Here is a 57,671-nt window from a genome sequence, read left to right as displayed (position 1 = left end):
GAGCTCAATTTGACCATGCTACGGGTAATTTCTTAATCATCCAAAATGATCAGTTAATTTCTGTCGATCGTGAATTTAATACCTTAAATATCATTTCCGAGTCAGGAGATGATTCACTGTCATTTGGGAAAAGACCACAAATTTCTATTGATATCAGTTCAGGTGATATCTATGTACAAAATTATTTTCCTAGCTATTTAATAAAAGTAGATCCCATCACCGGTGAGCGTGAAAAAATATCCTCTTTTAATTATGAAGACGGAAGTTCAGTAGGCTATTTCAATCAGGGGTTTGAAATTGTCGACGGGCGTTTTTTTGTTGTAAGTGAGGATGGATTACTGGAGTTAAATCCTGTCACCTGGCAGGCAACCGAATTATCAGGAACGAGTGTAGGCTTGGGCGAATCTCTACAAAGCTTGACCGGTTTAACTATCAATTTGGAAGCTAATTTAGCTTATTCCACCGATTTGCACGGTAAAGTACTTGAGATCAACCTAGTTAGTGGTAATCGAAACTTATTATCATCAGTACTCGATACAGGTAGTGACAACTTAGATTTTGACTACGGGAGAAACGGAATCATTGACACAGGAAAATCAATCTTAGTTAACTCGTGCTCAACAGGACATTCCTTTTTGGTTAGCAAGGAAGATGGAAGTCGAATATTAGTATCAAAAAAAATAAGAGGAGAAGGTCCTCTACTCTCGACTAACTCTGACTTGGTGTATGACGAGTACAATGAAAGACTTCTTCTGCTTAATGACAATTATGCAGAATCTCGCTACTCTAATTTTGAATATAAAAAAATTGACCAAATAATTTCGGTAGATCCACAGAGTGGTGATAGGCAGATTATATCTGGCCCGCATAAAGGAGATGGGTTGATAGAGGGATACTTCCACGATTTGGCAGTCGATAAACGGAACGGAGATATCTATGTAATAGAGCCATATTCCCAAAGTATAGTTAAAGTAGACCCTATAACCGGAAATAGATCGATCATTTCTGGGGGGATATCGGCTCCGGTGATGCATTTAATGGTGTTAGTGGTATAGCTATAGATACCGCTCGAGATAGAATACTGGCTATTTCTGCTGACGCACTGATTTCTATAGACTTACAGTCTGGCGATCGAACTGAAATCAATTCTTTCCCAGATATGGGTTTCTGGTATCCAAATCATATATCAATAAATGCAGAATCCACAGCGATATACATTTCAGATGTTTATGGAAGCGTTGTCGAGTTTAATCTGGAAAATGAGACATCGAAAATTATATCGAGTGATCAAATTGGTACTGGAGAAAGTATTCACGAATTAAGCTATATAGCATATAGCAGTGAAGATGATCTAATATTTGTAGAAGATTACAATCACACAGAAAGTGATGATGAACCAATTAACATGGAACTTTTGGCTATAGATAGAGAAACCGGAAATAGAACCCTGCTTTTAAGTGCCATACAACAAGAGTGGGAGGATATGCTGCTTACTCCAGCAGTAGATCAAGCTAAAAATGTTCTGTATATCTCTATGCCAAATCGAGGCGTTGCTGTTTTTGATGTTGAAACAAAACAGTATCTAATGGTGTCACAATAATTTATTTAGCAGGTATAAGCTATATGAGCTAATACCTGCATATAAAGGACGATAAATATAATAACTGTCTCACTTGATAGTTAAGTTCACATATAAAATAGAAAGCTATATAGAGTACCTTGTTGCTACACTAACTAATGAAACTTTATGGATTCATATTAAAGATGTTTTCAACGATGAAGCACTTGGCATTTGGCGTATTGATTTTCACTTTTGTTGTTTTATATGCTCTTTCTAAAAATACACATGCTGAGGGTAGCCCCCCTACTTTGGGCGCTAACTTGAAGCAAACAGAACGCATTTTTTTGCATGGAAACATTGTGTCATCGACAGCTATAAATCCAGGTAATATTGTGCCAGAGCATCTAACGGATTTTGGATTTTTTCATTCCGGTTGGACAATAGATGAAATTGCTCAAGTTGCGTCATTCACCACTTTTGTAGACGTATATTACTATGACATAGATATAATGAAAGAAGCCAGAAGTCATGGATTAAAGCTTTGGATACAACTAGCACCTATATTTTTTGATGGTTATCCTACCTATAGGAAAAGAGAGGATTATCTTGAACGCTGGGAAAGAGCAAAGAGGCAGTTAGAGCCATTTAGCGATATTATAATGGCCTTTGACCCGCTAGATGAACCATTTTATCGCTCAAAATTAAGTAATATAACGCTTAAGCTCTATCTTGAAGAGATCGCTCAACTAGTTAAAGATAGTTTTCCAAAAGCAAAAAGAGCAATTACATTTATGAATGAAACGGTCAGAAGATCACGTTTTGAGGAAATGGTACCAAAAAAATATAATCTATTTGCTGTCAATTATTACGTAGGAGTAAGTTTTCAAAATAAGATAGTCGAAAAACTAATGACAAGAACATCACATTTAGATGCAAATTATTATCTTATCCCGAGAGCTTTTAAAACATCGAATAGAGCCTTCGGTAGCATTACAGAGCCACAATTAATTAGCCAGGCTAGGCAAGCTTATGACTTTGCGATAGGAAACCCCAAGGTAATTGCCATATACCCTTTTGTTTGGGAGAGTATGTTTGGCGATGGTGAAGAGTACTACCTTGGGGTTGATAACCTAAATCGAATACAAGAAGAATACCGAAAAATAGGTAATGCGATATCAAGCTCTAGATGAACTATTTTCTATTTCCCATTATATATGTGCTATGTATAGCCCTGTCATCACCGAGCACCTGAAGTGCAAATAATTTCTCTTCGAGGGTTATAGCCGACTTCATTCTAAATTTCATTAAATCGGTAGATTTTAAATCAATTACGATAAAATCAGCTTCCTTACCCTTCTCAAAACTCCCGACTTTGTCATCAATATCTAATGCCTTGGCAGATCCCAACGTAGCAAGGTAAAATGCTTTTAATGGAGAGAGGGTTTTCACTCCGGTGTTATTGCCGATGGATTTTTGTAGCTGAATTATCTTATAGGCCTCATCCATAGTCTCTAACATCGAGAAACTGGTGCCGGCTCCTACATCGGTTCCCAGGCCCACACTAACATTGATTTCTTCAGCTCTATTAAGCGGAAATAATCCGCTCCCTAGAAACAGATTAGATGTTGGGCAAAAAGCTATAGCGCTACCTACTGAAGCCATACTTTCCATCTCTTGGTCATCCAGATAAATACCATGAGCAAACACTGAGTGGTCCCGATTTAATCCATATATGTTATAAACATCAAGATAACTGTTTGCTTCTGGGAACAATGATTTTACCCAATTAATTTCATCCTTATTTTCGGAAACATGGGTATGCATATACACATCGGGATATTCATCTAGTAACTTAGCTGCCTGCTTAAGCTGTTCAGGAGTACTTGTCGGGGCAAATCTTGGAGTAATGGCATAGCTCAATCGATCCTTATTATGCCAACGTTCGATTAGCTTCTTGCTATCGGAATAGGCACTTTCGGGCGTATCTTGCAGGTATTCAGGAGCATTGCGATCCATCAGTACCTTGCCTGCAATTAGTCGCATGTTCTCCCGTTGAGCAACTTCAAAGAGAGCATCTACAGACTCTGGGTGAACGGTACCAAATACAAGTGCTGATGTTGTGCCATTCTTTAGCAACTGACTAATAAAGAACTCTGCAACTTCCTTCGCGTGTTCTTTGTCGGAAAATTTACTTTCAGTTGGAAAGGTGTATTCTTTAAGCCACTCTAATAATTGCTCGCCATGAGCCGCAATCATTCCCGTCTGTGGATAGTGAATATGAGAATCGATAAAGCCGGGAAGTATTAACTTGCCGCGATAATCTACAATCTCTGCGCCTCTTTGTTTTTTCGAAATTTCTTCTTCAGAAATTATCTCGGCAATTATTCCATCTTTGACAATTAATCCACCATTTTCAATATATTCATAAGCTTTACTAGTCTTCGCCGGGTCGGCAGTAAAATGAAGTATGTCACCTTGATATATAGTTGTCTCTGCATAAACAAAGTTGCTAGAGGCTGAGAGTAATAGAAATAATTTAGCTATATTGGACTTTATACTGCTGCTTAGGGATAAAGTTTCGACCACCAGTTCACTCCGTTAAAACAATAAGCAAACCTATATATTTAGCACTTGAAAGATAATGTGACAAATTTATTTCGGTTGTCTCTATAGGAGCTGGAATACAAAATAACAAATTAAATTATATATTGAGTAATAACCTACTTAAAAATACAGAAATTTGATTTGTATATTTTGTATTTGGAAAAAACTTAATCAATTCCATCTAAACTTGTACTTAAATCTAGATTGAAGGCTATCAATCCATGTTTAAACATCCAGATCACGTAACAGTAGTTGTTACGAAATTAGAGGAAAGTGTCAGTTTTTTTGAATTGCTGGGTTTTGAGCTTCTACTCAAAAATTTTCTAACTGGAGAAAAAGCGTCGCAGTATCTTCAGGTCGATAACGTAGAAGCAGATCATTTTACGATGGTACTAAAGCAGTCATCTCCGAAGTTCGAGATACAGCTACTTCACTACCGAAATCCAGTGGTTAAAACTAATCCATCACTAATTGACTTGGCAAGGCCCGGTTATAACCATCTGTGTTTGAAGGTAGATAATTTGAATGAGGCTTTAGAGTATTTATCGAAGCAAGGAATTAGCACAAGAAGTGGAATATTGGAATATCAAGATAAAAAATTAGCTTTTCTCTTGGGTCCAGAGAATATAACTGTTGAATTAGCCGAGTGAATTGTCCAAGCAAATAGATTGTACTTCTACTTAACAACTTGACATGTAAATCTCTCGAAGAAATGATACTTGCCTAGCTAAAATTTATGTCTCCATATAAATTCGGGATATTGACATGGAAAATGAAATCATCTTCTATACGAACCCTCAGTCGAGAGGCTGTATTGTTCGATGGATGTTAGAGGAGATAGCGGTACCCTATCAAACCAAAGTACTTGAATATGGCGAAGACATGAAATCGCCAGAGTATCTTTCTGTGAATCCCATGGGGAAAGTTCCAACACTAGTGCATGACAACAAAATAATAACTGAAGCAGCAGCAATATGTGTCTACTTGGCAGATGTGTTTTCTGATTCAGGTTTGTCTCCGATAAATAACGAAGAGCGTGCCAATTATTACCGGTGGATGTTTTATTCGGCTGGACCTCTGGAGTCTGCCATTGTGAATAAATATATCTTTGATGAAGATATGGCTAAAGATAAACAGCAAATGTTGGGTTACGGTAATTACAAACTTGCACTAGATACACTATCTAGTGCAATTAAATCAAACCCGTATATTATTGGAAAACGTTTTACAGCAGCAGATGTATATATTGGTGCACAGCTGGGATGGGGGTTACAGTTTGGAACTATAGATAAACGTGAAGAGTATCAGGAGTATGTAACTCGTTTATCTCACCGTAAAGCATTTCAGCGTGCTCATGAACTTGATGTAGCTTTGGGAAAAGACATGAATATAAGTCCCGCTTAAATTTAAATATATTTTTTTTGAACTAAAAGGTCAGAAATTATACTTCTGACCTTTCTAATTTATCCCAAATACTAGTTTTCAACTAAAAATTCCGCTTTTTATTTGCCGAACAGCTCTGTTGAATCGAAAACGATCATTTCTGTCTATAGAAGTATTTTCATCCATCATATGCTCATAATCACTTTCAACTACTTTGAGATAATCTAGTGCTTCATCTTTATCCCCTTTCATTGCAATAAGATATGAGCGAGACAAACACATTCTCAATTTATGAGCATCTGTTAGATGTTCTTTAGGATGATTATCGTGGAGTTTCAAGCATTCCTCTAGGCTAGCCTCGGTGAATGGGTCGTATTCAGCTACTTCCTTAGGAATTGGTTTTTTACACTTATAGATTGAACTTGAAAATACTTGCCCATACCAGTCGAAATAATCTTCAAGATATCCCATGGTTACTTTAATCCATGGCAAACGGTCAAAGAAAAAATCCTGATTAATGAAAAATGATTCTCCCTCAATAAGCTTTGGCATAAACTCTGCTGAAACATGTTTATTTAGGTCCTGAGTTTTACATACGTCAATAAAACAAATTTCAATTGGATTATCAGGCCAGGAAAACTCATTAAAATCACCGATATTTAGTTCTATCAATGACTGAAATGGAGAAATGCTATTTTCTAGAATAGGAACAAAAGATTCTCCAAATTTATAGGTTAGTGAATCACATTCCCAAACACGATCCGAACCATTTGCAGGTTTAGGTAGAAAACCCAATTCATAACTACTAATAGGTTTACTATCCAATATATTTGAATTTCTGTTGTTTGAAAAATCTGAGTTACTCATCAACCCATGTGCGAGAGAAACCACAGATGCTCCCATAAAGCTTCCGGCATCAACAATATACCCTTTTTGTTGGAAGTTTTTTGACGCCAATGAATAGAGTAATTTGCGTTCGGCAATCGAAACCATTCCTGGTGTCTCAAATACGCTCTGTGGAACTTCAGTTTTAGAAAATGAAATTTCTGGGTGTACATAACAACCCCTTGCAATTTCCGCATCATCAATTTCGTACATTATTTTGCTCCGGAAAAAAATTGATTACTTAGCGTAAGCTACACAAAAAACAACATTTGTCTTCATTTCATCCAGTGTAATATCAGGAATTTCTTCTCTTACCCTGGTCTCTATTTCCGGAGTTAAACGCTCTAAAACATTACTATGGGAAGGCTGTAGTTCCCAGGTTTCGATATTAAAATACTTACGTGTTAATGCGCGTAATTCATCGATTCGAATGCGATTTAGATGTGTGTGTAAATAGTGGTCATGTGGCAAATGGCGAACAATATTAATATGGTTCCAATCACAAAACTTAAGATGATCTGGATTCCCTTCATCCAAAACTGATGGATTATGAGGAGGCATATGGTGCCCACTCCAGCCATAAAAGTTGTGATGCAGAAATATAATTTTTCCTCCTTTGGTTAACAACCCCGCAATATCCTCGAATACACCCTCAATTTCCAATAGGTGCTCAGTGACATTGTGTAGGCAAACCGTATCAAAGGTCTTTATGCCGACGAGATCGCGGGTAGAGCACTGGCGTAGATCAATATCCGGGATTAAATCCATGATGTCCTGGCCGGACATTGGAGCGTTAACCCACTTTCTTATCCTTTTATTGCGAACCCTCCTGGAGTCTAAAGACATTGCTGGGTCTACACCGGTATAACTGTTTGCTCCAGCACAGAGGTAGCCCATGGCATAGCCGCCAAAACCACAACCGACATCTAAAACATTGCACCCTTGTACATATTTATGTAATTTTCTTGGCCATGAGCAGTAGCCGAGTTCAACGGCACTAGTGATGAGATCCGAATCAAAATTCTTCAGTGCATGGCGTATATTAGTGCAGTTGTGGAAAAATGCGATTTTAGCTTGCAATTCATGATTATCCCAATCTTCTAAAGGTTCTATTTTCTTTAGTTGTTTTGCTGCCTTTGAGCGGGAAAGTTTTGAAAATGCAGGGTGAGAACGGGAAGTGTCTAAAATTTCAATCGCTTCCCTGGCGTTATTTTCGATTCGTATCAGTTTGACTTGGTCAAAGACTTTCAGAGCTCGTTTATGTTCTGGATTGCACTTGATTGCTATTTTTATATCTTTTTCAGCTTGATCTATGTCTCCTTTAGCTATATTTAGCATAGCGGAGATTATTCTCATGCCTACATGGTGTGGATGTCTTGAGATGAAGGTCAGCGCATACTTATCACAATTTAGAATCGACCCATTTTTTGATTCGGCATAGCACAGGAAATAAGTAGCCGGATGAAAAGGGTTGAGATCGGCAATTGGACGCAATAACTCTCTCGCCAGGTCTATTTCTCCAGCTAATGCAGCTTGCTTCCCTTGTTCAAAGTTATCCAGCTGATTGATTTCTAAAGTAGACATTTAATTTTCCAAGTAATGGTAACCAGGTTTTTTGGCGTGGATATTGACTTGCATGCTGCAAATAGGTGCAGTTGCGCTCGATTTAAATCAAATATAATAAGATTGCTTATTATTGAGTACATGCTCGCAGCTAGCACTGATTTTCTTAAGCTATGAAAATATTCATAAATGTGAAAGTTGGAGCTGTCAAATAATAAATTTATTTTCTCTGAGAAAACTATTCAAGGTGCAATCTATAAAAGTTGGCGCGGATGCTAACTCGTATAATCGGTAAAGCTGGAAAGCCTGTGTTATAAATTGGATTTTGTAAGATTCACGTTATCCAATTAAGCAGCAGACGATAACACCTCAATCCTGAATAAATTGATCTGCCAACGGCCTGGTTGGCAAAACTTGTGGAGGTGGCTTTTTGAAACTGATAATAGTCGGTGGCGATGGCTTTTGTGGATGGCCAACCTCATTACATCTGAGTAATTTAGGTCATGAAGTTATTATTATTGACAATTTTTCTAGAAGAAAAATTGATAGTGAGCTCAATGTAGAATCATTAACACCGATTCGAGAACTGAAAGAGCGTATTGATACCTGGTTTGAATTAACGGGAAAGGTTATTCGCTTTGTGGAGTTGGATGTTTCCCAGAAATTTAACGATCTTGTAAATCTCTTAGAGGAGGAAAAGCCAGATAGTATAGTTCATTTTGGTGAGCAGCGCGCTGCGCCCTATTCGATGAAAAGCAGCTCTACTAAAAATTATACGATCGCTAATAATATTTGTGGTACTCATAATATTCTCAATGCGATTGTAGAGACGCAGCTTGATATTCACTTGGTTCACCTCGGTACAATGGGAGTGTATGGTTACGGCCATGAGGAGCCCATACCAATACCTGAAGGTTACTTGGATGTAAAAATAGAGACAGTTGATAATCGTCAAATTTCAGACTCTATCGTTTATCCGCCTAATCCCGGCTCCATTTACCATATGACCAAGACGATGGATTCGCAGATGTTTCAGTATTATGCGAAAAATGACAGGCTTCGTATTACTGACCTTCACCAGGGGATTGTTTGGGGAACGCAGACTGAACTCTCTAGTTTGGATGAGCGTCTGATAAATCGTTTTGATTATGACGGGGACTACGGCACAGTCCTAAATAGATTTCTAATGCAAGCGACTGTCGGTTTCCCACTGACTGTTCATGGCACAGGTGGTCAAACTCGCGCATTTATCCATATCTCTGATACTTGCAAATGTATTGAGCAGGCACTTTTACATCCACCGGAGCTCGGTGAACGGCCACTGATTCTCAATCAGATGGCGGAAACGCAAACACTTTCCGATCTTGCACAATTAGTTCAATCACTGACAGACTGTGAAATAAGTTATCTGCCAAACCCTAGGAAGGAGGCAGAGAGAAATGATCTCAATGTAAAAAATGATTTACTTCGTTCATTTGGATGGCAGCCGATTCTTATTAAAGATAGCCTTCTGCAAGAAATTACAGATATAACAATGCAATATCAAGATCGGGCTGATCATACAAAAATACCTTGCGTTTCTTATTGGACAAAAGGTAATAAACTTGCCGATATTTCCTATCGGGAAAAAACTAGTGAAGTTACTGAAACCATTTCCTAGTGGGTAGCTTTAGCTATGTCTACGCGAATCCTTATTACTGGTGGATGTGGATTTATAGGTTCAAATTTAGTCAAATATCTCAGTACTTTGAGTTTATATGACGAAATTTTAGTTTTAGATAATGAGGTCACTGGCACTACCGCAGCATTAGCCGGAATACCTCACCAATTTATTAGAGGAGATGTTAGAAATCAACGGGACGTAGATGAAGCTGTAAAGCAAGCTGATGCTATTATACATTTAGCTGCAGATACACGTGTTATTAATTCAATAAATAACCCTGTCTATAATTTTGAAGTAAATGTACAGGGGACTGTCAATCTTCTGGAAGCAATGCGAAGGTATGAGGTTAGACATCTCATTAATGCTTCTACAGGTGGGGCGATCATTGGAGAAGCTGATCCACCAGTACACGAATTAATGCCAGTGAATCCCGCATCGGCTTATGGTGCGTCTAAGGCTGCAGCAGAGGCCTACTGTTCTGCATATTCTCAAAGTTATGGATTATCAATAACTTCTTTACGATTCTCTAATGTTTATGGTCCGCTTTCCTTTCACAAAGGAAGTGTGATAGCAGCCTTTATTAAAAATATTCTGAAAGGACAGGTCTGTGATGTCTACGGAGATGGCTATCAGACTAGAGACTTTATTTTTGTAGGCGATCTCTGCCAGGGAATAATTAGGGCTCTGGAAAAGAGAGAAAATGGGGTATTTCAGCTGGGTAGCGGCCAGCCGACGTCAATTAACGAAGTAATTAGTTTACTAAGGGATGTCTCGGGCTGCCATGAAGATCTTGAAATAGCTAACCACCCTTTCAGGGCAGGTGAAGTGCGCCATAACTATACGGATATTACTAAAGCAAAACAGTACTTGGACTTTAGGCCGGAGGTATCATTAAGAGACGGTATTCAAATTACATGGGATTACTTTGTCAATAAGGAGGATGTTCTGAAGCCTAGCCTCTCGCAGAGGGCCCTACAGAATGCAGATTGACAAATTTTCAGTAGAATCATTCCCTGATTTAAATACTTATGCAGGTTTTGAGTCGGACCAGAAGCTCAGAGTTTGTATAGCCACAGAAGAAATCCTAGGTCCGGTGAGAAATGGAGGGATTGCTTCAACCTACTATCACCTAGCGAAAGGACTGGCAGCACATGGGCACGAAGTACATGTGCTCTACTTAAAAGGTGAAACAGTTGAGAATGAAACACCTGAGTATTGGGTTGAGGAATATTCCAATTTTGGTGTTTCACTGCACTACTTGGTGCACACGGATGAAACAATAATCGGCCCCTCACAGAGTTGGCAGCGACGATATAGTGCGGCATACCGCTGGTTAATTGAACAGAGACGTTTTGATGTTATCCACACTTCCGAATGGCGAGGTGGATTAATTTATGCGTTAATGGTTAAGAAGTTGGGTTTGGCGTTTAAAGATACTTTATTTATTGTAAAGACATCGTCCCCGCACCTCTGGAATCGTCATTATCAAATGCAGCCATTGGTAAAAAGGGAGCTGTTACCAGCGAGTTTTGCCGAGCAGAAATGTGTTGAATTTGCGGATATGGTAATTGGTGGTAGCGCACACCTACTTTGCTTTATGCGCTATGTCGGCTATAAGCTGCCAACATCAACTTATGTTCAGCCAAATATTCTCGATTTTTCTGAAGTTCCCGTTGATGATAAACGCATTAATCGACAGCCTGGTGATGTAGTTCGCACTAACGAATTGACCTTCTTTGGTCGTTTGGAAATGCGGAAAGGATTGGAGCTCTTTTGTACCGCTCTGGATTTACTTGAGCGGACGGGGAATTGTCCTACCAGAGTTAATTTCCTAGGTAAATATGGTGAAGCCTTACCTAATCAAAACAATGAGAAGGTTGCGGACTATATTGAGCGAAAAGCATCTACTTGGAGTTTTGAAGTCAATTGCATCACAGATTATAACCAGCCGGAAGCTCTCTCTTTTTTATGTTCCAGGGATATGATAGCGGTAATGCCCTCCCTGATTGAAAACTCCACCATGGCAGTATATGAAACACTAGAGAATAATATTCCTTTTATTGCAACGCGAGTAGGGGGAACTCCAGAACTTATCGCAAAAGAAGACCATGAAAGTTGTCTTATCGCACCCTACGCATTTGAGCTTGCGAAAAGGCTAGAAGAGGTACTGAAGAATGGGCATAGGATTGCGCATTCCAGTTTTGATAACAATTATAACCTTCAAGTTTGGTATGGTTTTCATGCCTACTTAGCAGATCTTTTTAAGCAGTATAGTGGTGCTGAAGCGATCACCAAGATTACAGGCTTGCCCACCTTAACAGCTTCTAATGAGATGGAGCTACCGACCCTAGAAGTGGTTGTTCTATTGCGGGATACTGAGAGTGTTATGGAGTTTTCTGAGGCACTTTTAGTTGATAGACCCGACTCCATCAAGTTTTTATTAATTGATCCCTATCTTGAAAATATTGCTGAGAGAGCTTCTAACTTTCTATTGGAAGCCGGTCTCAATTGTAGTTTGGTGGATTTCATTGGATTTCCAGCAGGGATTGCACTGGCAAAAAGTCTTTCTGAAAGTACTCTAGATGCTTGCATTCTCTGTGATGGTACATCCTCTCGGTTAGGTGGAAAATTTTGTGGTGAGTTACGCAAAACTCTTCAAATAAATCATGAATTCATAATCACTAGCTTTTTATCTCTACCTGAAAACAAGGTGGTAATGCCGATAGGTGTAGATATCGTGTCTGAGATCAGCTTTGGAAATGCTATAGGCACAAATATTATTTGTATTCCAAAACTGGTATCAAGCAAGGTGGGGTCAATACTCCCTTATGATATTCGCTACGGTTTGGTACAAGAATATATTTTAAGGGCGAACAAAGAATTTGGGTTTGAATTGATGGTTATTCCTGAGTGCCATCTTCGGAGCGATTACTATTTAGAAGAACTGGAAGAATCTCGAAATAACGCTAACTCAGTCTATCTTCGCTCAATGTCGTTGATTGAAAATGATAATATTGCCTATCGTAAACTAGCCCTTCTTCCTTCAGCTCAGCCTATTGGAGCTAAATTAAGACCAGCACTTTATCGGGATAAGAATCGTTTGGATGAGGAACCCGTGTGGCTTTTACATGCCGACCGGCCTCGTAAAATGAAAAACCGTAATCCGAGGGTGGTTGTAGGTTTGGACGAGAGAAATTCCCATTTGCTCTGTGTAGCCAAAGGTCCGGGAAATAGGCAATTAATCGTTAATGGCGAGCCCCAGTCAATTTCTTTGGAGCTACAAGATAATGAACTTACTTTACATAGATTCCCAATTCCAGATAAATGGGAAGAAGGTGAAAAATTTAATATTAAGTTTCTGTTAGAAGATCAAGAAATGACTTACACCCGTTTTATACGGGTTATAAAACTTTCTAAAAATGTATTTGCAGCTATCTCTGGAAGTCCAATACTTAATGAGGTAGCAGTTGAGGAGATATTTAACCAAAAATATACCTGGAGTTTCTTCTCTAAATCGGAAAATAACACAGCTGAAAGTACTCAAGGGATAGATACTGAAGATACCACTTTATATGGGCAAGATCACGCAGAGGTAGGAGAGTTTGTAGACAAGGATTATACAGTAGAAGGTAAGGATGAGCCTGAACATGATATTGCAAAAATTATCCATGAGCAGGGAAAAATCAATGAAACTGAATTTAAACCCAAGTTTAGTTTTCAGGCTGTGATTCAAAAATCAGGTACTACCTTACAACGTATATTTAAGGGATATACTGGCTCACCTATTAAGGGGTCAATTCCACCGCGAGAGCTTTTTGCACTCGATCCACGGGTTCTTGAGGGATGGGCATGGGATAGAAGCAATATAGCTAAAAATTTAGTGATTGTCTTAGAGGTGAACGGAAATATTGTAGCTGAAGCCACGGCTAATCGTTATGTAGAACGTTTCGGTACTCGAAACCCGAAACTAGCTTGGTATGGATTCCGGTTCTCATTAACCCCTGAAATAAAGCAGGAAAACTCAGAAATTACCGTACGTGTTAAGGAAAATGGACTTGTCTTACGAAATGGCCGATTGCGTTATCTTAAACAAATGTTAGTCGCGATCTAAGGTGGCTTGAATAATGAAAGAGCTTCACGAGGATATACGCCTTGAAGCTGTTCAGAAATCTAAACGTATATGCATACTAACGGAGGATATATTTGGTCCAATAAAAAATGGTGGTATTGGAACGGCTTACTTTCATTTGGCTATTTTTCTGCAGAGATCTGGTCACAAAGTCACCATCTGTTTCGTTAATGGTTTAGCAAAAAATCCTGTGAAAATGAAAATCACAAAAAAATTTTTTGCAAAACTCAATGTTGAATTTCATGGTGTTGCACCGCAAGCGCTAGCCAAAACGACAATGGCTCGTACTATGGCAATGCCCTATGCAGCCTATGAATGGCTCAAGCGAAATGATCGCTTTGATATTGTCCATGTTTCAGAATGGCGTGGAATGGGTTATATAGCGTTACTTGCCAAGAGTCTTGGTATTGCATTCCAAGATATACATTTTGCTGTTAAAGGTTCTTCCCCAACACTCTGGTCTGCCGAAGGTAATCAACAATTCCTTAAAGAGGAACGGCAATTGGGCTGGGTATTTATGGAGCGTAGAAGTGCCGAGATGGCAGATACTCTGATCTGTGGAAGTCAACACTTAGTCTGCTGGATGGAAAATAATAAATACCGCCTGCCTGAGCGCAGTTACTATTGGCCAAATGTATTTTTGGACGATCTTTTATCTGATAATGAAGCCATAAAAAGTAGTAATTTGGAGACAAAAGAATGGGTGTTTTTCGGGCGGCTTGAGCCTCGCAAGGGGATTATTCTTTTTGTAAATGCATTAAACACTCTTGCTAAAAGAGGAGTTAGATTACCATCGATTACTTTTTTGGGAGGACACTCTTATCGATTTGATGCGCGAAAATTCATAGAGGAAAACCAAAAGCATTGGAGTACAGACGTCTCCTTTATGAATGATTGTAATGCTATACAGGCTGTAGAGTATTTGAGTGGAGAAGGACGTTTGGCTGTTATTCCAGCTTTGTTAGAAAACTCTCCGATTTCTGTCTACGAATGCCTTGCAACTAAAGTACCATTTATTGCTGCTGATACTGGTGGTACTCGAGAGTTACTTGATGACGAAAATGGAAAAAAAATCCTCTTCAAGCCAAATCATATTGCTTTAGCGAGAAAGTTGGAATTACATGTAAAGAAACTTCCTGCACCGGGTATAAAACACCAGAGGCTTAAGAAGTCGCTAGATGTGTGGAATAAGTGGCATGGCCAAGAGCATTCAATTATTAAAAACGCCCGATCTTCCAATAGGCATGATCCCTTGGTTTCTATATGCGTAACTCATTTTGAGCGTCCAGACTTTCTCTATCAAGCGTTAAAAAGTGTTGAAGATCAGACTTATAAGAACATAGAAGTTATTGTGGTTGATGATGGTAGCCATTCACAAGAAGCGCTACACGCGCTGGAAATTATAGAAAGTCACTATCAGAAGAAGGGCTGGCAGTTTGTATACCAAGAAAACCGATATGTAGGGGCTGCTAGAAATACTGCAGCACAAAATGCAAGCGGAGATTATCTACTTTTTTTTGATGATGACAATGTCATGATGCCGGAAATGGTAGATAAGTTGGTTAGCGCGGCAACTTTTGCAGATATTGATTGCCTGACTTGTAGCTCTATCCGATTCAGCGGCAAGGGGGCACCTAATACTCCAGAAGGTATGCTCGGAACTCAAATTCGTTTTATGGGGCCAGCTAGAGCCTGGGCAACGAAAGTAAATATAGTCGGTGATGCGACGTGTCTGATAAAAGCTACTAAGTTTAGAGATCACGGAGGTTATACAGAGAGATATAGAACAGGTAAGGATGATATTGAATTCTATAGCAAGCTAATTTTAGCAAAGGAAAATGTATCCTATTATCCTGATCCTTTATATTACTATCGCACCGGTGACAACTCTATGAAATCCAGAAATCACCTTCAAGAAGAAGGAGATTTCAGGCAAATAAGTCCTTACCTTGAAGGGCTCGACTCGGAAGAGAAAAGCCTCCTACTACTAAGAAAACAGCAAAAAGAAGCCAAAAAAAATAAAGGGGGAAAATATAAGCCAGGGTTTTTAAAGCGAACGATTCGAAGGCTGCGTAAATTCGCTAGGGTGAAAGTTTGAAAGTAGTTAAGTACATTGAAAGTGCTAGTGAAACACGCTTCCCTCTTATTTGTATCTTCCGAGATGAATTGGATATTCTCCCAGCTTTTCTTGACCATTACCGGTCTTTAGGTGTGACATGTTTCCATTTGGTGGATACGGGAAGTAGCGATAACTCGGTAAGCTATCTACTGAAGCAGAATGATGTCCAGCTATACGAAGTTGATTGTGGCTACCCCCAGGCAAACGCAGGTGTAGATTGGGTTAACCGAATTGCCCGGAATTATTGCCAGGGAAAATGGACTCTTGTGGTAGATGCTGATGAGTTTCTCTGGTTACCTGAAATTTCAGGTAAAGCTTCCCTGAAAGTTATGACTCAGCTTATGCAGGGTGAATTAGCTTTTGCTCTATATACTCCACTAATAGATTTCTTTAGCGACAACCTTCAAGGGAATACATATGATATAAGAAATCTTTCCGAGTTAATGGAATCAACGCCTAACTATGTATCTTATAAAAGCTTTAAGAAAAAAAGCATATTAGCTTTTCCTTTTTTTGAAATTCGCTCCAAAGCCAGAGCGCAAATATCTGGTATTTCTGATTACTTTGTTAAATCCTATAAAATTCCGCTGGTTTATTGGCGGGCGGGTTTTCAATATTTACGTTCAACCCACTCATGTACGCCGGTTCCTCTCAGTAAAAATTGCGCTCATCTTCTCCATTTCAAATTTCGGTCAGGCTTTCAGCAAAGGCTGATTCGGGAATTGCAGAACCCTGACCGGATGAATGCTGATGTATATCGTATTTCCAAGGCCATCATTAAAAATCAGATAACTATCCCTCAATACACATCGGATCTGCGCAAGATAGATGGATTCGGGGAAAGCGATTGGCTAACAAAGATGGATTTTGATACTGATTGGCAGAACGAAAATAAGTCCAAAAGCCACTATTTCGAACTGCTCACACAGCAAAAGATAGCCTCTGAGAGCTTTCTCGCCGATAACTTAAACCGTATAACCAAGTCTTTTAGTTGGCGACTGAGCCGGCCTTTACGCAGATTTCTGTTTCATCGAGGCATATTACGACACGATCACTATCCAGAAAGGCTCGACCAGGATCATCCATTAGTGGATCAGACGATTGCCATCTATGAGTCATTTTGGTGGCTGGTTACGGGAATCTTTAGACTGCCTGTCGCAATCTATCGCGCCATTCTCTGGCATAAGCTGGGAGGACGTCGCCGGACCAGGTAGGGCTTTATACAAAAAAGGCAGGGGAGGTTTGTCCCCGGCCTTTTGTTTGCATCTCAGTTTGTGCCTGAGGTTAGTGTACCCAGTGGTGGCGTTCCATCTTCTCCTGTACCGCTTCTGCCGTAGGAGCGGGCATAGCGCTGATAGGCAGGCGTTCGTGGAAGAATGCCAAGCGTTCGCCAGCCCCTACTTCGTTCATGGTTTCCGCCTCAAACACACGGCCATTAATTACCGTGTAGGTAATGTTCTCTGACAGGCGCAGGTTATCCAAGGGGTTGCCGTCAATCACGATCAGGTCAGCCAGCTTACCAGCCTCAATGCTGCCGATATCACCGTCCATACCCAAGTAGCGGGCACCATCGATGGTACCGGCGCGGAAGGCTTCCCAGGGAGTAAAGCCGCCCTGCTCCATCATCCACATTTCCCAGTGGGCTCCAAGCCCTTCGCGCTGGCCGTGGGCGCCGATATGTACGGTGACACCTTCGTCGCGCAGCTGCTTGGCCTGACGGGCCACATTAAAGTGGTTGTAGTGGGCATCCGGCGCAGTGGGGCGACGGATAGAGCGGGGGTTAACGATAAAATCGGGGGTAAAGCGGGTCAGGCGCTCGTTCTTCCATACCTCCGTGCGGTCATACCAGTACTCCTCACCCCAGAGACCGCCATAGGCCACGACGAAGGTCGGTGTATAACCCACTTGGGTTTGGCTCCACAGCTGCTCCACATCGCCGTAGACATTGGCGATCGGCAGTGAGTGCTCGATACCGGTGTGCCCGTCCACAATCATGTTCATATTGTGCTGGTACTTACCGCCGCCCTCGGGCACTACCATAATGCCGGCTTCGCGGGCTGCCTGCAGCACTTGCTGGCGCTGGTCGCGGCGGGGCTGGTTGTAGCTCTTCACCGAGATGGCGCCCATTTCCTTGAGGCGGTTCACGTGGAACTGAGCGTCCTCCAGGGAGTTGATCTTGGCTTTGTAGCCTGGACCTTTGGCGCCATAGAGGATGGTGCCGGTGGAGAAAATACGCGGCCCAGTAATCAGGCCGGCCTTTTGCATTTCAGCGGCGGAGAAGATCTCGCTGCTGTCATTGGAGGGGTCGTGAATAGTAGTCACTCCAAATGCCAGGCTGGAGAACAGGTTCCAGTTCTGCTGCGGGATAATCTCTTCGCGACCCTGAGCACCGTGGGCATGAGCGTCAATAAGCCCCGGTAAAACGGTTTTGCCGGTGATATCGATACGCTTCGCTTCGGTGGGAATCTCCACTTCCGCTGCGGGTCCCACGGCGACAATACGGTTGCCCCGGAACAGAACCACACCATTGTCGATAATTTCACGGGTGTTTTCCGCATCGCGCATAGTGACAACCTTGCCGCCTGTGAGGGCAACGAGACCTGCGCGATTGTCGAAGGACTGTTCAAAGCTCAGGTCGATGCCTTCAGAAACTGGCTCTGGCAGTTCCTCCGGAGCGCCGGCGACAAATTCGAAGGCGTCCTTCAGTTCACGCTCGAACAGTTTGGGGCCGTGTGCCCAGCCCAAAGTGTCGCTATCGGCAGACCAATGCAGGTTTTCACCGGCTCGCTTGGATACCTGGGTGACTTTGACTGCTTTGCTATTGGGGCCGATAACCTCGGATTTGCCAGTATGCATAAAGGGCGCGACAAAGGCTTTGAAGTCCTGGGTGAAGGCAACCCACTTGCCGTCTGGAGACAGGCGGAAGGAAGTAATCTCAGCGCCGTGCAGGTGCTCGCGCTCATCCTTGCCTTCCAGGTTGGTGCTCTTCAGCACGCGCTTGCCGCCGTCAGCGTTTTGGTACTCGGAGAAATAGATACGATCTTCGCTGGCGCCGAAATGAGGCTCATAGCCAGACTTCACGACCCGGCGCTGCCAGTCGCCGTCGGCGTCTGCCAGGTAAATGCCCGGTTCCAGGGAGTACTCGGGGCTGAGCAGATAGCCGCCGGTAAAGCGACGGTAGGCCACTGCGTCACCACTTGGAGAAAAGCTTGGTTCAACGTACAGGCCCGGCTGCTTGGTGATGTTTTTACCGCGACCGTTGCGAGCGGAAACTACCCTCACATGGCCCAGGTTTTGGTCGTCCCAAGAGACATAGGTGATCTCGCGACCATCGCGGGACCAGCTGGGATAGAACTCAAAGTGGTCGTCCTGGCGGGTCAGACGACGACGCTCACCACTGGCGACATCCTGAATATAAATCTTGCCCAATGCCTGGAAAGCGACCTGCTTGCCGTTGGGGGATTTCTGCGCCCAGCGAATCATCTTCACATCAAAGGTTTCCGGCGCTACGTCTACCGGGAAGCGCACCGCATCCGCTACCTGTTTTTCAACTTTCACATGGGCCGCAATCGGTGCGACGCTGTCGCCGTTGATGGAGATGCGCAGGAATTTACCGCCAGTCCAAACGACCAATGACTCACCATCGGGCATCCAGTCGTATTGAACGTAGTTGCCATGGGGGCCAAAGATTTCCTGCAGGTCGCGTTCGAGGCCGGAGTAAACCGGTGTTTCCAGTCCTGTATCCAAATCTTTCAGGAACAGGGAGGTCTGGTTGTCCTGGCGGCGAATAAAGGCCAGTTTACTGCCATCTGGGGAGGGTACAGGTGCCACTGCGCCACCGGGACCGGAGACAAAGGTCTCCTCTTCACCATCCTGGAGGTCATAGCGGTTGATGGCAAAAATTTCCTGGGTGGAGTTTTTGTTGTACTTCCACACGGTGCCGGGGGTGGTATCGATGGAGTAATAGACATAGCGTCCATCTGGTGAGAAGGCCGGATCGGCAATATTTTTCTGGGCGATATCGCCACCGATACGCTCTTTCAGTTGGCGACCTTCACCCCCACCGTAGTGGTACATCCAGATTTCACCGGCGGGGATACTGCGGCCAGACATAAAGCCTTTACGCGCTACCAGGTACTGGCCATCGGGGCTCCAGTTGGGCGAGTGCAGCAAGTTTTCCTTCTCTGTCGTGAGCTGGCGAAGGTTGTCGCCATTGCGATCCATCAACCAGATGTTGTCGGCGCCGTCACGATCGCTGATAAACACTATGGTCTTGCCATCCGGGCTGAAGCGCGGCTGCATATTCCAGGCGATTTCATTGGTCAGGGCTACCGCCTCGCCGCCTGCTACCGGCACTGTGTAGATATCGCCGAGCATATCGAACAGGATGGTTTTGCCATCTGGGCTGATATCCAGGTTGCTCCAGGTGGTCTCGCGGGTGTCCAACTGGATCGGTTTGAATTCGTAGGGTGGCTTGTTGATATCCCAGGGTTGGGCTTCCGCCTTTTCTACTTCCTTTTCTTTGGTAGCTTCGAGAGCGCTTTCGGCTTCTGCCACAGCCCCCATCGGCAGGGTCAGTGCCAGGACAGCCAGAGCCAACAAATGGCGGCGCGGCTTGTTCTGCTTGGTGGTGTTCATTGAAATATCCCTCCGCCCAATTCTGTGTTTGGCGGCTATATTTGTTTTGTTGGGTTGAGTAACCGGTTGATTTCACAGGGGGTAAATTACCGGGATCAAAGCGGCGCAGCAATCTTAATGCGTTGAATACCAGGGCCCCGGGGCGAACTGTTGTCCGCTTGAGTAAACCGGGTCTAGTGGCCACAATGCACTCAAATTTTGTAGACGATTGGAATATCGACCCGTTATGACTATCGATGTTGTGATTTTGGCCGCCGGAAAAGGCACCCGCATGCACTCTGACCTGCCTAAAGTGCTGCATCCTATTGGCGGTATTCCCATGCTTGAGCGGGTAATTGATACCGCCATGTTGCTGGGAGAGGTGCAGATTACCGTGGTAATCGGGCATGGCGCAGACCTGATACGTGACCGCTTTGCTGATCGTGGTGTCAGGTTTGTGGAGCAGGAACAGCAATTGGGTACCGGGCATGCCGTGGCCCAGGCCGTGCCCTATTTCCGCGAGGGAGCTACCGTTTTGGTGCTCTATGGCGATGTGCCTCTGGTCAGGGCCGGCAGTTTGCAATCACTGCTATCGGCAGCGGATCACGGACCTGCCCTGCTGTCAGTTGAAATGGCCAATCCCGCCGGTTACGGGCGCATTGTGAGGGATAACAGCGGCTGTGTGCAGTCGATAGTAGAGGAAAAGGATGCCGATGCGGATACCCTGGCTATCCGTGAGGTTAATACCGGCATTTTGGCGACTCCTGGAGCACTGTTGGCTCGCTGGTTGCCGGAGTTGTCCTGTGACAATGCTCAAGGTGAGTACTACCTGACCGATATTATCGGTCGTTCGGTCAGTGAGGGTATTCCTGTAACGGGCGTAATTGCCAGTGATCCACTGGAAGTGGCGGGAGTAAATAGCCGTGCGCAGCAGGCACAGATGGAGCGCGCTTTGCAGCATAACCATGCCACCAGTCTTATGAATGCGGGGGTGACTTTATTGGACCCCATGCGTATAGATGTTCGCGGCAGCCTGGAGTGCGATACCGATGTCTCTATTGATATCAATTGCATTTTCGAAGGGACAGTTTCACTGGGTAAGGGGGTACAAGTTGGACCTAATTGCCTGCTAAAAAACTGTCGCCTGGCAGATGGCACCAAGGTAGAGGCCAATTCCATTATCGAAGGCGCTGAGATTGGTGAGGCTTGCACTATCGGTCCCTTTGCACGTTTGCGTCCGGGCACAGAGCTGGCCACCGGTGCCAAGGTGGGTAACTTTGTCGAAACCAAAAAAGCCAAAATTGGTGAGGGCAGTAAGGTTAATCATCTTTCTTATGTCGGTGATGCCCTGGTGGGCGAAGCGGTCAATATCGGTGCTGGCACCATTACCTGTAATTACGACGGTGTAAACAAGTCCCTGACCGAGATCGGCGATAAAGCCTTCATTGGCTCTAACACGGCTCTGGTAGCCCCAGTAACTGTGGGTGCCGGAGCCACAGTGGGTGCTGGCTCCACCATTACTCAGGCTGTGGGGAGCAAAGAGTTGGCGGTAGCGCGCAGCAAGCAGCGCAATATTACCGGCTGGCAGCGTCCGACCAAGAAAAGCTAAATAACCCTTACCGTAATTGGATTGCCCTTCGGAAACTATAATTCCGGCGGGCCTTCCCTCTCTACACCTGTTGATAGCCACCCTATCCATTAAACTTGCGCTTCGGGAACAAAAGGAATGGCCCGATGCACAAGCCCAGATTACAGCTGCTTGCCAGTTTTGATATTGCCTCGCTGCAATATTTGGATGAACAGGGACAGACGACCCAAGCCCTACCGGAATTTGCCACCCCGGATACCCTGATTGCTTACTACCGCCAGATGACGCTGGCTCGTATGGTGGATGATCGCGCGGTAAAAATGCAGCGTACCGGTCAACTTGGCACCTATCCCTCCAGCCTCGGCCAGGAAGCTATTGGTGTTGGTCTCGCAGCCGCCATGGCCAAAGAGGATATCTACTGCCCCAATTATCGAGAGACAGGCGCTCTTCTGGAGCGAGGCGTCACTATCGAGGAGATCTACGCAATCTGGGGGGGCGATGAACGGGGGCAGAACTTTCGCCATAGCCGTGAAGATTTGCCCTTGAGTGTGCCTATAGCCACCCAGATGTTGCACGGTGCCGGTGTAGCCTTTGCTCTGAAATATAAACATGAGCATTTCGGTGAACCCATGCGCGTCGCTGTCTCGACTGGGGGCGATGGATCTACTTCGCGGGGAGACTTTTACGAAGCGATTAACCTGGCTGGGGACTGGCACCTGCCTTTGGTGATCGTTATCAACAACAATCAATGGGCCATTTCCCTACCGCGAGATGAGCAAACCGCCTGTAAGACCCTGGCACAGAAGGCTATTGCCGCCGGAATACCCGGCTTGCAGGTAGACGGCAATGATGTGATTGCCGTTCGTGAGGCGGTAGGTGATGCCGTGGAGCGGGCGCGCAGTGGTGCTGGCCCAGCTCTGATCGAAGCGATCAGCTATCGCCTGTGTGACCATACCACCGCCGATGATGCCAGCCGGTACCAACCCAAAAAAGATGTCAGTGAAGCCTGGTCCCGAGAGCCTTTGCGGCGCCTGCGATCCTACCTGGAAAACTGCGGTGCCTGGGATGATGCGCAGGAAGAAGAGATGCAACGGGAGCTGACACAGAAGCTGGAGAGAGCGGTCCATATCTACCGGGAAACCCCCAGAGATGCCGCCACAGCAATATTCGACCACCTCTATGCAAAGTTGCCGGAGCCTTTTCTGGAGCAGTATCAACAGTTGCAGGGAGATAGCTAATGGCTGAGATAACTTTGGTCGAGGCTGTCACCCAGGCTCTGGCTTACGAGATGCAAGCAGACCCGATGGTGGTTCTATTTGGTGAAGATGTTGGTCTGAACGGTGGTGTATTTCGCTCAACCGAGGGGTTGCAGGCAAGGTTTGGCCGGGACCGGGTGATGGATACCCCCTTAGCCGAGACCATGATTGCCGGAATGGCTGTCGGTATGGCAGTGCAGGGCCTGCGACCGGTGGCCGAATTCCAGTTTATGGGTTTTATCTATCCCGGTCTCGATCAGATCCTCAGCCACGCCTCGCGCTATCGCAATCGCACTCGCGGTCGCCTCTCCTGTCCGATTGTCTACCGGGCCCCCTATGGAGGTGGAATCCATGCACCGGAGCATCACTCCGAGAGCACTGAGGCCCTGTTCGCCCATATTCCAGGTCTGCGCCTTGTGGTGCCCTCCTCTCCTGCACGGGCTTACGGTTTACTATTGGCGGCAATTAGAGACCCGGACCCGGTAATTTTCCTGGAGCCCAAACGTATTTACCGAGCCGTTCGCCAGGAAGTGCCCGACACTGGCGAGGCTCTGCCACTGGATCGCGCCTTTGTGTTGCGGGAGGGCCGCGATATTACGCTTATCGCCTGGGGCGCTTCCCTCAAAGAGACCCTGCAAGCCGCAGAGCAGCTCGCAGAGGAAGGGGTAGAGGCTGAGGTTATCGACCCGGCCACCCTGAAACCCCTGGATATCCACACGGTAATAGACTCCCTGGAGAAAACCGGGTGCTGTGTCGTTGTGCACGAGGCGGCCAGGTTCTGTGGCCTGGGTGCCGAGTTGGTCGCACAGATTAATGAGTATGCCTTCGATCTTTTAAAGGCACCGGTACAGAGGGTGACCGGTTTCGATACGGTGATGCCCTACTATCAACTGGAGGATGAGTATCTACCCGGAGTGCCGCGTATTTTGTCGGCCGTACAGGAAGTGCTGGACTACGCCAACGGAGGGCCACAGTGAAGACTTTTACCCTTCCGGATCTCGGCGAAGGTCTGCCCGATGCGGTAGTGCGGGAGTGGCATGTCAAAGAGGGAGACACCATAGCCGCCCATGAAACTCTGGTGACAGTGGAAACCGCTAAGGCCTTGGTGGAAGTGCCGGCTCCTTGGGGCGGCACTATTGAGAAGCTATTTGCAGCAGTGGATGAGACTGTGAATGTTGGCGATCCCCTGGTGGGATTTATGGCTGAGGGAGAAGTCGCAGATGAAAGCCCATTCACTAAAGCTGAAGAATCGGAACAAGAGACTAGCCCTCGGGCCGACAGCGGCACGGTGGTGGGAAAAATAGAGCAAGGGCAAGGTGTGTTGGGGGCTGAGCGGGGGCCGGAGGTGGGCTTGAAGCGACTGGCCACCCCGAGAGTACGGGCCCTGGCCAGGCGTTTGGGGGTAGATTTACAGTCAATATCACCAGCGGATGCAATGGTAACGGAAGCTCAGGTACGCACTGCGGCGGGGCCGGGAGCAAAGGCCAAAACTGTGGCGAAGGGGCAGCATCCATCACCTGCCCGCGCTTCTGCCGAACAAACTACAGCCGTTGCACCCCAATTCGACTCTGAGTCTGAAGTCATGACGCCTGCACGTCGCGCAATGGGTTTGTCCATGAGCCGAGCGCGGGATGAGGTAAAGCAGATAACGCTGTGTGACGATGCGGATATTTCCAACTGGTGGGGTAGTGCTCCGGCGCTGCTGCGATTGATTCGTGCAGTACAGGAAGCTTGTGAGGCGGAACCTACCCTCAATGCCCTGTATCAGGATGAGAAGCTGGCGCCGCAGGGCAGTATCAATATTGGCTTGGCAGTGGACTCTCCGCGAGGGCTCTATGTGCCGGTACTCAGGGATGTCGCCCAGCGTACTGATGAAGATCTGCTCCAGCAGGTGGCGGACTTTAAACACCAGGCCCGCGAGACGGGGATCGCCCAGCGAGACCTTCAGGGGGCAAGCATACTTCTCTCCAACTTCGGCTCCATAGCCGGTCGTTATGCCACTCCGGTAGTCATGCCGCCCACTGTTGCCATTGTCGGTGCCGGGCGGGTGTGCCAGGGAGTTGTGGTGGTCAATCGATGGCCGGCACTTCGCCCTCTACTCCCTCTCTCTATCAGTGCCGATCACCGGGCCGTTACCGGTGGAGAGTTGGCGCGCTTCCTTCAGGCAATGTTGGAAACTTTGTCCCTCTAACAGCCTGAGTGAGTCCTATACCGGTATTTAATCAGTTGAGTAATGGTTATTGATAAAAGTTGTGGGAACTTTAGTTTCGTTTTGCTATCTTTAAGTTTCGAAACGAAACTTCTATGCCTATGTCCAAACGAAACACCCAGCAGCGCCGCCACGGCATTCTCCACTTGCTAAATGAAGTAGGAGAGACCAGTGTCGAGCAATTGGCGCGGCAGTTCGGAACTTCGGAAGTTACGATTCGAAAGGATCTGACGGCGATGGAAAATCACGGCTTGTTGCTGCGTCGCCACGGTGGTGCTATCCCAGTGCCGAGGGAGTTGGTCCATGAAGAAGGGCCCTCTGGGAGTAAGCGGGCCATTGGCCGAGCCGCTGCTGAGCTGATACCGGATCACCATCGAATCGTGATCGATTACGGTCGCACCACGGCGGCAATGATTCCTGAGCTTGAAAGCAAGCGTGGCCTAGTGGTGATGACTAACTCGCTGCATGTGGCCAATGCACTGCGCGAACTTGAAAACGAACCGACGCTGTTGATGACCGGAGGCACCTGGGACCCACACTTTGAGGCCTTCCAGGGGCAGGTTGCAGAACAGGTACTGAGGGGATACGACTTCGATCGCGCTTTTATTGGTGCCGATGGAATCGATTTGCAACGCGGTACCTGTACATTTAATGAACAAATTGGCCTCTCCCGCGTAATGGCGGAAGTTGCGCGGGAAGTGGTTGTACTGGCGGAGTCCAGTAAAGTGGGGAAGCGGATTCCCAATCTGGAATTGTCCTGGGAGCAGGTCGATATCCTGGTAACTGATGATGGCCTGGCGGACGCCGTGGGCCAAAAACTGGAGCAGCTGGGTATCCAGCTCATTTGTGCCGCTGAAGACAGGAGCAGAGGCGCTCAGCCTGAAATGTTAATGGGCGGCGAGACTCCCGGGTTAATGAGGAAATAATTATGTGCGGAATCGTGGGTGCGCTGGCGCAGCGCAATGTGACGGGGATTCTTCTAGAAGGGCTGCGCCGCTTGGAGTATCGCGGTTACGACTCAGCCGGAGTCTGCTTAAGCAGTGGAGATGGCCAGCTGCAATTGCGCAAAAGCCTGGGCAAGGTCGCAGATTTGGAAGCCAAATTAAGTGAGGAAAGCGCTGAGGGCCATATTGGCATTGCCCATACCCGTTGGGCTACCCACGGTGTTCCCTCCGATGAAAATGCCCATCCCCATCTGTCAGGCCATATCGCTCTGGTTCACAACGGCATTATCGAAAACCATCAGGAATTGCGTTCAGAGCTTCAGGGAAAAGGCTATGAGTTTGAGTCTGAAACCGATACTGAAGTTGTGGTTCACCTTATTCACTCATTAAGTGCCGGGGGCCGCAGTCTGGTCGACTCTGTGACTGAAGCCACGCATATACTGGAAGGTGCCTACGCCCTCGCGGTGGTTAGTCATGAAGAGCCAGAAGTTTTGGCCTGTGCCCGCTCTGGTAGTCCTCTGGTCCTTGGGGTGGGCATTGAAGAGAACTTTATTGCATCTGATCCCATGGCCCTGCGACAGGTGACTGATCGCTTTATATTCCTCGAAGAGGGCGATGTGGCGGAAGTGCGTCGCGGTGGCATCGCAGTTCGAGACAAGTTGGGAGAGGAAGTCAGTCGCCCGGTGCACAAGTTGACCGGCGGTCATGAAGCTACCGATAAAGGGCGCTATCGCCACTTTATGCAGAAAGAGATTTTCGAGCAGCCCCGGGTGGTCGCAGCCACTCTGGCGGGCCGTATCGGTGAGCACTCAGTGTTGGCCCAGGCCCTTGGTACCCGCGCCCAGGAGATTTTGCCCAAGGTGGAGCAGGTACAGATAGTGGCCTGTGGCACCAGTTACCATGCGGGTATGGTAGCCCGCTATTGGCTGGAGGACTGGGCCGGTATTCCCTGCTCGGTGGAGGTGGCCAGTGAACTGCGCTATCGCAAGAAAGTGGTGCGCCCGGGAACCCTGTTTGTGAGTATTTCCCAATCCGGGGAAACGGCCGATACCCTCGCCGCCCTGCGCCAGGGCAAGGACCTGGGCTATCTGGCCTCCATGACCATCTGCAATGTGCCCAATAGCTCATTGGTGCGAGAATCTGAGCTATCGCTAATGACTGAGGCTGGCCCCGAGATTGGTGTGGCCTCAACCAAGGCCTTTACGACCCAATTGGTAGCATTACAACTATTCTGTATCGCCCTCGCCAAGGTCAACGGCCTGTCGGCGGAGCGTGAAGCTGAACTGGTCAGCGCCCTGCACCAGTTACCTGAGCTAATGGAGAGTTTTACCGGTCTGGATAAGGTGGTTAAAAACACCAGCAAGGCCTTTGCAGAGAAGAACCACGCGCTTTTCTTGGGGCGTGGTGTCGAATTCCCCATTGCTCTGGAAGGCGCTCTAAAACTGAAGGAAATTTCCTATATCCACGCAGAGGCCTATCCTGCCGGTGAATTGAAGCACGGCCCCCTGGCACTGGTGGACGGCGATATGCCCGTGGTTGTCGTTGCCCCCAATGATGAGCTGCTGGAAAAACTCAAATCCAATTTGCAGGAAGTGCGTGCACGGGGTGGGCAACTGTTTGTTTTCGCCAGCCCCAAGGCCGGATTTACCAGTGAAGAAGGTATTACCGTGGTGGAAGTTCCAGATTCCCCAGAGAGTCTGGCGCCGATTCTCTACACCGTGCCGCTGCAGCTATTGAGTTACCATGTGGCGTTGCTGAAAGGTACTGATGTGGATCAACCCAGAAACCTGGCTAAATCAGTCACGGTTGAATAACTGTTCACCTGCCGCAAAAGGTTTATGCACAAGCGAGTAAAGCTGTGTGAATTTACTACCTCTGATAGCGTCACCCTGCGCTATCTAGAGGCCGGCAGCGGCCCCATATTATTGATGCTACACGGCTGGTCCCAGGGGGCGGTGTTGTATAAACATCAGCTCGCTGGGCTCAGCGATCAGTTTCGTGTGATCGCGCTGGATATGCGTGGTCATGGTCAGTCTGACAAGCCCAATCATGGCTATCGAATTTCCCGCCTCGCCAAGGACTTGCAAGAGCTGATCTCAAGTCTGCAACAGGAACCCCTTCATTTACTCGGCCACTCCGCCGGCTGCTCGGTGATATGGAGCTACCTGGAAATGTTTGGTGGGGATAGGGTCAGTGCACTAGTGCTAATCGATGAACCCCCCTGTCTATTGGCAGATCCCGCCTGGAGTGAAGCGGAGCGATTGGCAGCTGGAGGCATACTGACCCCGGAGAGCCTCTTCCAGTTTGTGGATAACTTGGTTGGAAAAAAAGGTGCTGAGGCCACCCGCCAAATTCTTATGTCTATGGTCACGCCTTTAATGGGGAAAACCCAACGGGATGAGCTGGTTGCGGTTAACCTGCAGTGTCCCCGTCGCTGGGCTGCAAAGCTTTTTGTGGATAACGTAACAAAGGACTGGCGGGATTTTATCCCCAGGATTGATAAGCCGACGCTAGTGGCTTTCGGTCGTGCCAGTCCACACCCAATAGAGTGCCAGCAGTGGATTCACCAGCAAGTTGCGGGTTCCAGGCTTGAGATCTTTGATGTGGCGGAAGGAGGAAGCCATTTCCTGTTTCTGGAAGCAGCGCAAAGATTTAATGCCTTGGTGAGTAAATTTCTTCTCAAGTTTTCCACAGATAGCCATTTCCCCGTGCCCTAGTTCAGCTTTGTGGATAACTGTGGATAGAGTTATCCATAGTTACTGGAATTTAAAAAAATAATTGAAACAGCTTCTGCGAGAAGGCAGTTTTTCCTGTGGATATTCCTTTTTAAGATACCTTCACACTAGTTACCCCATTTGGAAAAGGATAAAACTGATGATGAAGGCCGTCGGTTATCAACAGTCTATGCCAAGCAGTGAAAAAGAAGCGCTACAGGATATAATCCTCCCCATACCGCAAGTCTCCGGCCGGGATCTGCTGGTAGAAGTACAGGCCGTTTCAGTTAACCCGGTAGATACTAAGGTGAGGCAGCGGGCCAGCCCGGATACCGGTCAGTGGAAGGTACTTGGCTGGGATGCTGTGGGCATAGTGAAAGCGGTAGGCCCGGAAGCGGGACTCTTTAAGGTTGGCGATCGGGTTTGGTATGCGGGCGATATCTCCCGTTCGGGCAGCAATGCCCAGTACCAGCTGGTGGATGAGAGAATCGTTGGTACTGCCCCCAAGACGGTTGGCTGTGCCGAGGCAGCGGCGCTGCCTCTCACTGCGATTACCGCCTGGGAAATGCTATTCGACCGCCTGCAAGTTGCGGTGGGTAAAGGGGCAAACAACAAGTCATTGCTGATCATTGGTGCCGCTGGTGGCGTGGGTTCGATTATGGTCCAGTTGGCCCGTCGTCTGACCAATTTGACTGTGATAGGCACTGCCTCCCGCCCCGAAACCAAAAGCTGGCTTGAAGAGCTTGGAAGCCACCATGTGATCAATCATCGTGAGTCTCTTAGCGAGCAGTTAAGCCGCGAGGGCATCGATGGCGTCGACTATATCGTTAGCCTCACTAATACCGAAGAGCACTTGGCGGAAATTATCAAAAGTATCAGACCTCAAGGGAAGTTTGGTTTGATTGACGACCCCGCCTCCTTGGATGTTATGGCACTGAAGCAGAAGAGTGTGTCTCTGCACTGGGAGTTTATGTTTACTCGCGCGCTGTTTTCTACCGAGGATATGGTTGCCCAGCATGTTCTGTTGAATGAACTTGCGGAATTAATTGACCAGGGATTAATTAAAACCACTATGGGGCAGAATTTTGGGAAAATAAACGCAAATAATCTTTTAAAAGCGCATCAGCTTATCGAATCCCAGGCTGCAAAAGGAAAGATAGTCCTGGAAGGTTTTTGATAGAGTAAACTCTCTCCTACTCAGACTCATATCTATGACATCTGGGTGGGAATTTACTTTTAGTAAGCAGTCCTAATTATTCGATAAAAGAAAATAAGTGCAAGATACTTATTTTTTATTATTTGGCAGTAAATTTTTGCTTATATTTCTACCGGGCGAAAATAAACTGATAGAAAAGACATCAAAGTCACTTTTATATTTTTCCGCATTATGCAGTCACCATTTTGTTAAGTTATTAATCCTCGCATAGAAAATAAAAGTCATGCTATAACCATGCCTCGGCATTTTCCAAAGATGAGAGGGCCGCTAGGTGGCTACGACAGAAAAAAATAAAACAAAAACCGGTATTGATGCTGCTGTTATGAATGGCGACATCAATATGTTGCTTGGCGAGCCAACCCAGCCGCCAGAACAAGTTCGTGAAGAGCGTAAGAGGAAGCTGACGGCGGCTTTTCGGCTGTTTGGAAAATTTGGTTTTGATGAAGGCGTAGCCGGTCATATCACTGTCCGTGACCCGGAATATGACGATCACTTTTGGGTCAACCCTATGGGGGTTTCTTTTAAACAGATGATGATGTCACAACTGTTGCTGGTCAATCATCAAGGAGAGGTGGTTGAGGGGGATGGTTACCTTAATGGCGCTGCCTTTACTATTCATTCTCACATCCATAAAACCCGCCCAGATGTGGTAGCCGCTGCGCACGCTCATTCCCTTTATGGGAAAAGTTGGTCTACTCTCGGACGCCTTCTAGATCCCATTACCCAGGATGCTTGTGCCTTTTATCGGGATCACGGTTTGCTGGATACTTTTTCCGGCGTGGTATTGGAAATGGGAGAAGGCGCAGCCCTTGCTAAAGCCTTGGGTAACCACAAAGCACTGATATTGCAGAATCACGGATTACTAACGGTGGGTAAATCCGTCGATGAAGCTGCCTGGTGGTATATCACTATGGAAAAAAGCTGCCAGGCTCAGTTACTGGCGGAAGCGGCTGGGCAGCCTATTTTAATTGATCCAGAGGTGGCAATACGAACCCGGGCGGTTGTGGGAACTGAACTGGCGGGATTATTTAGCTTTCAGCCTCTTTACAATGTAATTGCAAAAGAACAGCCGGACATGTTTGAGTAAAGAAACCCCAAAAACACTGCCAAATTTGCAGAGTAATTTTTTGGAGCGCTGCAAAGCACTGGCACTTTTTCTCAGAATTTATTCCCTGTTTTCTATTCTCGCATAAACTTCCTGATATTGAGTGAACAGCACTAGGGAGCCTCTGAATAACTCCATGATACCTCTGGCATGCAGAGCGGTTCACAATCAAGGCGCGGCTTCGCAGGAATGTCTAGACCTTTCAAGAAGTCGCAACGCGGAGTGTGAATCGCTCTGCAAGCCCCGAAGGGCGGGCCTTGAAGGCCACATCTGCTGCGTTGCAGCTCTTGCAAAGGGCTACGGCCATTCGCGGCGAGCTGCGCCTAACATCTGCAGCCTTCAAGACCCGCAGAGGCATTACGGAGTTATTCAGAGGCTCCCCAGTTACTCGATAGAGATCTATTTCAATAAGGCGTCACAGGGAACTGTAGCGAGTAATGCACTATCTGGTTATTGCGCTGGTGCTGTTGTTAGTTGTGGCCATTACCCTGGTTATTGCGCGCCTGTTGCCTTTACCTATTCCACTGCCTTTATTGCAAATTGCTGCGGGAGCAATACTGGGTAGCTTTTTGGGAATAGAAATACCCCTCGAGCCAGAAATTTTTTTCCTGCTGTTTGTTCCGCCCTTATTGTTTATTGCCGGTTGGCGAATACCGAAAGGAGCCTTGTTTCGAGATATCGGTGCCATTGTTACCTTGGCTATTGGATTGGTGCTTTTTACCGTTGTGGGTATGGGATATTTTATTTCCTGGCTGGTGCCGGTCATGCCACTGGCGGTAGCTTTTGCGGTAGCGGCAATTTTGGCACCGACCGATCCCGTGGCGGTATCGGTGGTCCACGGTGGAACTTCTATGCCACCACGGCTGGAGCATATCCTCGCCGGAGAGTCCCTGTTTAATGATGCCTCGGGATTGGATATTTTCCGTTTTGCAGTGATTGCCGCCCTCACCGGGACCTTTTCATTTCCCCACGCACTGGCTGGTTTTTTCTGGGTCGCTATCGGCGGTGTGGTTATTGGCGCTGGAGCGGCATTTGCCTGTGGATATATTTTGCGCCTGCTGGTCAGAATTGGCGGTGAGGACACTACTGTACAAGTTCTAGTGAGCTTATTAGTGCCCTTTGCGGCTTATATCGCCGCCCATACTTTACAGGTATCGGGTATTTTGGCGGCTGCCAGTGCTGGAATTGCGACTCACTATACCACCTTACACGGCGCGGAAATGTCGACTACACGGATGGACCGCCGTGCAGTATGGAAAACAGTACAAGCAGTTCTTGACGGTATTATTTTTGTTCTGTTGGGAGAGCAATTGGTTCGAATTACCGGAGCGGATTTCTCCGGTGCGCGCCACACTGGTGACTTAACAATTATTTTTTATGTCCTGGCAATATTTGTTGTACTACTTCTCCTGAGATTTGTGTGGGTATGGGTCTCCCTATATCTCTCACGTTTTGGGCAGAAAGTAGAATCTTTTGGTACCCATTTTTTATTGGTTAGCGTGTTGACCATCGCCGGGGTAAGAGGGGCGATTACATTGGCGGGAGCCTTTTCCCTTCCCCTCGCTATGACAGATGGAAAGCCGTTGCCCGGTCGTGATTTAGCCCTGATTATTGCAATGGGCGTTATCTTGCTCTCCTTATTGCTGGCAAGTTTTTTATTGCCTGTTCTATTGCGCCGTTTACCCGAAGCTCCCAATTTTGCCGCTATCGGTGATGAAAAAGGTGCGCGCATATCTGCTGCCACAGCGGCAGTGAATCAGCTAATGAATATGCGTCATGATATTGATCGAGGCGAAAAAGATCGCGATCTCGCTTTTGAGGCGGTGGATCACCTTTTGGCTATTTATCGGCGGCGCATAACCCTAGGAGAAGATGAAAGCGAGGATATTATCTGGATGCGTTCCAGGGTTGAGCGTCATTACCACCTTGCCGCACTTTCCGCTGAGCGCGAACAACTGTTGGAATTGCGTGTCTCCAGGAAGATTGATGATGAGCTCCACCGCAAATTGGTTTTGGAGGTCGATCTGGTAGAGGCGAGCTTAATTAACAAAGAATAAATTTTCTCTTGTAATAGACACGCTAAAATTGGTGAAAACTTGATATGGAGTTTGTAGAGCTGTGTTCAGTTAATGGGGTCTCCCTTTTTCAGAAAAGAAAAATAGACAGTCCCCAGCGCGAGCCCCTGGGTAATTACTCAATCCCCTATCCCGCCAAGCAGGTGCAGTTCCGGGAGTTTAGAGAAGGGCAGCGTTTTGATTGGCACTGTGCCCCGCAGGCGCAGTTTATTCTTTATCTTGAAGGCAGGGTGAAGCTCACAACCAGCTCCGGTGAACAATATATCTTTGCTCCCGGAGATATCTTATTAGCCAATGATTTACACGGAAAGGGGCATATCAGCGAGAGTCTGAGTCCTGGTAGGGCTGCCATTGTCGTGCTTAATGACAACCCCTAGGGCCAATAACCGGCTTACTGTTTTTCCATCTCGGGCTTGGCTTCTTCCCAGTAGTGATCCAGATGCAGGTCCTTGTCGCGGCGGTCTTGTTGTAATGCCTGCAAAAGCTGCTCGCGATAGATTCGGCTTTGCGCAATATGCTGGGACTCATCGCGCCAGTAGGGGAAAAGTGCCTCCAGCATACGCTGGTCGTGCTGCTTGAATTTCAAGGCGGCGCGGCGCGCCTGTATGGGACTGAGTCCCAATAGTTCCAGCGCCTTTTCGCCGATGGTCAGGGCCGAGTCCACGGTCTCGCGGAAGATATAGCGGACCCCGGCTTCCATCAAAGCATATTGGTGCATACGGTTGCGGGCCCGGGCGAGGATGGTCACATTGGGGAAGTGTTTTTGCAGCTGGGCCACAATTTCCAAACAGGCGGCCTGGTCGCTCAAGGTCAGGATAACCAGCTTTGCATTTTGGGCTCCGGCGGCGCGCAGCAGATCCTCTCGCGAGGCATCTCCGTAGTAAGCCTTGATACCATAGCGGCGCACCAGGTCCAGTTGTTCTGCATTGCGTTCGAGTAAAGTGGTATTGAAACCGCAGGCATTTAGAAGTCGCCCGGCGATTTGCCCGAAGCGCCCGTAGCCAATAATGATTACCGGTGAGCCCGAATCCACAGGCGGTGATGTATCTATGTTGGCGGGAACCTCTGGGCCGGTGACAAACCGAGGCTGGATAAACTGTTCGTAGATCAGCAGCAGCACTGGTGTCAGGGCCATGGTCAGAGCAATTTGAGCTACTAACAGATTGCCGATGTCCGCACTCAGGACCTGAAGTTGGGTAGAGAACGCTACCAATACAAAACCGAATTCACCGGCTTGCGCCAATGACAGAGCGAACAACCAATCCTCGCCCTTTGACATTCGCAAGGTGCGCGCCAGGGCAAACAGCACGGTAAATTTAACCAGCACCAACGCCAATGCTAATCCGATAAGCACCAGCGGGTTGTCCGCGATCAGGGAGAAATTCAGGCTGGCACCCACGGCGATAAAGAAGAGACCCAACAGCAGGCCCTTAAAAGGCTGTATATCCGCTTCCAGCTCATGGCGGAACTCGCTCTCGGCCAGCAGTACCCCGGCGAGGAAAGTACCCAGTGCCGGCGATAGGTCCAGCCAGGTCATTACCGCAGCTGCGGCAAATACGATAAGTAGCGCGCTCACGGTAAACAGTTCGCGCACTTGGCTGCCTGCCATTAGACGCAGTAAGGGACCGAGGAGGTAACGCCCGGCGAAAATAAAAGCCAGCATGGTGCCGATGACTGCCGATGCGTAATACCAACCACTCAAGCCACTTTCATGGGGGCTGGCAGCGGTACCTGCCAGCAGTGGCAATAGCGCGAGGATGGGAATAACCGCGATATCCTGGAACAAAAGTACCGCAAATGCAGCGCGCCCGCCCTGGCTTTTCAGCAGGCCCTTTTCACTGAGGGATTGCAATACGATCGCAGTTGAGGACAGTGCCAGGATCAGCCCGATAGCCACCGAAGAGCGCCAATCCATCTCGGAAAAGGCGAGAACCAATCCAGCGATGGCCGCAGCGGAAAACAGTAGTTGGGCACTACCGGTGCCGAGGATAGCACCGCGCATTTTCCACAACTTCTTCGGCTGCAGTTCTAAGCCGATCAGGAACAGCATGAGTGCAACACCAAACTCGGCAACGTGCATCTCATCGCTGGCATCGCCGACCAGGCCTAGGGCACTTGGGCCTATGGCCACACCGGCGAGTAAGTAACCGAGGACTGAGCCCAGGCCCAGGCGGGTGGCAATGGGTACCGCAATCACTGCGGCAGCCATGAAAATTACTGCCTCAATAAGGAAGCCGGAGTGTTCCATTTAATCGTTATCGCTATTTGGCTGTCGGTTGCTGGGGCTCGTCGCGTTCGGGCTCAGAAAACTCCCGGCTGCGACGAATCAATGGCGCTATGGTAGAGCCCTGTACGACGATAGAAAAGAGCACCACGCCATAGGTCATGACCACCCACAGGTAGCGAAGGTCCTGTCCCTGGACGAAGGCACTGCCGGCGGGAATCGACATCGCCAGCGCCAATGCCAGACCACCTTTCAACCCTCCCCATATCAAAATCCGGTTGGTATAGGGGTGGTACTTGCGGCGACTTTTTAAATACAGGAAGGGTATGCCGACAGCGAAAACCCGGGCGGTAAGAACAATGACAATGCCCACTGCCATCAGAAGGTAGTCGGAGGGGCGCAGGTCGATAGTAATCAGGAACAGGCCCACCAGCAGGAAGAGCAAACCGTTGAGGAAATCTTCGGTGATGCTCCAGAAATTATCCAGCTCGTGTTGGCTCACCCGGGAAAAGCCGCGCTCGCGGGTAAAGTTGCCAATAATGATACCACTCACCACCATTGCCAGGGCGCCGGAGACTCCGAGTACATTGGCCAGGGAAAAACCGGCGGTGGGAATAACCATGGTCAGCATCAATTCCAGGCTGTGATCATTGGTACAACAAATGGCCCAGTGGAAAACGCCACCAATGATCAGTCCCAGCAATATGCCCCCCAGTGCCTCGATAGCGAATAGCTCTGCCACTGCCGGTACTGTGGGTTGGCCGCCTTCGAAAGCGAGTGCATAAATCACCGCGAAGATCACGATACCGAAGCCATCGTTAAACAGGGACTCACCTTCCACCTGAATGGAAACCTGCTCAGGGGCTTTCAGGTTTTTCATAATTGCCAGTACGGCGATAGGGTCGGTGGGAGAGATCAATGCACCAAATAACAGGCAGTAAACAAAAGCTACCGGCATATTGATCAGCATCAGGAACCAGTAAAGAAGGGCCCCGACCACAAAGGTGGAAATGAGGGTACCGACAATGGCGAGAAGACCGATCTCCAGTTTCTGGTTGCGCAGTTCCAACAGATCGATATGCAAACTGCCGGCAAAAAGCAGAAACCCGAGCATTCCCTTGAGCAGAATATCCTCAAGGTTGAGCAGCGGCAGAAGCTGATCTGCCCAGGTGCGCAACTCCACCACCCCCAACTTGCCCAGGGCGGTGACCAATAGTGATAGGGCCAGGGCACCGGCGGTAATAGCGATTGTGGTTTGGGCGCGCAATACGTATTGGTTCAAGAAGCCCAGAAAAACTGATACAGCGGCAAGAAAACAAAATGTGTAATAAACTTCCATGCCGTGTGTGGACTCCAGGGCTGAAATATTCTTGGATGGTTTAATGCCATTTTGGGGAGCGCCCCGGTGGCAATTTATATGATGGTGAGTGTGCCGTTATTGTAGTCGTGCAGAGGCTGCTCGATTTCCCTTGGAGTGGATCTAGGGCAACAGGATTACACCGGGGCGGGCCGCGCAGGCACAAGCGGCCAACTCCCTTTTATATGGGCGCGCAATTGTAGCGGCTCTAGGGCGCCACACAACTGCATTTTTCAGTTTTGCGCTCAAACGGATCAACTTCCCCTACCCACTAAAATTCATTAATGCCTTAGCTTTTTAAACATTACTTCATTACTTACTAACTGCCAATTAGTAGATTCCTACTGACTATTGAAAATAAAAAGGATGATTATCACGCCAATCTAGTAGTGTTTATCCCTCCTGAGTAAAGGCAGCTACCGACTATCTCATGAATTTTCACGACAGTGTCTACACTGGTTGATAGTCCATACCCATAAATGCGCAATTGAGGAAGTAGTAGTGAAGCATTCGATGTTGTGCGACACCTCAAAGCTGATCGGTCGGGTACTGATGTCGCTGATCTTTATATTTGCCGGCTGGAATAAAATTGGCGGCTACGAAATGACAGAGGCCTTTATGGTTTCCATGGGGATACCCGGCTTCATTTTGCCCCTGGTCATCGTTATTGAGTTGGTGGGAGGACTCGCGGTGTTACTGGGGATATTCACCCGGATTTCTGCTTTTGTCCTTTTCCTGTTCTGTCTCGCTTCGGCCTTCCTGGTACACCTGTCCCCTAGTGATGCAACAGAAATGACCAGCTTTATGAAAAATATCACGATTGCCGGTGGTTTCCTGATTCTGACCTGTGCCGGTGCCGGTCGCTTTAGCCTGGACCATTGGATACGCGGTAAGTAGATTTCAGCAACAGTTGTATAGAGGAATTCAAGCCAGTTTCAATCGAGCTTCAGTGGGGAGAAATTAGCCGGGCCTATACTGCCTGGATATAGGTAATGACTCTACAGGATTACCATGAAGCTTTTTTATGCACCGGGTGTTTGCTCTCTATCACCTCATATTGTCGCCTGTGAAGCAGGGATCAATCTGGGCCTGCAAAAGGTCAATCTAAAAACCCACGAGCTGGAAAACGGCGACGACTTTACAAGGATTAGTTCTAAAGGGTACGTGCCGGCACTGCAACTGGAAGGCGGAGAAGTACTGACAGAAGGTCCGGCAATCGTCCAGTTTTTGGCGGAGCAAAAGCCCGACGCGCAACTGGCGCCACCAGTGGGCACCCTGGCCCATTACCGGCTTCTCGAATGGCTCAACTTCCTCAGTGCTGAAGTCCACAAGCTATTCAAACCACTGTTTTGGCATGGTACAGAAGAAGAACAGGAGGATTCCCGGGTTAGGCTTATCCGCTGGTTTGACTATATCGAAGGGCAGCTTGATAAAGACTACTTAATGGGAGACGGTTTCACGGTTGCCGATGCCTACCTGTATGTTCTCTCTCGCTGGCTGAAACATCAGCAGTTTGATATGCCCCGGTGGCCCCGGCTTCAAGCATTCCAAAAGAGAATGGAAGAAAGGCCCGCAGTGCAGTGGGCGCTTCAGGAGGAAAGTTTAGAGCCGGTGTAAAGAGCTGCCATTAACGCGGGGTAAAGCGCCGGGTCGCAGGGATATCGGACTCGATCGGTTGGCGAACCTTCGCGACAAATAGTGCAGAGAGTAGTGCCACAAAAGCACAGCCCGCCATAGATCCTGCAATAGGTGTCAGGGTTCCGGTGTGCAGGCTGCTCGCCATTCCACCCAGTATCCCCCCGGTAATAAACAGGGCGGCGCCGTATAGCGCATTGGCACTACCGCTGATTTTGGGGAAGAATTCCAAATAACAGGCGGCGGCATTGGGGCCGGTAATACCGATACAGCTCATCACCAGTACCAGGGGAATCATCCACAGGGTAAGTTCTTTGACTCCTGTCATAGTTCCCAGCAGCAGTAGGCCGCAACCCAATAGCTGCAACACAATACCCGCCAGCAGGATATTGCGCGGCTCAAAAAAGTTCAGCAGGCGGATGTTCACCTGAACCATGCAAATAAGCCCGAGCACGCAGATACCGAAAAACAGTGGAAACTGATTTGCACTAACACCGAAGTAATCCATAAACACAAAGGGAGCGGTGGTGATGTAGATAAACATCGAACCGCTGACACAGGCTTGTGCAATCAGGAACCCAATAGCGCGGGGATTGCGCAAAACCTGGCCGTAGCTGCCCACGAGAGACTTTAGCGGCATCATCTGGCGGCGTGCGCGGGTAAAGCGGGAGACAGTCTCCGGTAGCAGCAGCTGTACTAGTACGAGCATTGCCAGAGCGTACAGTAACAAAAAGACGAAAATACTCTGCCAGCCGCCTACGGCTAGCAGTGCGGAGCCGATCACCGGGGCGATCAGCGGTGCAATCAGCATGATGGTGCTAATCAGGGAAATAATTTTTGCCGCCTCACGGCCACTGTGTAGGTCGCGCACTATGGCAGCACATATTACTGTGGCAAAGCCGCCGCCAACTGCCTGGCAGAAGCGCAGGATAATCAGTTGGTCTACATGGTCGGTAAACAGGACTAACAGGGAGCTGGCTATATAGATACTGAGGCCGATAGTTCCTACAAGGCGCCGTCCCCAGCGATCTGATAACGGTCCGCCAAATAGTTGTCCGAGGGCAAAGCCCAGCAGAAAACTGGACACTGAGTACTGCATCCGCTCGACTTCTGTATCCAGGGCCGCCGCCATCGCCGGAATGGCCGGCAGGTAGCTGTCGATGGAAAAAGGTGTCAGGGAAACGAGTGCGGCCAGCCACACCACTAGCCAGCGCGGGGCTTTCTCGTCCGGGTTAGAAGCGATGGATGTCATTATGTTGCTCAGGTACAGCCTGGAAGGATCTTCCCGGCAAAGCCCAATTGGCGGGAAATGGCTTTGGTAGAAACGGGCGGGCACATTGTCCCTTGCCCGCTTTGGATATCAGGGAGTTTAGTGCTTGTCTTCCCGCAATGTGTACAGTCCCTGTTTCAGTTTCAACAGGTGCTCCTGTAGCTGAGGACCTTTGCGCTGGGCTACGCCGATAGCGAGGACATCGATTACCACCAGGTGGGCGATGCGCGAGGACAGCGGCGTATAGATCTCAATATCCTCTTCTACATCCACTTCCAGTGGGATGCTGGCTTGCTGTGCTACCGGCGAGCCGCTCGGTGCCAAACCAACCACTAGAGCGCCCTGCTCTTTTGCCATGCTCATGGAGCGAAGTAAGGCCTTGGTGCGACCGCTCTGGGAGATAGCTACTACTACATCTCCCGCTTGCATGGACATGGCCGACATATTCTGGATGTGGTGGTCCGAGTGGGCAGCGGTGGCCAACTGTAGGCGGAAGAACTTGTGCTGGGCATCGGCGGCGACGGCACCGGAGGCGCCAAAACCGAAGAATTCCACCCGCTTGGAAGCGGCCATCGCAGTGACAGCGGCCTCGAGGGCACGGTCGTCAATTCTATCGCGGACTTTCAGCAGGGTATCCACCGTGGAGTCGAAAACCTTGCGCTTATACTCGGCAATGGTATCCGTTTCCGTAACCGCAATCTGGCCGAAGCTGGGGCTGGAAGCCAGCTGCTGCGCCAGGTTCAGCTTGAACTCCTGGAATCCGGAGCAGCCCACGGCGCGGCAAAAGCGCACCACGGTCGGTTCACTCACCTGGGCTTCAGTAGCCAGGTCGACGATGCGCATATGAATGATTTCATCGGGGTTGGCGAGAATATACTCCGCCACCTTGCGCTCTGATTTGCGCATGGATGACAGTTGTTCACTGATTCGTTGCGTTACTTCCGCCGGTTTCACAGGACTTCCTTCTCTATGCCAGATGGCGCAGTTTAGCCGCTGCGCCCTCTGCTGGCGAGCGACATCACATTACATTGTCAGGCGGGACAAAATCCTGTTTATTTACACAGGTCTTGTGCATCAGCTCTGGTACAATCTTCGCCCATGGACGTATCTCAGATTTTAGACCCCCTCAACGACGCCCAGCGCGAAGCAGTAGCTGCCGCGCCCGGCAATCAATTGGTTCTGGCCGGTGCCGGCTCGGGCAAGACCCGGGTGCTGGTACACCGCATCGCCTGGCTGATGCAGGTGGAGGGCGCCTCGCCCTACTCCATTATGGCGGTAACCTTTACCAACAAGGCGGCCCGCGAGATGCGCGCCCGTATCGAAGAGCTGCTGGGGGTGAATACCTTTGGCATGTGGGTGGGCACCTTCCACGGCCTGGCTCACCGCCTGCTCAAGGCTCACTGGCAAGAAGCCAAGTTGCCGCAGAACTTCCAGATCCTGGATTCCGACGACCAGCTTCGCCTAATCAAGCGGGTACAGGCAGATCTGGGGCTGGATGATAAAAAGTGGTCACCGCGTGAAACCCAGTGGTGGATTGGCGCGCAGAAAGATGAAGGTCTGCGTCCGCAATATATCAATGCCGGCGCCGATCCCTGGTTGCAGACCATGGTGCGAATCTATTTCGCCTATGAAGAGGCCTGTCAGCGCGGTGGATTGGTGGATTTCGGCGAGCTGCTGCTGCGCGCCCACGAGCTCTGGCTCAATAACGACGCTATTCTGGCCCACTACCGCCGGCGCTTCCCCCATATCCTGGTGGATGAGTTCCAGGATACCAACACGATTCAATATGCCTGGTTGCGCTTACTCGCCGGTGAGCAGTGCCATATCACCGCCGTGGGTGACGATGACCAGTCTATCTACGGTTGGCGCGGTGCCAAGATCGAGAATATCCAGCACTTTTCCACAGACTTACGAGAAGTGCAGACGGTGCGACTGGAGCAGAACTACAGGTCCACCTCCACCATTCTAAATGCGGCAAATGCGGTGATCGCTAATAACAGTGGTCGCCTAGGCAAGGAGTTGTGGACCAAGGGTGAAGAGGGTGAGCCCATCGCCGTCTACGCGGCCTACAACGAACAGGATGAATCGCGCTTTATTGTCGAGCGCATCAATGACTGGGTGCGCGACGGTAATCGCCGCGACAGCATCGCCATCCTCTACCGTTCCAATGCCCAATCCCGGGTACTTGAAGAAGGGCTTTTGCGCGAGCAGGTTCCCTACCGTATCTATGGCGGCCAGCGCTTCTACGAGCGCCTGGAAATCAAGAATGCCCTGTCTTACCTGCGCCTGATTACCAACCGCGATGATGACACTGCGTTTGAACGAGTGGTGAATACGCCCACCCGTGGCATCGGTGCGCGCACTGTAGAGATGGTGCGTTCTTATGCCCGGGAGCAGGGCTGCTCCCTGTGGCAGGCGGCCAAGCTGATGTTGCAGCAACGGGTTTTGGCTGCTCGCGCCGGCAATGCCCTGCAGAGCTTCCTGGACCTGATTAACCAGCTGGCAGCGAATGCAGAAGATAAAGAGTTGGATGCTATTGCTGAGGATGTGATCGAAAACAGCGGTTTGTTGGAGTTTCACGGCAAAGAGAAAGGCGAGAAAGGCCAAACACGGGTGGAGAACTTGCAGGAACTGGTCACTGCCTGTCGCGGCTTTACCGGTGCAGGCCTGCCCGAGGGAGAGGAAGATGAGGAGGAAATCCCGCTTCTTAACCAGTTCCTCGACAGTGCTGCCCTCGATGCCGGAGAAGGCCAGGCGGATGAGTTTGAGGATGCCGTCCAGCTGATGACCCTGCACTCCGCCAAAGGCTTGGAGTTTCCCCTGGTATTTATGGCGGGTGTGGAGGAAAACCTTTTCCCCCACAAGATGTCTGCGCAGGAGCCCGGCCGCATGGAGGAGGAGAGACGCCTCTGCTATGTGGGTATCACCCGCGCCATGCGCAAGCTATACATTACCTACGCGGAAAACCGGCGTCTGTTTGGCAGCGAAACCTATAACAGCCCTTCCCGCTTTATCGGCGAAATTCCGTCCAAGTTTGTACAAGAAGTGCGCCTGAAGACCGAAATTTCCCGCCCACTCTACCAGGCGGATTACGGCAAGGTAGGCCAGTTTTCTGACCCGGCGCCAGACTTCGATGATTTGCCCCCGCTGGTCCTGGGCGGGCGAGTGGACCATGCCAAGTTTGGTGAAGGAACTGTCATTGAGTTTGAGGGAACGGGTCCTCGAATGCGGGTGCTGGTTAATTTTGATGATGTTGGCGACAAGAGGCTGATACTTTCAATGGCCAAGTTGCAGCCGCTTTGAGTGATGGCTTGAGCTGGCACTAAGCATTAAATACTGAGTGCGGGAGCATGTCGGTACTGAGAGGCATGCAGAATTGAAAGTTAGATAGTGGTGAATGGATTCCAGCGATAGCGGCAATCCATTCAAAATACCAGGGTCAGATCACAGGGAACTTCCCCTGAGGACCTAAGTTGGCGACCAAAGCGTCTGCCGATAATTTGTACAATACAAAAATAACGATAAATTAGTAGCAATGAAAAAACTCAATTGGTACCCGGCTATCATTCTCGGGCTCTTAGCCCTGCTCGCCATTACCTTCGCCGCCCTGGTAGCTTCCCGTGCAGCAATGGGCCCTGCCCAGCACTTTTCCGCAGAGGGCAATAAAGAGCTGTTCGAGTGGAAATTAGTTACTACCTGGCCCAAGAATTTCCCTGGCCTCGGCAGTGCGCCGGAGCGTTTTGCCAAGAAAGTCGAGGCGATGTCAGCCGGGCGTCTCAGGATCAAAGTGTACGGTGCCGGTGAGTTGGTACCTGCCCTGGGCGTATTTGGTGCTGTATCGGAAGGCGCCGCGCAGATGGGACACGGTGCTGCCTATTACTGGAAAGGCAAGGTGCCCGCTGCCCAGTTTTTTACTGCGGTGCCTTTTGGCTTGAATGCCCAGGAAATGAATGGTTGGTTGCACCACGGTGGCGGTCTCGAACTCTGGGAGGAGATCTACGAGCCCTTTAACCTGATCCCACTTGCAGGGGGCTCCACCGGTGTACAGATGGCGGGCTGGTTTAACAAACCGATTGAGTCGGTGAAGGATTTAAAGGGCCTAAAGATGCGTATTCCCGGCCTGGGTGGTGAGGTTTTAAACCGCGCAGGCGGCACTGCGGTGACCATTCCCGGTGGAGAACTCTACACCGCCCTCCAGACTGGAGTGATCGATGCTACCGAATGGGTGGGGCCCTACAACGATCTCGCTTTTGGTTTCCACCAGGTCGCTGAGTATTACTACTACCCCGGGTGGCACGAGCCGGGCTCTATCCTGGAGTTTATCGTTAATAAAAAGGCGTTCGAAAAACTGCCTGCTGATTTGCAGGAAATAGTGCGGGTCGCCGCCCGTGAAGCTAACCAGGATATGCTGGACGAATACACGGCACGCAATAACCGGGCCCTCAAGGAGCTGGTAGAAGAGCACGGGGTAAAAGTGGAGCGCTTGCCGGAGGATGTTCTGTCTCACCTGAAGAAGATCAACAACGAAATTATGCAGGAGACGGCGCAGCAGGACCCGGAGTTTGCTCGTGTTTACAAAGCCTTTAAAGAATTTGAACGAGATGTGAAGCCCTACCACGAGATCAGTGAAGAGGCTTACTACCAGGCGAGAGAGTTAAAGGAAGATTAGCGCCCAACTACTGGGCCGATGATATTGCCGGCTGTGTTGCTCTACAGCCGGCGAACTCGAAACCTACAATCAGGGCAGCGGTCTGGTACGGCCGGCATCGTCGATAGCGACAAATACAAACTCACCCTCGGTGACCTTGACCTGCTCACCGGAATCCACCCGCGTCAGCCAAACCTCAACCATGGTACGAATTGAGGAGCGCCCTTCTTCAATGGCTTCCGCATAGCAGCTGACTGTTGAGCCAACCGGAACCGGGCGCAGGAAAACCATGCTGCCCACCGCAACAGTTGTGACACGGCCGCGCGCCATGGTTTGCGCGAGAATGGCGCCAGCGAGGTCCATCTGCGACATCAGCCAACCGGCAAAAACATCCCCCTGCGGATTGGTATCGCGGGGCATAGCCAGGGTTTGCAGGGTTAGCGTGCCTGTGGGTTGCGGATCTTCATCGAGAGCTGACAGTGCGGACATCGGGTACTCACAGATTGTTAGAGTTATTGGTTTCCACTACTGGAATGGTGGCGCATTCTAGCACAATTTGGCCAGTAATTGACCAGAATAAATTTCGGCCTTCAGTCTCCCTCGGTGCAGTTAAGGCACCGGGGGAGACTGGGCCTGTGGAACTAAAGAGTCTCGATAGCCAGCAAGTTATCGTCCGGGTTTTTGTCGATCATCTTGATGTAGGGATCAAAGCCGGCAATGCTCGGTTTACCCTTTACCTCAAACTCCAGCAAGGTGGTTTCTTCACTGATCTCCTGTTTGGCGAAGTAGAGCACATTATCTGAACTGGTATCTTTGTCAGGATCTTCTGCAAAAATGGCGACATCTATCCAGTTCTTCATGGGTATCTCTTTTTCCTGACCATCTCCATCGGCTTCGTATTTGCGTGCCTCCAGTTCCAACAAGACGTGATAATTGCCATTTTCCAATAGCTCGGAGGTGGCACTTGCGACCTGAAGGTCAAAGAGGACCACTCGCTCCAGCATATCGGTGATCAGCTCTTGCTGAGAGGCTTCGGCCCGGGCCCGGAGTCTCGCCACTAAGTCCATGCTGGTGGGATAGGGATCGCTGGAGAAGCCCTTTTCTTTTAGTAGGGAAGCCAGGGCCTCATTAACGGCGTCTTCACCCATCGCATCCTTAAGGGCGTACATCGCCAGGGAACCCTTGCGGTAGTGGATATAGGATTGGTTCTCGTTGTGGGTTAAGGGCAGCTCTTCTAGCAACTCGGAACCCCGCGCACTCAGGTAGCTATCCAGCTCATATTTGAGGAAGCGACGCATCTTTTCCGGGCCGTATTCCCGCTCCATCACCATCAGTGCAGAGTACTGCGCCAGGGTTTCTGATAATAGGGTTGCGCCCTGCACATTGGCGCCAATCAATTGATGTGCCCACCACTGGTGTGCCACCTCGTGAGCGGTGACATAGAAGACGTAATCAATTTCATCCGGGTCCCGCAGGTCGGCGACAAAGCCGATAGATTCAGAGAAGGGCACGGTGTTGGGGAATGCCTGGGCAAAGGTTTCATAGCCTGGAAACTCGACGATACGCAGCTGGCGATACTGGTAGGGGCTGAATGCCTCGCTGAAGTATTCCAGAGACTTTTTCACCCCCTCGACCATGCGATCCACGTTGTAGTCGTGGGGCTTGTGGTGGTAGACCTCGATCGCGACATCCTGCCAGCGGTCTTTGACCACTGTGTAGTCTGCTGAAAGGTAGGAGAAAAAGTTGTGAATGGGCGCATCCATCTTGTAATGGAAATAGTGGCGCTGTCCCTCCTGCCAGTCTTTTTGCAGGTAGCCGGGCGCCAGAGCTATCTGCCCCAGGGAAGTACTGACGGTGGTTTCAAAATTGATCCAGTCGGAGTCGCTGCGCAAATAGGACTCCCGGTAGTGGCCCTTGTCCTCCAGTTTGGGCATACGCTGCGGCGGCGGTAGGTCGTGCTTCCTGCGCAGATGGCGGTCGGTCAGCTCAGCATTGCCGTTGTAACCGATAAACGGCAGCGCTTCATTGTTATTAAAGAAGGTACCGTTTTGCACCAAGGTTGTGGAGGAGCCGGAGTTCATAAAGCCGCGATTGATCCTGCTTAAATCAAACTCCAGGGTGAGAGACTCACCGGGTTGCAGAGGCCGATCCAAGTCAAAGAAATAGTGGCCGAACTGCTCGTCCTTGTCGCGCAATGTGGCCTGATCCAGGGATAACTGGTTCACCCTAAGGCCGCGATCCAGCCCGATAACCACTTCTTCGATCGATTCGTTGCGTTTATTAACCAGGAAGTAACGGCCGCGTACTTCATAGCGGCGCTCATCGGGGAAGATATCCACATCGACTTTGACATCGGTGATATGTGGTGCGGGTTTGTCCTCCAGGGCTTTGTACTTCTTCTCGTAGTCTGCGGCCAGCTGCTCCCGATCCTTGCTGGTTTCGTAGTGATTGAGAATATTGGTATTGTAGAAAATAAAGGCGCCACTGCTGATAAACAGTACTAGGGCGGTGGCGGCAGTTAAGCGGCTGGATAGCCCCAGTTGGAAGCGCAGGGCCTTGATCCGGCTCACGAGTGGAGCCAGAGTACCGCGCTGCCAGAGTCCGTAGCTCAAGATTGCCAGTATCAGGCTGAAGTTGATCCAGTAAAATGCAAACCAAGCCCGCCCCTGCTCAAAGTGACCATAGCCATTCATGTCTGAATAAGGTGCCGCGTTCCAACCGGCGAACTGATAGAGATTGTGCTCGAAACCGAGGCCATCGAGAATACTGGAGCTAATCAGGTAGCCCACCATCAGTAACATACCGAGGAATTTGTTGCGGGTTATTACTTGGGCAAAGATCGATAGGATTGCCATCAGGTAGAAAGGCATCGCGAACTGGTACCAGACACCGTAAAAGTACAGGCCCGGCTCAAGCGTTGTGTACCCCTTGCTCAGCTGTACAGCGACAGTGGTGAGCATGCAAGCAATCAGGATGCCAGCCAGAACCACCAACATCGCAATAAACTTGCTCGCGACAAAAATCCAACTGGGTGTGGGCACAGCATCCATAATTTCATGGCAGCCGGCCTGGCGCTCCCGCCATACCAATTCAGCTCCGTAGTAGATCAGGATAATCAGCATAATCAGGCTGAAGGCGCCCTGGATCAGACTGACCATAGAGCGGGTTACCGGGTATACCGCAGTGCCAAATATCGCTTCCAAATTTAGGGATGCGCTCAATACATTGAGAATACCCAGTGCCAGGATTACCCAAAAGGCCAGGCTTTTTACCACCGCTGTGACTTCAAAGCCGCAGCGAGCGCGAAATTGCTGCCAAACTGCAGCCGTGCCAAACCTGGGAGTGACTCGCGGTAGGGGCTTGTTATAGCGAGGTGCCTCATCCTCTTCTGCTTCCACAGTGCGTCGGCGCGACCAAAGCGGTTTGCGCTCGGTAAATGAAAAACATTTATAGCCCAAACCTATAAATAGTAAGCTGGCCCCCAGCCATATTAAGCGGTTGATAAGATAGTTTCCCTCCAGCGCGATCATGGACATATTGCGATCGAAAGCGGTCCAGTAGCGAGTTGCTTCCTGGAAGGCCGCGAGACCAAAGGGGTCGGCCAGTGCTGCGGCACTGTGATAGGCGGGTTCATCCATCATTCCCTGACTGGTGAAATAGAGCACCAGGAAGGCGATCAACCCCACGTAAGTGGCCATCATGCTGCGAGTTATGGCTGCCAGGCTAAAAAACATGGCGCTGCAAAACAGCATGCTGGGAAGGATAAGTATGAATAAGGTGTGCAGATAGTGGGAGATTTGGGTGGGCCCCAGGCGCTCTGGGTCCAGCCAGGGCATCCAGGAGCCGAGCAGCATACCCAGCGCCGCAGTTGAGAAAGCCAGGAAGGCCACGATAAATGATCCAGTGAAGCGACCCAATAAATAGTCGTGCTTACTGATCGGGGTACTGAAGACAATACCTTCCATTTTTATATCGCGATCGCGTAGCACCGGGTTGGCTGCGAAGGCGGCAGTAATAAAAATGCTGAAAACGCACATTATTAATAGGGTCAGCATAATCGCGTAGGGGGAGTTGATCAGGGTGTTACCCCCACCGCCGCCGATCTGTATGTTGTCGACGGTCATAGCACCAAAAGTCAGTAGAAAAAATACCAGGCTGGTCACATAAAACAGTGGCTGGCGCAGTTGGTACTGAAGTTCAAATTTGGCAACCGATAAAAACATGTTGATATCCTCCCCTGTCTCAGGCGGCGCTAGCCATACGAGAGGCTTGATTGCTGAACAGGGTGGAGAAATAGACATCTTCGAGGTCGGGTTGCAGCAGCTCGAAGCCCTCGGCCGGTTGGCTATCTGCCAGTGCGTGTACAACATGGCGCCCAGCTAATAGGCGAGTGGAAATCACATCCAAACTATTGCGGTATTCTTCCAGTGCAGATTTGTCGACGGTACGCCGCCATACACGCCCTGCTAGTTTAGAGGTCAGCTCTTCAGGTTTGCCCTGGGCCACAATTTGGCCTGCGGCGAGGATAGCCATATTGGGGCATAAATCGGCAACATCCTCGACGATATGGGTGGAGAGAATTACCACTACGTTCTCGCCAATTTCACTGAGCAGGTTGTGAAAGCGGTTGCGCTCCTGTGGGTCGAGACCGGCGGTGGGTTCGTCGACAATAATCAGGCGTGGATCGCCGATCAGGGCTTGGGCGATACCAAAGCGCTGGCGCATACCGCCGGAGTAACCGCTGAGGCTTTTCTTGCGATCCTTAAATAAATTGGTTTGGTGCAGTAATTCCGCCACCATCTCGCGGCGTTCTTTGCGGTTGCCAATGCCTTTTAGTACCGCCATATGATCGAGCATATCCTCGGCATTGATTCTCGGGTAAACCCCAAAATCCTGGGGTAGATAACCCAGGTTACTGCGGATTTTCTGTGGATTGCTGGCCACATCGATGCCATCGAAAGTAATGGTGCCGCTGTCGGCAAATTGCAGCGTGGCGATAGTGCGCATGAGTGAGGACTTGCCGGCGCCATTGGGACCGAGCAACCCAAACATCCCCTTGGGAATCTCCAAGTTGACGTTATTGAGCGCGTGTACACCGTTATCGTAGGTTTTGGAAAGGTTGGCAATCTTTAGCATTTCTTAATTCCCTTTTATTTTTTATTCGCCCTTGAATATCGCCAATAGTAGTTAATACCTTTTGATATTTAAGAACAGATACCCACAGAAAAGTTTCGATGGATTGGCGAGAGAGTTAAATGTCGAGCGCCAAAGTAACAGGAGGTGGTGGCTTGCTGGGGGGAATCAAGGTGCGTTGATAAATTTAAGGGGTGAAGGGTTTATAGAGTGTCTGTGTTGGTACAGTCGTCTGAGGCTGGAGATTGACTGCAAGCGGTAGTGATTCAAAATGCTATCGTACCATTTGCAGCCTCAGGGGTTACTGTTGAATCACCCCCGGCAGCCAAGTGGCCAGGGCCGGCCATATCGCCAGCAGGCACAGCAGTAAAAGTTGGATGGCAATAAAAGGCGCTACCCCGCGATAGATGGCCGATGTGGCCACAGAACTGGGGGCCACCCCGCGCAGGTAAAAGAGAGCAAACCCAAATGGAGGCGTTAGGAAAGAGGTTTGCAAATTGATGGCAATCATAATGCCGAGCCACACCGGATCGACGCCCATTGCCAGCAGTACCGGGCCCACAATTGGTACCACTACAAAGGTGATCTCGATAAAGTCGAGGATAAAGCCCAGCAGGAAGATTACCAGCATCACTAACAGGGTCGCGCCGATTACCCCTCCGGGCAGGCTGTGGAAAAATCCTGTCACCAGCTCTTCGCCGTTGTAACCGCGAAATACTAGAGAAAATAATGAAGCGCCAATCAATATGGCGAAAACCATAGCCGAGACCTGAAGTGTACTGCGGCCTATTTCCCCGGCGCGCTTAAAGCTCAGTGCTCCGCGACTGGACGCCAGTAACGCCGCCCCCAGTGCGCCGACAGCGGCAGCTTCTGTGGGGGTGGCAGCGCCAACGATGATTGATCCGAGCACAATCAGCATTAAGGCAATCGGGGGCAAAAGACTGCGAAGCAGTTGGGCCTTATCCACTTCTGGAGGCTCGCTGCTTTCCGTGGGTTTGGGGCGACGGGCAATAAATAACAGATAAATGATATAGGCGGCCACCAGCAGTAAGCCGGGAATTATTGCCCCTACAAACAGATCCCCTACGCTGACTGGCTTGGGATTGAAAATGCCCGCAGACAGTTGTGCTTGTTGATAGGCATTGGAGAGGGTGTCACCCAGTAGAACCAAGGCAATAGACGGAGGGATAATTTGCCCGAGGGTACCGGTGGCGCAGATAGTGCCGGTGGCCAGTTTGGGGGAGTAGCCATTTTTTAGCATGGTGGGCAGTGACATCAACCCCATGGTGACTACAGTTGCACCGACAATGCCAGTGCTGGCGGCGAGCAGCGCGCCCACTACCACCACAGAAATAGCGAGTCCCGAGGGAGCCCCCATAAAGGCTTTGCTCAGATTAACCAACAAATCTTCGGCAATCTTGGCTCGCTCCAGTATTACCCCCATCAGCACAAATAGCGGAACGGCAACCAGAGTGCCGTTTTGCATAATGCCGTAGAGGCGATCGGGGAAGGCGCGCAGCAACTCAGCATCAAATACGCCATACACAATACCCAGGCCCGCTGATAGCAGGGCGGTACCCGCGAGGGTAAAAGCTACTGGGTAGCCGAACATAAGCAGAGCGCAGACGGCAGCAAACATCAGAAAGGGGATTAGCTCAATCACACTTCGGCCCCTTCTACCTGCTTCAGTACTGCTTTTGACGACGACATTGGAATGGACTGTTGTAGGGGCAGCATCAATTGCACCAGGGCGCGAATAAACTGGGCCAGCCCCGCCAGAGCCAAGGTGACCGCAGACAGAGGAATCAAGCTCTTCAGTAAAAATACCCCGGGCAGGCCGCCGGCGTTCGCACTGTCTTCAAAAACTGACCAGCTATTCAGTACAAAGTGCCAGCTGCTTATAAATAGAAAGACGCAAAGCGGTAAGAGAAATATCAGATAGCCAATTGCATTGATCCAGGCTTTGGCCCTGGCGCTCATCTTGCGGTAGAAGACATCCACCCGCACATGGGCATCGGTCTGTAACGCATAGGCCAGCCCCAGCATAAAGGCGGCACCGTGCAGGTAAATCACGGATTCCTGTAGGGCGATAGAACCGGTATTGAAGCCGTGGCGCATCACCACAACACAGCTTTGTAACAGGACCATGGCCCAGGTGAACCAGGACAGCAGTTGCCCGGTATGACTGGTCAGGCGATCGAGTGCCTGCGCGCTGCACAGCAGAAAACGCATGGGGGCTTCTCTCTTTACATCTTATTGTTATTTATGTTGCTCGAAGGTTAACCCTTTGCCCGCTCTCATGCCAGCAGGGTAAAAATACAGCTGTAACCTTTTTGTAATCTTTTATTCATAGAATCGTCACCCGTTGTTCCTAGCATCGCCGCGTGAAATAAAAACACTCATCGGAGTTACACAATGAACAAGCAAATTCTGGCGACTTCTCTGGCAGCCCTGACCCTGGCAACTTCACAGGTTGCTATGGCGGCGCGCGACTACATTAGTGTTGTAGGTTCCTCTACTGTTTACCCGTTTACTACGACTGTGGCGGAGCGTTTTAGCCGCGCAACCCAGTTTAAAACTCCAGTCGTTGAGTCCACTGGTACTGGTGGTGGCATGAAGTTGTTCTGCCAGGGTGTTGGAGAAAGCACTGCGGATATCACCGGTGCCTCCCGTCGCATCAAGCAATCCGAACTGGAAATGTGTAACAGCAACGGTGTTGATGTTGTTGAAGTACAGATCGGTTACGACGGCATCGTTCTTGCGAATGCTAAGAAAGCAGCTCCCTTTAAGCTGACTCGTAAGGACATCTTTCTGGCCCTGGCTAAGGAAGTACCTAACCCAGACGGTTCTGAAACTCTGGTAGCCAACCCCTACAAGACCTGGAAGGACGTAAACTCAGCTCTGCCCAATACCAAAATCGAAGTTTTGGGTCCGCCCCCCACTTCCGGTACTCGCGATGCTTTTGCCGAGCTGGCAATGGAAGGTGGCTGTAAGAAGTTTGGCTGGATCAAAGCCATGAAGAAAACAGACAAGAGCGCTTATAAAGCGATCTGTCACAACGTTCGCGAAGACGGCGCTTATGTTGAAGCCGGTGAGAACGACAACCTGATCGTGAACAAGCTGGTTGCCAACCCGAACGCTCTGGGTATCTTCGGCTTTAGTTTCCTCGACCAGAATGCTGACAAGGTACAGGGCTCCCTGATCGAAGATCAGGCTCCTACTTTCGACTCCATCGCTGACCAGAGCTACCCGGTTTCCCGTCCGCTGTTTATCTACGTCAAGAAGCAGCACGCTGACGTGGTTCCCGGTGTTAAGCAGTTCCTGGCTGAATTCACCAATGAGCGCGCTTGGGGTGAAGATGGCTACCTGGCTGACAAAGGTATGATTCCTCTGCCCACCGAGAAGCGTCAAAAGATTGCTACTGATGTGCGCAAGCTGAACGCACTGAGTAATCTCGCAGCCAAGTAAAAAAATTCTGGAGTTGTACTGTCAAAGGGAATTGACGGCCAAGCTCGAAAGGGCTTGGCCGTTCTTTATAAGAAGACTCACAAATTGTCGCCCCCCTGTGATGGAACGCGGGGATAAAGTCTGGATAATGCCAGCGACGATATTTTTAGTACGGTAATTCAATGCAAACCCCCACACTGTTCGCACTTTTGCTGCTCCTGATATTAGTGGCCTACGGCACTGGCTTTCGCCGTGCAGTGAACGCTGCTCGCAGCCTTGGCGGCGTTCGCAATCTGGCCGCCCTGCCCAGTTACTACGGATTACTCACCGCCCTTTGGTGTGGTTTGCCAGCACTGATATTACTCTGTGGCTGGTTGGTGTTTGATGATTCGATCATCCGTGCGATGGTCATGAATAGTATTGCCGATAAGCCGGAGAGTATCTCCGGGCAGAACCTTCTCTACGCGCAGATCCAGAATCTCGCGGCGGGCCACCTGATAGGTGAAAAGTCCCCACAATTGCAGAGTGCTGCGGACTACCTCAGTCAGTTGCGTTCCAGCTCCAATAATTTACAGGCCTTCCTGAGTTTGGTGTTGGCCAGCGGCCTTGCCGCTTTTGCACTGCTGCGCTTTTCTCCGAAGCTGCGCGCTCGCGAAAAAGTTGAAAAAGTGCTGCGCACGGTGCTGATTGCCTGTGCCAGCGCCGCGATTCTAACCACTGTCGGTATTTTGTTATCGGTATTGTTTGAATCCCTGCGCTTCTTCCAGTCCGTGCCGGTGAGTGAATTCCTGTTTGGTTTGCACTGGAGCCCACAGATGGCCCTGCGCGCAGACCAGGTGGGATCGAGCGGTGCTTTTGGTGCTGTCCCGCTATTTACCGGAACCCTGATGGTGTCCGCGATTGCCATGTTTGTGGCGGTACCTGTGGGATTGATGGCGGCTATTTATCTGGCCGAGTACGCCAGTAAGCGCGTACGTTCCCTGGCCAAGCCGGTACTCGAAATTCTCGCCGGTGTACCCACCGTGGTATATGGCTTTTTTGCTGCCTTAACCGTTGCTCCATTTATTCGCGAGTTGGCCACCTCTATGGGCCTCCAGGCCTCCAGTGAAAGCGCACTGGCCGCTGGCCTGGTGATGGGAATCATGATTATTCCCTTTGTTTCCTCTCTGTCCGATGACGTGATTAATGCGGTGCCCCAGTCCCTGCGCGATGGTGCCCTGGGCTTGGGTTCCACCCAGTCCGAGACGGTGCGCAAAGTTGTGATTCCTGCGGCACTACCCGGCATCGTCGGCGGTGTATTGTTGGCGGTTTCCCGCGCAATTGGTGAAACCATGATTGTGGTGATGGCCGCCGGACTCGCGGCGAACCTCACCGCAAACCCGCTCGAATCGGTCACGACTGTGACGGTGCAGATTGTGACTCTGTTGGTTGGCGACCAGGAATTTGACAGTCCCAAGACCCTCGCCGCTTTTGCTTTGGGCCTGATGTTGTTTATCTCCACTTTGGTGCTGAACTTTATTGCCTTGCACGTAGTGAAAAAATACCGGGAGCAGTATGACTGATCTTACTCAGGCGCAGGTTCGCGAGCGCATAGAAAAAAGCCTCGCCAGCCGTCACCGCAAAGAAAAGCTGTTTCGTGGGCTGGGTATCGGCAGTATTGCCTTTGGTGTACTCGCTGTACTGATTTTGTTCACTGACATTATCAGCAAAGGCAGTGGTGCCTTTGTGCAGACAGCTATCCAACTGGAGGTGCACTACGACGAACAGGTTCTGGGCATCGATAAGGTCGATGATGAAAGTCTGACCTGGGCAAACTTCACCGGTGTTATTCGCCAGTCCCTGCGCGAACGCTTTCCCACTGTGACTGGTCGCAGTGACAAGCGCGAGCTCTACAGCCTGGTCTCCTCCGGAGCACCTTTTACCCTGCGCGATCGCTTAGCTGCGAATCCGGAACTGTTGGGTAAATCCGAGAAAGTCTGGCTGTCAGTCGATGACGATGTGGATACTTTCGTCAAAAGCCTGAAGGATTCCAAAGAGGGTTTCCGTGGTCGTACCTCGGACCAGAAGGCCGGTTGGATTGAGCAGCTGTTGGACAGCGGTGAACTGAAGAAGCGGTTCAATACCATCTTCTTTACCAATGGCGACTCCCGTGAACCAGAGCAGGCGGGCATCCGCGCAGCCTTGATGGGCTCCCTGTTTACCCTGTTGGTAACTCTCGCACTGTCATTCCCTATCGGTGTGGCGGCGGCGATTTACTTGGAAGAGTATGCGCCCAAAAACCGTTGGACCGATTTGATTGAGGTGAATATCAATAACCTCGCGGCAGTGCCTTCTATTGTTTTCGGTCTTTTGGGCCTGGCGATATTTATTAATTTCTTTGAGTTGCCGCGTTCGGCACCCCTGGTAGGGGGCTTGGTACTGACACTGATGACCTTGCCCACGATTATTATTTCCAGCCGCGCGGCTTTGAAGGCGGTGCCACCCTCAATTCGCGAGGCGGCAATGGGTATGGGGGCTTCGCGTATGCAGGTGGTTTTCCACCATGTGCTGCCCCTGGCGATGCCGGGTATGTTGACCGGCGCGATTATCGGTATGGCCCAGGCCCTCGGTGAGACGGCACCCCTATTGATGATTGGTATGGTCGCTTTTATTGTCGACGTACCTGCTGGGGTAACCGACCCGGCCACCGTGCTGCCTGTGCAGATTTTCCTGTGGGCAGACAGCCCGGAGCGCGCCTTTGTCGAGCGCACCTCCGCAGCCATTATGGTGTTGCTGAGTGTGCTGATTGTGATGAATACCAGCGCGGTATTGCTGCGCAAGAAACTTGAGCGCCGCTGGTAACAGAGCGCGGATTATCAGAAAGCGGGATATTATATGAGTACCATGGCCCTGGATGCCGCCAGCCAAACTGATGCGGCGCAATCCGATGTTGCGGGTAGGCAAATGATGAATGATCGGGCTGATGTTAGAGAAACAGTTGGCCAACCCTTCTGTGACACCGCCAAGTTGCGTATGCGCAATGTGAATGTTTTCTATGGTGAAACCCAGGCGATCCACTCGGTCGGCCTCGATATTGGAAAAAATGAAGTGGTTGCCATGATCGGCCCTTCCGGCTGTGGTAAGTCGACGTTTTTACGTTGCCTCAACCGAATGAATGACACCATTGAAGGCTGTCGCGTCGAGGGCGAGTTAAGTCTGGATGGTGACCCCATCTATGGCCCCAAAGTGGACGTGGTACCCCTGCGCGCCCGCGTCGGCATGGTATTCCAGAAACCAAACCCTTTTCCCAAGTCCATTTACGAGAATGTGGCCTACGGCCCAAAAATCCACGGCATTGCCAGCCGCCGTGCCGATCTGGATGAGATCGTAGAAAATAGCCTGCGCCGCGCCGGTCTGTGGAATGAGGTTAAAGATCGTTTGGACAAGCCGGGTACGGGCCTGTCCGGTGGTCAGCAGCAGCGCCTGTGCATTGCCCGCGCTATTGCGGTGAGCCCGGAAGTGATCCTGATGGATGAGCCCTGCTCCGCCCTGGACCCGATTGCAACGGCGCGAATCGAAGAGCTGATCGATGAGCTGCGCCAGAACTACACTATCGCAATCGTTACTCACTCGATGCAGCAGGCTGCGCGGGTGAGTCAGCGTACGGCTTACTTCCATTTGGGGCATTTGGTGGAAGTTAACGATACTGAAACGGTGTTCACCAACCCCGAGCACGAACTCACTGAAGCCTATATCACCGGCCGCTTCGGCTAAGGTTCCTGCTCGGAGGGAAAACTATGGAAATGCATTTCGATCAACATATCTCACGCCAATTTAATGAAGACCTGGAAAGCTTAAAGACAGAGATGCTGGAAATGGGCGGTATGGTCGCCCGCCAGGTTGCCGATGCAGTTGATGCCCTGGCCAATGCTGACAGTGAGTTGGCCGAGGAAGTTCTGCGTATTGAAGAAGTCATCGATAAGAGTGAGATGGCCCTGGATGAGCACGCCACGCTAATTATTGCCAAACGCCAACCGGCGGCATCTGACCTCCGTATGGTGCTGTCTGTCATTCGAATTGCCCGCGACCTGGAGCGAATTGGAGATGAGGCGAGCAAGATTGCCAAGATGGCCATAGCGCTGACAGATGAAGGTACGTCGCCGCGCGGGTATACCGAAATCCGTCATATTGCCAATGCTGTGCGCAAAATGCTCAATGACGCCCTGGATGCCTATACTCGTTTCGATGTGCAGTCGGCTCTGCAAACTCTTGCTGAGGACCAGCAGGTTGATATGGATTACCGTACGGCCGTACGTGAACTGGTAACTTACATGATGGAGGACCCGC

General features: G+C 49.4%; 44 protein-coding genes (2 of these 44 running past the window's edge). 31 read left to right on the top strand and 13 right to left on the bottom strand.

All coding sequences use genetic code 11. The features are described from left to right. From ACJJIQ_RS20355 to ACJJIQ_RS20345, 3 genes are all read left to right on the top strand, one after another. Nucleotides 1-1,055: the 3' portion of an NHL repeat-containing protein gene (locus tag ACJJIQ_RS20355; RefSeq protein ID WP_445362878.1), read on the top strand. 43 nt of this gene lie to the left of the window's left edge; the window shows 1,055 of its 1,098 coding nt (coding positions 44-1,098); its start codon lies off the left edge, out of view; it ends in the stop codon at nt 1,053-1,055. A gap of 104 nt (nt 1,056-1,159) precedes the next feature. After that, nucleotides 1,160-1,600, top strand: a complete 441-nt coding sequence (locus ACJJIQ_RS20350; protein WP_445362877.1) for a hypothetical protein — start codon at nt 1,160-1,162, stop codon at nt 1,598-1,600. Nucleotides 1,601-1,764: 164 nt separating this feature from the next. Next, nucleotides 1,765-2,751 (top strand): hypothetical protein, encoded by a 987-nt coding sequence (locus ACJJIQ_RS20345; RefSeq protein WP_445362876.1) that lies wholly within the window; start codon nt 1,765-1,767, stop codon nt 2,749-2,751. Nucleotide 2,752: 1 nt separating this feature from the next. Here the strand turns inward: ACJJIQ_RS20345 and guaD are convergent, their stop codons facing one another. Then, a complete protein-coding gene (gene guaD / locus ACJJIQ_RS20340) occupies nt 2,753-4,147 on the bottom strand; it encodes a guanine deaminase (protein ID WP_445362875.1) in 1,395 nt (464 codons plus the stop codon). Nucleotides 4,148-4,386: 239 nt separating this feature from the next. Here guaD and ACJJIQ_RS20335 point away from each other — a divergent pair, with 239 nt between their 5' ends. Further along, nucleotides 4,387-4,815 carry a VOC family protein gene (locus ACJJIQ_RS20335; RefSeq protein WP_445362874.1) on the top strand — a complete coding sequence of 143 codons (429 nt, stop codon included), beginning with the start codon at nt 4,387-4,389 and terminating at the stop codon, nt 4,813-4,815. A gap of 115 nt (nt 4,816-4,930) precedes the next feature. Further along, nucleotides 4,931-5,569, top strand: a complete 639-nt coding sequence (locus ACJJIQ_RS20330) for a glutathione S-transferase family protein (protein WP_445362873.1) — start codon at nt 4,931-4,933, stop codon at nt 5,567-5,569. A gap of 78 nt (nt 5,570-5,647) precedes the next feature. On the opposite strand, the gene ACJJIQ_RS20325 is transcribed toward ACJJIQ_RS20330, so the two are convergent. After that, nucleotides 5,648-6,646, bottom strand: coding sequence for a hypothetical protein (locus ACJJIQ_RS20325; RefSeq protein ID WP_413663867.1), 999 nt, complete (start codon nt 6,644-6,646; stop codon nt 5,648-5,650). Between the two features lie 24 nt (nt 6,647-6,670). After that, on the bottom strand, nt 6,671-8,017 hold the full coding sequence (locus tag ACJJIQ_RS20320; RefSeq protein WP_413663866.1) for a methyltransferase: 1,347 nt from the start codon (nt 8,015-8,017) through the stop codon (nt 6,671-6,673). Nucleotides 8,018-8,426: 409 nt separating this feature from the next. On the opposite strand from ACJJIQ_RS20320, the gene ACJJIQ_RS20315 reads away from it, so the two are divergent. Genes ACJJIQ_RS20315 through ACJJIQ_RS20295 form a run of 5 tightly spaced genes read left to right on the top strand, consistent with a single transcriptional unit; the run spans nt 8,427 to nt 17,121 of the window. Further along, nucleotides 8,427-9,656, top strand: coding sequence for an NAD-dependent epimerase/dehydratase family protein (locus ACJJIQ_RS20315; protein ID WP_413663865.1), 1,230 nt, complete (start codon nt 8,427-8,429; stop codon nt 9,654-9,656). 15 nt (nt 9,657-9,671) lie between these two features. Beyond that, nucleotides 9,672-10,649: an SDR family NAD(P)-dependent oxidoreductase gene (locus ACJJIQ_RS20310; protein ID WP_445362872.1), complete on the top strand. Its 978-nt coding sequence runs from the start codon at nt 9,672-9,674 to the stop codon at nt 10,647-10,649. Further along, nucleotides 10,639-13,770 (top strand): glycosyltransferase family 4 protein, encoded by a 3,132-nt coding sequence (locus tag ACJJIQ_RS20305; RefSeq protein WP_445362871.1) that lies wholly within the window; start codon nt 10,639-10,641, stop codon nt 13,768-13,770. Before ACJJIQ_RS20310 ends, ACJJIQ_RS20305 begins: the two co-directional genes overlap by 11 nt. Before the next feature lie 13 nt (nt 13,771-13,783). Beyond that, complete coding sequence (locus ACJJIQ_RS20300) at nt 13,784-15,886, top strand: glycosyltransferase (protein WP_413663862.1); 2,103 nt, start codon at nt 13,784-13,786, stop codon at nt 15,884-15,886. Beyond that, nucleotides 15,883-17,121, top strand: a complete 1,239-nt coding sequence (locus ACJJIQ_RS20295) for a glycosyltransferase family 2 protein (protein ID WP_444918633.1) — start codon at nt 15,883-15,885, stop codon at nt 17,119-17,121. The genes ACJJIQ_RS20300 and ACJJIQ_RS20295 overlap by 4 nt, the downstream gene beginning before the upstream one ends. 70 nt (nt 17,122-17,191) lie before the next feature. Here ACJJIQ_RS20295 and ACJJIQ_RS20290 read toward each other — a convergent pair whose 3' ends face one another. Beyond that, nucleotides 17,192-20,545, bottom strand: coding sequence for an amidohydrolase family protein (locus ACJJIQ_RS20290; RefSeq protein ID WP_445362870.1), 3,354 nt, complete (start codon nt 20,543-20,545; stop codon nt 17,192-17,194). A 226-nt stretch (nt 20,546-20,771) separates the two neighbouring features. Between ACJJIQ_RS20290 and glmU the strand changes: the two genes are divergently transcribed. From glmU to ACJJIQ_RS20230, 12 genes are all read left to right on the top strand, one after another. Beyond that, on the top strand, nt 20,772-22,133 hold the full coding sequence (gene glmU / locus ACJJIQ_RS20285) for a bifunctional UDP-N-acetylglucosamine diphosphorylase/glucosamine-1-phosphate N-acetyltransferase GlmU (RefSeq protein WP_445362869.1): 1,362 nt from the start codon (nt 20,772-20,774) through the stop codon (nt 22,131-22,133). Nucleotides 22,134-22,258: 125 nt separating this feature from the next. Next, entirely contained in the window at nt 22,259-23,350 is a 1,092-nt protein-coding gene (gene pdhA, locus ACJJIQ_RS20280; RefSeq protein ID WP_444906817.1) for a pyruvate dehydrogenase (acetyl-transferring) E1 component subunit alpha, read from the top strand. After that, the gene (locus ACJJIQ_RS20275) at nt 23,350-24,345 is read left to right on the top strand and encodes an alpha-ketoacid dehydrogenase subunit beta (RefSeq protein WP_413663857.1); all 996 of its coding nucleotides are present in this window, start codon (nt 23,350-23,352) and stop codon (nt 24,343-24,345) included. The genes pdhA and ACJJIQ_RS20275 overlap by 1 nt, the downstream gene beginning before the upstream one ends. Then, on the top strand, nt 24,342-25,559 hold the full coding sequence (locus ACJJIQ_RS20270) for a dihydrolipoamide acetyltransferase family protein (protein ID WP_445362868.1): 1,218 nt from the start codon (nt 24,342-24,344) through the stop codon (nt 25,557-25,559). The genes ACJJIQ_RS20275 and ACJJIQ_RS20270 overlap by 4 nt, the downstream gene beginning before the upstream one ends. 119 nt (nt 25,560-25,678) lie before the next feature. Beyond that, on the top strand, nt 25,679-26,503 hold the full coding sequence (locus ACJJIQ_RS20265) for a DeoR/GlpR family DNA-binding transcription regulator (RefSeq protein ID WP_445362867.1): 825 nt from the start codon (nt 25,679-25,681) through the stop codon (nt 26,501-26,503). 2 nt (nt 26,504-26,505) lie between these two features. Continuing rightward, nucleotides 26,506-28,335 carry a glutamine--fructose-6-phosphate transaminase (isomerizing) gene (gene glmS, locus ACJJIQ_RS20260; RefSeq protein WP_445362866.1) on the top strand — a complete coding sequence of 610 codons (1,830 nt, stop codon included), beginning with the start codon at nt 26,506-26,508 and terminating at the stop codon, nt 28,333-28,335. Nucleotides 28,336-28,359: 24 nt separating this feature from the next. Continuing rightward, nucleotides 28,360-29,238, top strand: coding sequence for an alpha/beta fold hydrolase (locus tag ACJJIQ_RS20255; protein WP_444940375.1), 879 nt, complete (start codon nt 28,360-28,362; stop codon nt 29,236-29,238). A 157-nt stretch (nt 29,239-29,395) separates the two neighbouring features. Beyond that, nucleotides 29,396-30,412, top strand: a complete 1,017-nt coding sequence (locus tag ACJJIQ_RS20250) for a zinc-binding alcohol dehydrogenase family protein (RefSeq protein ID WP_445362865.1) — start codon at nt 29,396-29,398, stop codon at nt 30,410-30,412. Nucleotides 30,413-30,722: 310 nt separating this feature from the next. Then, nucleotides 30,723-31,538 (top strand): class II aldolase/adducin family protein, encoded by an 816-nt coding sequence (locus tag ACJJIQ_RS20245; protein ID WP_445362864.1) that lies wholly within the window; start codon nt 30,723-30,725, stop codon nt 31,536-31,538. Between the two features lie 242 nt (nt 31,539-31,780). Then, nucleotides 31,781-31,951, top strand: coding sequence for a hypothetical protein (locus ACJJIQ_RS20240; protein WP_445362863.1), 171 nt, complete (start codon nt 31,781-31,783; stop codon nt 31,949-31,951). 42 nt (nt 31,952-31,993) lie between these two features. Then, nucleotides 31,994-33,613, top strand: coding sequence for a Na+/H+ antiporter (locus ACJJIQ_RS20235; RefSeq protein WP_413663851.1), 1,620 nt, complete (start codon nt 31,994-31,996; stop codon nt 33,611-33,613). 44 nt (nt 33,614-33,657) lie between these two features. Then, nucleotides 33,658-34,008: an AraC family ligand binding domain-containing protein gene (locus ACJJIQ_RS20230; protein WP_445362862.1), complete on the top strand. Its 351-nt coding sequence runs from the start codon at nt 33,658-33,660 to the stop codon at nt 34,006-34,008. A gap of 14 nt (nt 34,009-34,022) precedes the next feature. Here the strand turns inward: ACJJIQ_RS20230 and ACJJIQ_RS20225 are convergent, their stop codons facing one another. Both ACJJIQ_RS20225 and ACJJIQ_RS20220 read right to left on the bottom strand, forming a co-directional pair. Continuing rightward, entirely contained in the window at nt 34,023-35,879 is a 1,857-nt protein-coding gene (locus tag ACJJIQ_RS20225) for a monovalent cation:proton antiporter-2 (CPA2) family protein (protein WP_282930597.1), read from the bottom strand. 13 nt (nt 35,880-35,892) lie between these two features. Then, nucleotides 35,893-37,194: a cation:proton antiporter gene (locus ACJJIQ_RS20220; protein WP_282930598.1), complete on the bottom strand. Its 1,302-nt coding sequence runs from the start codon at nt 37,192-37,194 to the stop codon at nt 35,893-35,895. Between the two features lie 519 nt (nt 37,195-37,713). Here ACJJIQ_RS20220 and ACJJIQ_RS20215 point away from each other — a divergent pair. Both ACJJIQ_RS20215 and gstA read left to right on the top strand, forming a co-directional pair. Next, nucleotides 37,714-38,109, top strand: a complete 396-nt coding sequence (locus ACJJIQ_RS20215; protein ID WP_445362861.1) for a DoxX family protein — start codon at nt 37,714-37,716, stop codon at nt 38,107-38,109. A gap of 114 nt (nt 38,110-38,223) precedes the next feature. Next, entirely contained in the window at nt 38,224-38,829 is a 606-nt protein-coding gene (gstA, locus tag ACJJIQ_RS20210; RefSeq protein ID WP_445362860.1) for a glutathione transferase GstA, read from the top strand. A gap of 10 nt (nt 38,830-38,839) precedes the next feature. Here gstA and ACJJIQ_RS20205 read toward each other — a convergent pair whose 3' ends face one another. Then, a complete protein-coding gene (locus ACJJIQ_RS20205; RefSeq protein ID WP_445362859.1) occupies nt 38,840-40,099 on the bottom strand; it encodes a multidrug effflux MFS transporter in 1,260 nt (419 codons plus the stop codon). A 117-nt stretch (nt 40,100-40,216) separates the two neighbouring features. After that, the gene (gene hexR / locus ACJJIQ_RS20200) at nt 40,217-41,071 is read right to left on the bottom strand and encodes a transcriptional regulator HexR (protein WP_282930602.1); all 855 of its coding nucleotides are present in this window, start codon (nt 41,069-41,071) and stop codon (nt 40,217-40,219) included. 144 nt (nt 41,072-41,215) lie between these two features. Here hexR and uvrD point away from each other — a divergent pair, with 144 nt between their 5' ends. Together uvrD and ACJJIQ_RS20190 are read left to right on the top strand one after the other, a co-directional pair. Beyond that, nucleotides 41,216-43,420 (top strand): DNA helicase II, encoded by a 2,205-nt coding sequence (uvrD, locus tag ACJJIQ_RS20195; RefSeq protein ID WP_445362858.1) that lies wholly within the window; start codon nt 41,216-41,218, stop codon nt 43,418-43,420. A 232-nt stretch (nt 43,421-43,652) separates the two neighbouring features. Further along, nucleotides 43,653-44,786, top strand: coding sequence for a TRAP transporter substrate-binding protein (locus ACJJIQ_RS20190; protein WP_444892397.1), 1,134 nt, complete (start codon nt 43,653-43,655; stop codon nt 44,784-44,786). A gap of 69 nt (nt 44,787-44,855) precedes the next feature. Here the strand turns inward: ACJJIQ_RS20190 and ACJJIQ_RS20185 are convergent, their stop codons facing one another. The 5 genes from ACJJIQ_RS20185 to ACJJIQ_RS20165 form a co-directional block, all read right to left on the bottom strand. Continuing rightward, entirely contained in the window at nt 44,856-45,245 is a 390-nt protein-coding gene (locus ACJJIQ_RS20185) for an acyl-CoA thioesterase (protein WP_108735392.1), read from the bottom strand. 161 nt (nt 45,246-45,406) lie between these two features. Beyond that, a complete protein-coding gene (locus ACJJIQ_RS20180; protein ID WP_445362857.1) occupies nt 45,407-48,988 on the bottom strand; it encodes an ABC transporter permease/M1 family aminopeptidase in 3,582 nt (1,193 codons plus the stop codon). Between the two features lie 19 nt (nt 48,989-49,007). Next, a complete protein-coding gene (locus ACJJIQ_RS20175; protein WP_445362856.1) occupies nt 49,008-49,901 on the bottom strand; it encodes an ABC transporter ATP-binding protein in 894 nt (297 codons plus the stop codon). 298 nt (nt 49,902-50,199) lie between these two features. Beyond that, a complete protein-coding gene (locus tag ACJJIQ_RS20170; RefSeq protein WP_445362855.1) occupies nt 50,200-51,561 on the bottom strand; it encodes a TRAP transporter large permease in 1,362 nt (453 codons plus the stop codon). Then, nucleotides 51,558-52,130: a TRAP transporter small permease subunit gene (locus ACJJIQ_RS20165; RefSeq protein ID WP_445362854.1), complete on the bottom strand. Its 573-nt coding sequence runs from the start codon at nt 52,128-52,130 to the stop codon at nt 51,558-51,560. Before ACJJIQ_RS20165 ends, ACJJIQ_RS20170 begins: the two co-directional genes overlap by 4 nt. A gap of 183 nt (nt 52,131-52,313) precedes the next feature. Here ACJJIQ_RS20165 and ACJJIQ_RS20160 point away from each other — a divergent pair, with 183 nt between their 5' ends. The 5 genes from ACJJIQ_RS20160 to phoU all read left to right on the top strand — a co-directional run. Further along, entirely contained in the window at nt 52,314-53,366 is a 1,053-nt protein-coding gene (locus ACJJIQ_RS20160) for a PstS family phosphate ABC transporter substrate-binding protein (RefSeq protein ID WP_445362853.1), read from the top strand. A 161-nt stretch (nt 53,367-53,527) separates the two neighbouring features. Then, nucleotides 53,528-54,907, top strand: a complete 1,380-nt coding sequence (gene pstC / locus ACJJIQ_RS20155) for a phosphate ABC transporter permease subunit PstC (RefSeq protein ID WP_444892394.1) — start codon at nt 53,528-53,530, stop codon at nt 54,905-54,907. Continuing rightward, complete coding sequence (gene pstA / locus ACJJIQ_RS20150; protein WP_282930609.1) at nt 54,900-56,186, top strand: phosphate ABC transporter permease PstA; 1,287 nt, start codon at nt 54,900-54,902, stop codon at nt 56,184-56,186. Before pstC ends, pstA begins: the two co-directional genes overlap by 8 nt. A gap of 102 nt (nt 56,187-56,288) precedes the next feature. Continuing rightward, the gene (gene pstB / locus ACJJIQ_RS20145; RefSeq protein ID WP_282934617.1) at nt 56,289-57,098 is read left to right on the top strand and encodes a phosphate ABC transporter ATP-binding protein PstB; all 810 of its coding nucleotides are present in this window, start codon (nt 56,289-56,291) and stop codon (nt 57,096-57,098) included. A 23-nt stretch (nt 57,099-57,121) separates the two neighbouring features. Next, on the top strand, nt 57,122-57,671 hold the 5' portion of the coding sequence (phoU, locus tag ACJJIQ_RS20140) for a phosphate signaling complex protein PhoU (protein WP_282930610.1). Its footprint extends 152 nt past the window's final position; 550 of the gene's 702 nt are visible here — the first part of the coding sequence; the start codon lies at nt 57,122-57,124; its stop codon lies beyond the right edge, outside the window.

Source organism: Microbulbifer maximicatervae (SeqCode), assembly GCF_052468295.1.
The sequence above is the reverse complement of the archived record's forward strand: the minus strand, read 5'-3'. Positions and strand labels throughout refer to the sequence as shown.

What these genes read in the sequence shown, in the direction of transcription:
- ACJJIQ_RS20350 (WP_445362877.1), top strand. Translation starts at nt 1,160, where the DNA reads ATGGGTTTCTGGTATCCAAATCATATATCAATAAATGCAGAATCCACA.
- ACJJIQ_RS20345 (WP_445362876.1), top strand. Translation starts at nt 1,765, where the DNA reads ATGTTTTCAACGATGAAGCACTTGGCATTTGGCGTATTGATTTTCACT.
- ACJJIQ_RS20335 (WP_445362874.1), top strand. Translation starts at nt 4,387, where the DNA reads ATGTTTAAACATCCAGATCACGTAACAGTAGTTGTTACGAAATTAGAG.
- ACJJIQ_RS20330 (WP_445362873.1), top strand. Translation starts at nt 4,931, where the DNA reads ATGGAAAATGAAATCATCTTCTATACGAACCCTCAGTCGAGAGGCTGT.
- ACJJIQ_RS20325 (WP_413663867.1), bottom strand. Translation starts at nt 6,646, where the DNA reads ATGTACGAAATTGATGATGCGGAAATTGCAAGGGGTTGTTATGTACAC.
- ACJJIQ_RS20320 (WP_413663866.1), bottom strand. Translation starts at nt 8,017, where the DNA reads ATGTCTACTTTAGAAATCAATCAGCTGGATAACTTTGAACAAGGGAAG.
- ACJJIQ_RS20310 (WP_445362872.1), top strand. Translation starts at nt 9,672, where the DNA reads ATGTCTACGCGAATCCTTATTACTGGTGGATGTGGATTTATAGGTTCA.
- ACJJIQ_RS20305 (WP_445362871.1), top strand. Translation starts at nt 10,639, where the DNA reads ATGCAGATTGACAAATTTTCAGTAGAATCATTCCCTGATTTAAATACT.
- ACJJIQ_RS20300 (WP_413663862.1), top strand. Translation starts at nt 13,784, where the DNA reads ATGAAAGAGCTTCACGAGGATATACGCCTTGAAGCTGTTCAGAAATCT.
- ACJJIQ_RS20290 (WP_445362870.1), bottom strand. Translation starts at nt 20,545, where the DNA reads ATGAACACCACCAAGCAGAACAAGCCGCGCCGCCATTTGTTGGCTCTG.
- glmU (WP_445362869.1), top strand. Translation starts at nt 20,772, where the DNA reads ATGACTATCGATGTTGTGATTTTGGCCGCCGGAAAAGGCACCCGCATG.
- pdhA (WP_444906817.1), top strand. Translation starts at nt 22,259, where the DNA reads ATGCACAAGCCCAGATTACAGCTGCTTGCCAGTTTTGATATTGCCTCG.
- ACJJIQ_RS20275 (WP_413663857.1), top strand. Translation starts at nt 23,350, where the DNA reads ATGGCTGAGATAACTTTGGTCGAGGCTGTCACCCAGGCTCTGGCTTAC.
- ACJJIQ_RS20265 (WP_445362867.1), top strand. Translation starts at nt 25,679, where the DNA reads ATGTCCAAACGAAACACCCAGCAGCGCCGCCACGGCATTCTCCACTTG.
- glmS (WP_445362866.1), top strand. Translation starts at nt 26,506, where the DNA reads ATGTGCGGAATCGTGGGTGCGCTGGCGCAGCGCAATGTGACGGGGATT.
- ACJJIQ_RS20255 (WP_444940375.1), top strand. Translation starts at nt 28,360, where the DNA reads ATGCACAAGCGAGTAAAGCTGTGTGAATTTACTACCTCTGATAGCGTC.
- ACJJIQ_RS20250 (WP_445362865.1), top strand. Translation starts at nt 29,396, where the DNA reads ATGATGAAGGCCGTCGGTTATCAACAGTCTATGCCAAGCAGTGAAAAA.
- ACJJIQ_RS20235 (WP_413663851.1), top strand. Translation starts at nt 31,994, where the DNA reads ATGCACTATCTGGTTATTGCGCTGGTGCTGTTGTTAGTTGTGGCCATT.
- ACJJIQ_RS20230 (WP_445362862.1), top strand. Translation starts at nt 33,658, where the DNA reads ATGGAGTTTGTAGAGCTGTGTTCAGTTAATGGGGTCTCCCTTTTTCAG.
- ACJJIQ_RS20225 (WP_282930597.1), bottom strand. Translation starts at nt 35,879, where the DNA reads ATGGAACACTCCGGCTTCCTTATTGAGGCAGTAATTTTCATGGCTGCC.
- ACJJIQ_RS20220 (WP_282930598.1), bottom strand. Translation starts at nt 37,194, where the DNA reads ATGGAAGTTTATTACACATTTTGTTTTCTTGCCGCTGTATCAGTTTTT.
- gstA (WP_445362860.1), top strand. Translation starts at nt 38,224, where the DNA reads ATGAAGCTTTTTTATGCACCGGGTGTTTGCTCTCTATCACCTCATATT.
- ACJJIQ_RS20205 (WP_445362859.1), bottom strand. Translation starts at nt 40,099, where the DNA reads ATGACATCCATCGCTTCTAACCCGGACGAGAAAGCCCCGCGCTGGCTA.
- uvrD (WP_445362858.1), top strand. Translation starts at nt 41,216, where the DNA reads ATGGACGTATCTCAGATTTTAGACCCCCTCAACGACGCCCAGCGCGAA.
- ACJJIQ_RS20190 (WP_444892397.1), top strand. Translation starts at nt 43,653, where the DNA reads ATGAAAAAACTCAATTGGTACCCGGCTATCATTCTCGGGCTCTTAGCC.
- ACJJIQ_RS20180 (WP_445362857.1), bottom strand. Translation starts at nt 48,988, where the DNA reads ATGTTTTTATCGGTTGCCAAATTTGAACTTCAGTACCAACTGCGCCAG.
- ACJJIQ_RS20175 (WP_445362856.1), bottom strand. Translation starts at nt 49,901, where the DNA reads ATGCTAAAGATTGCCAACCTTTCCAAAACCTACGATAACGGTGTACAC.
- ACJJIQ_RS20165 (WP_445362854.1), bottom strand. Translation starts at nt 52,130, where the DNA reads ATGCGTTTTCTGCTGTGCAGCGCGCAGGCACTCGATCGCCTGACCAGT.
- ACJJIQ_RS20160 (WP_445362853.1), top strand. Translation starts at nt 52,314, where the DNA reads ATGAACAAGCAAATTCTGGCGACTTCTCTGGCAGCCCTGACCCTGGCA.
- pstC (WP_444892394.1), top strand. Translation starts at nt 53,528, where the DNA reads ATGCAAACCCCCACACTGTTCGCACTTTTGCTGCTCCTGATATTAGTG.
- pstA (WP_282930609.1), top strand. Translation starts at nt 54,900, where the DNA reads ATGACTGATCTTACTCAGGCGCAGGTTCGCGAGCGCATAGAAAAAAGC.
- pstB (WP_282934617.1), top strand. Translation starts at nt 56,289, where the DNA reads ATGATGAATGATCGGGCTGATGTTAGAGAAACAGTTGGCCAACCCTTC.